The organism is Bacillus sp. XF8, from assembly GCF_017498755.1.
Taxonomy (GTDB): Bacteria; Bacillota; Bacilli; order Bacillales; family Bacillaceae_G; genus Bacillus_A; species Bacillus_A bingmayongensis.
The window spans coordinates 1-57,671 of sequence record NZ_JAGDQK010000004.1 but is presented as its reverse complement, the minus strand read 5'-3'; the positions used below and the strand labels follow the sequence as shown (position 1 = coordinate 57,671).

The 57,671-nt window shown below is 35.2% G+C and carries 59 protein-coding genes, 3 pseudogenes and 1 riboswitch; of the genes and pseudogenes, 44 read left to right on the top strand and 18 right to left on the bottom strand.

Going from position 1 to position 57,671, the window contains the following annotated elements; translation table 11 throughout:
- Nucleotides 1-63 precede the first annotated feature (63 nt).
- Entirely contained in the window at nt 64-1,164 is a 1,101-nt protein-coding gene (locus tag J4P91_RS04460; RefSeq protein ID WP_017151073.1) for an ABC transporter ATP-binding protein, read from the bottom strand.
- A 265-nt stretch (nt 1,165-1,429) separates the two neighbouring features.
- On the opposite strand from J4P91_RS04460, the gene J4P91_RS04455 reads away from it, so the two are divergent.
- From J4P91_RS04455 to J4P91_RS04420, 7 genes and pseudogenes are all read left to right on the top strand, one after another.
- Nucleotides 1,430-3,106 (top strand): glycoside hydrolase family 13 protein, encoded by a 1,677-nt coding sequence (locus tag J4P91_RS04455; RefSeq protein ID WP_017151074.1) that lies wholly within the window; start codon nt 1,430-1,432, stop codon nt 3,104-3,106.
- Nucleotides 3,107-3,212: 106 nt separating this feature from the next.
- Nucleotides 3,213-3,366 (top strand): annotated as a pseudogene (locus J4P91_RS04450) (IS3-like element ISBt2 family transposase); the annotation flags it as partial.
- A gap of 202 nt (nt 3,367-3,568) precedes the next feature.
- A pseudogene (locus J4P91_RS29670) lies at nt 3,569-3,913 on the top strand (WXG100 family type VII secretion target); the annotation flags it as partial.
- An 18-nt stretch (nt 3,914-3,931) separates the two neighbouring features.
- Nucleotides 3,932-4,630, top strand: a pseudogene (locus J4P91_RS04435) (hypothetical protein); the annotation flags it as partial.
- 108 nt (nt 4,631-4,738) lie between these two features.
- The gene (locus J4P91_RS04430) at nt 4,739-4,888 is read left to right on the top strand and encodes a hypothetical protein (protein ID WP_207993068.1); all 150 of its coding nucleotides are present in this window, start codon (nt 4,739-4,741) and stop codon (nt 4,886-4,888) included.
- Nucleotides 4,889-4,941: 53 nt separating this feature from the next.
- Nucleotides 4,942-5,592: a hypothetical protein gene (locus J4P91_RS04425; RefSeq protein ID WP_207993067.1), complete on the top strand. Its 651-nt coding sequence runs from the start codon at nt 4,942-4,944 to the stop codon at nt 5,590-5,592.
- Nucleotides 5,593-5,633: 41 nt separating this feature from the next.
- Entirely contained in the window at nt 5,634-5,900 is a 267-nt protein-coding gene (locus J4P91_RS04420) for a DUF4176 domain-containing protein (RefSeq protein ID WP_026049161.1), read from the top strand.
- Between the two features lie 225 nt (nt 5,901-6,125).
- On the opposite strand, the gene J4P91_RS04415 is transcribed toward J4P91_RS04420, so the two are convergent.
- Nucleotides 6,126-7,886, bottom strand: a complete 1,761-nt coding sequence (locus J4P91_RS04415; protein ID WP_207993066.1) for an alpha-glycosidase — start codon at nt 7,884-7,886, stop codon at nt 6,126-6,128.
- A gap of 318 nt (nt 7,887-8,204) precedes the next feature.
- Between J4P91_RS04415 and J4P91_RS04410 the strand changes: the two genes are divergently transcribed.
- From J4P91_RS04410 to malR, 4 genes are all read left to right on the top strand, one after another.
- On the top strand, nt 8,205-9,464 hold the full coding sequence (locus J4P91_RS04410) for a sugar ABC transporter substrate-binding protein (protein ID WP_207993065.1): 1,260 nt from the start codon (nt 8,205-8,207) through the stop codon (nt 9,462-9,464).
- Nucleotides 9,465-9,541: 77 nt separating this feature from the next.
- The gene (locus tag J4P91_RS04405) at nt 9,542-10,843 is read left to right on the top strand and encodes a carbohydrate ABC transporter permease (RefSeq protein ID WP_207993064.1); all 1,302 of its coding nucleotides are present in this window, start codon (nt 9,542-9,544) and stop codon (nt 10,841-10,843) included.
- Complete coding sequence (gene malD / locus J4P91_RS04400) at nt 10,844-11,686, top strand: maltosaccharide ABC transporter permease MalD (RefSeq protein WP_017151079.1); 843 nt, start codon at nt 10,844-10,846, stop codon at nt 11,684-11,686. It begins immediately after the preceding gene.
- 276 nt (nt 11,687-11,962) lie between these two features.
- A complete protein-coding gene (gene malR / locus J4P91_RS04395) occupies nt 11,963-12,985 on the top strand; it encodes a maltose operon transcriptional repressor MalR (RefSeq protein WP_207993063.1) in 1,023 nt (340 codons plus the stop codon).
- A 13-nt stretch (nt 12,986-12,998) separates the two neighbouring features.
- Here malR and J4P91_RS04390 read toward each other — a convergent pair whose 3' ends face one another.
- Together J4P91_RS04390 and J4P91_RS04385 are read right to left on the bottom strand one after the other, a co-directional pair.
- On the bottom strand, nt 12,999-14,162 hold the full coding sequence (locus J4P91_RS04390; RefSeq protein ID WP_017151081.1) for an aminotransferase A: 1,164 nt from the start codon (nt 14,160-14,162) through the stop codon (nt 12,999-13,001).
- Between the two features lie 100 nt (nt 14,163-14,262).
- Complete coding sequence (locus J4P91_RS04385; RefSeq protein ID WP_017151082.1) at nt 14,263-14,463, bottom strand: hypothetical protein; 201 nt, start codon at nt 14,461-14,463, stop codon at nt 14,263-14,265.
- A gap of 309 nt (nt 14,464-14,772) precedes the next feature.
- On the opposite strand from J4P91_RS04385, the gene J4P91_RS04380 reads away from it, so the two are divergent.
- A complete protein-coding gene (locus J4P91_RS04380) occupies nt 14,773-16,047 on the top strand; it encodes a sensor histidine kinase (RefSeq protein WP_207993062.1) in 1,275 nt (424 codons plus the stop codon).
- 298 nt (nt 16,048-16,345) lie between these two features.
- Here J4P91_RS04380 and J4P91_RS04375 read toward each other — a convergent pair whose 3' ends face one another.
- Nucleotides 16,346-17,089, bottom strand: a complete 744-nt coding sequence (locus J4P91_RS04375; protein WP_017151084.1) for a DUF3967 domain-containing protein — start codon at nt 17,087-17,089, stop codon at nt 16,346-16,348.
- A gap of 241 nt (nt 17,090-17,330) precedes the next feature.
- On the opposite strand from J4P91_RS04375, the gene nucA reads away from it, so the two are divergent.
- A complete protein-coding gene (gene nucA, locus J4P91_RS04370; RefSeq protein WP_017151085.1) occupies nt 17,331-17,765 on the top strand; it encodes a DNA-entry nuclease in 435 nt (144 codons plus the stop codon).
- 54 nt (nt 17,766-17,819) lie between these two features.
- Nucleotides 17,820-18,209 carry a competence protein ComJ gene (gene comJ, locus J4P91_RS04365; RefSeq protein ID WP_017151086.1) on the top strand — a complete coding sequence of 130 codons (390 nt, stop codon included), beginning with the start codon at nt 17,820-17,822 and terminating at the stop codon, nt 18,207-18,209.
- Nucleotides 18,210-18,397: 188 nt separating this feature from the next.
- On the opposite strand, the gene metE is transcribed toward comJ, so the two are convergent.
- The 3 genes from metE to J4P91_RS04350 all read right to left on the bottom strand — a co-directional run bounded on the left by metE (nt 18,398) and on the right by J4P91_RS04350 (nt 23,676).
- Complete coding sequence (metE, locus tag J4P91_RS04360; RefSeq protein ID WP_207993061.1) at nt 18,398-20,686, bottom strand: 5-methyltetrahydropteroyltriglutamate--homocysteine S-methyltransferase; 2,289 nt, start codon at nt 20,684-20,686, stop codon at nt 18,398-18,400.
- A gap of 129 nt (nt 20,687-20,815) precedes the next feature.
- Nucleotides 20,816-21,004: riboswitch (cobalamin riboswitch) on the bottom strand.
- 486 nt (nt 21,005-21,490) lie between these two features.
- Nucleotides 21,491-22,048, bottom strand: a complete 558-nt coding sequence (locus J4P91_RS04355) for a PadR family transcriptional regulator (protein WP_207993060.1) — start codon at nt 22,046-22,048, stop codon at nt 21,491-21,493.
- A gap of 92 nt (nt 22,049-22,140) precedes the next feature.
- Entirely contained in the window at nt 22,141-23,676 is a 1,536-nt protein-coding gene (locus J4P91_RS04350; protein ID WP_017151091.1) for an MDR family MFS transporter, read from the bottom strand.
- Nucleotides 23,677-24,175: 499 nt separating this feature from the next.
- Between J4P91_RS04350 and J4P91_RS04345 the strand changes: the two genes are divergently transcribed.
- A complete protein-coding gene (locus tag J4P91_RS04345; RefSeq protein ID WP_207993059.1) occupies nt 24,176-24,688 on the top strand; it encodes a hypothetical protein in 513 nt (170 codons plus the stop codon).
- A 27-nt stretch (nt 24,689-24,715) separates the two neighbouring features.
- Here the strand turns inward: J4P91_RS04345 and J4P91_RS04340 are convergent, their stop codons facing one another.
- Nucleotides 24,716-24,949, bottom strand: a complete 234-nt coding sequence (locus J4P91_RS04340; RefSeq protein ID WP_017151094.1) for a phage holin — start codon at nt 24,947-24,949, stop codon at nt 24,716-24,718.
- Between the two features lie 416 nt (nt 24,950-25,365).
- On the opposite strand from J4P91_RS04340, the gene J4P91_RS04335 reads away from it, so the two are divergent.
- Nucleotides 25,366-26,184 (top strand): peptidoglycan-N-acetylglucosamine deacetylase, encoded by an 819-nt coding sequence (locus tag J4P91_RS04335; RefSeq protein ID WP_026049162.1) that lies wholly within the window; start codon nt 25,366-25,368, stop codon nt 26,182-26,184.
- A gap of 55 nt (nt 26,185-26,239) precedes the next feature.
- Complete coding sequence (locus tag J4P91_RS04330) at nt 26,240-26,860, top strand: YkyA family protein (protein WP_207993157.1); 621 nt, start codon at nt 26,240-26,242, stop codon at nt 26,858-26,860.
- A gap of 30 nt (nt 26,861-26,890) precedes the next feature.
- Here the strand turns inward: J4P91_RS04330 and J4P91_RS04325 are convergent, their stop codons facing one another.
- Nucleotides 26,891-27,349 carry a YkyB family protein gene (locus J4P91_RS04325; protein WP_017151097.1) on the bottom strand — a complete coding sequence of 153 codons (459 nt, stop codon included), beginning with the start codon at nt 27,347-27,349 and terminating at the stop codon, nt 26,891-26,893.
- Nucleotides 27,350-27,528: 179 nt separating this feature from the next.
- On the opposite strand from J4P91_RS04325, the gene J4P91_RS04320 reads away from it, so the two are divergent.
- Together J4P91_RS04320 and J4P91_RS04315 are read left to right on the top strand one after the other, a co-directional pair.
- On the top strand, nt 27,529-29,067 hold the full coding sequence (locus J4P91_RS04320) for a Ppx/GppA family phosphatase (RefSeq protein WP_017151098.1): 1,539 nt from the start codon (nt 27,529-27,531) through the stop codon (nt 29,065-29,067).
- Nucleotides 29,068-29,176: 109 nt separating this feature from the next.
- A complete protein-coding gene (locus tag J4P91_RS04315) occupies nt 29,177-31,285 on the top strand; it encodes an RNA degradosome polyphosphate kinase (RefSeq protein WP_207993058.1) in 2,109 nt (702 codons plus the stop codon).
- Nucleotides 31,286-31,737: 452 nt separating this feature from the next.
- Here the strand turns inward: J4P91_RS04315 and J4P91_RS04310 are convergent, their stop codons facing one another.
- Both J4P91_RS04310 and J4P91_RS04305 read right to left on the bottom strand, forming a co-directional pair.
- A complete protein-coding gene (locus J4P91_RS04310) occupies nt 31,738-31,971 on the bottom strand; it encodes a hypothetical protein (RefSeq protein WP_017151101.1) in 234 nt (77 codons plus the stop codon).
- A gap of 99 nt (nt 31,972-32,070) precedes the next feature.
- Entirely contained in the window at nt 32,071-32,928 is an 858-nt protein-coding gene (locus tag J4P91_RS04305) for a metallophosphoesterase (RefSeq protein WP_207993057.1), read from the bottom strand.
- A 296-nt stretch (nt 32,929-33,224) separates the two neighbouring features.
- Here J4P91_RS04305 and fadH point away from each other — a divergent pair, with 296 nt between their 5' ends.
- From fadH to J4P91_RS04290, 3 genes are all read left to right on the top strand, one after another.
- The gene (gene fadH / locus J4P91_RS04300) at nt 33,225-33,989 is read left to right on the top strand and encodes a 2,4-dienoyl-CoA reductase (RefSeq protein WP_017151103.1); all 765 of its coding nucleotides are present in this window, start codon (nt 33,225-33,227) and stop codon (nt 33,987-33,989) included.
- 266 nt (nt 33,990-34,255) lie between these two features.
- Entirely contained in the window at nt 34,256-35,473 is a 1,218-nt protein-coding gene (locus J4P91_RS04295) for an EAL domain-containing protein (protein WP_017151104.1), read from the top strand.
- A 181-nt stretch (nt 35,474-35,654) separates the two neighbouring features.
- Nucleotides 35,655-36,155 (top strand): DUF3993 domain-containing protein, encoded by a 501-nt coding sequence (locus J4P91_RS04290; RefSeq protein WP_017151105.1) that lies wholly within the window; start codon nt 35,655-35,657, stop codon nt 36,153-36,155.
- A 12-nt stretch (nt 36,156-36,167) separates the two neighbouring features.
- On the opposite strand, the gene J4P91_RS04285 is transcribed toward J4P91_RS04290, so the two are convergent.
- Entirely contained in the window at nt 36,168-36,410 is a 243-nt protein-coding gene (locus J4P91_RS04285) for a glutaredoxin family protein (protein WP_017151106.1), read from the bottom strand.
- Between the two features lie 233 nt (nt 36,411-36,643).
- On the opposite strand from J4P91_RS04285, the gene J4P91_RS04280 reads away from it, so the two are divergent.
- From J4P91_RS04280 to J4P91_RS04225, 12 genes are all read left to right on the top strand, one after another.
- A complete protein-coding gene (locus J4P91_RS04280; RefSeq protein WP_000055151.1) occupies nt 36,644-36,880 on the top strand; it encodes a YkuJ family protein in 237 nt (78 codons plus the stop codon).
- A 261-nt stretch (nt 36,881-37,141) separates the two neighbouring features.
- Entirely contained in the window at nt 37,142-37,291 is a 150-nt protein-coding gene (locus tag J4P91_RS04275) for a hypothetical protein (protein ID WP_042511459.1), read from the top strand.
- Between the two features lie 74 nt (nt 37,292-37,365).
- Nucleotides 37,366-37,884 (top strand): ribonuclease H-like YkuK family protein, encoded by a 519-nt coding sequence (locus J4P91_RS04270; protein WP_017151107.1) that lies wholly within the window; start codon nt 37,366-37,368, stop codon nt 37,882-37,884.
- Between the two features lie 83 nt (nt 37,885-37,967).
- A complete protein-coding gene (gene abbA / locus J4P91_RS04265; protein ID WP_207993056.1) occupies nt 37,968-38,159 on the top strand; it encodes an antirepressor AbbA in 192 nt (63 codons plus the stop codon).
- 250 nt (nt 38,160-38,409) lie between these two features.
- Nucleotides 38,410-38,853 carry a cyclic-di-AMP-binding protein CbpB gene (cbpB, locus tag J4P91_RS04260; RefSeq protein ID WP_017151109.1) on the top strand — a complete coding sequence of 148 codons (444 nt, stop codon included), beginning with the start codon at nt 38,410-38,412 and terminating at the stop codon, nt 38,851-38,853.
- Nucleotides 38,854-39,215: 362 nt separating this feature from the next.
- Entirely contained in the window at nt 39,216-40,073 is an 858-nt protein-coding gene (locus J4P91_RS04255; RefSeq protein ID WP_017151110.1) for a transcriptional regulator CcpC, read from the top strand.
- A gap of 71 nt (nt 40,074-40,144) precedes the next feature.
- The gene (gene dapD / locus J4P91_RS04250; protein WP_017151111.1) at nt 40,145-40,867 is read left to right on the top strand and encodes a 2,3,4,5-tetrahydropyridine-2,6-dicarboxylate N-acetyltransferase; all 723 of its coding nucleotides are present in this window, start codon (nt 40,145-40,147) and stop codon (nt 40,865-40,867) included.
- A 58-nt stretch (nt 40,868-40,925) separates the two neighbouring features.
- A complete protein-coding gene (locus J4P91_RS04245) occupies nt 40,926-42,056 on the top strand; it encodes an N-acetyldiaminopimelate deacetylase (RefSeq protein ID WP_207993055.1) in 1,131 nt (376 codons plus the stop codon).
- A 200-nt stretch (nt 42,057-42,256) separates the two neighbouring features.
- Nucleotides 42,257-42,805, top strand: coding sequence for a peroxiredoxin (locus J4P91_RS04240; RefSeq protein ID WP_003199933.1), 549 nt, complete (start codon nt 42,257-42,259; stop codon nt 42,803-42,805).
- 74 nt (nt 42,806-42,879) lie between these two features.
- A complete protein-coding gene (locus J4P91_RS04235) occupies nt 42,880-43,338 on the top strand; it encodes a TlpA disulfide reductase family protein (RefSeq protein ID WP_207993054.1) in 459 nt (152 codons plus the stop codon).
- A 404-nt stretch (nt 43,339-43,742) separates the two neighbouring features.
- Nucleotides 43,743-44,609, top strand: a complete 867-nt coding sequence (locus J4P91_RS04230) for a cytochrome c oxidase assembly protein (protein WP_017151114.1) — start codon at nt 43,743-43,745, stop codon at nt 44,607-44,609.
- Between the two features lie 87 nt (nt 44,610-44,696).
- A complete protein-coding gene (locus J4P91_RS04225) occupies nt 44,697-45,362 on the top strand; it encodes a potassium channel family protein (RefSeq protein WP_017151115.1) in 666 nt (221 codons plus the stop codon).
- Nucleotides 45,363-46,065: 703 nt separating this feature from the next.
- Here the strand turns inward: J4P91_RS04225 and rnjA are convergent.
- Both rnjA and J4P91_RS04215 read right to left on the bottom strand, forming a co-directional pair.
- The gene (rnjA, locus tag J4P91_RS04220; RefSeq protein WP_017151116.1) at nt 46,066-47,733 is read right to left on the bottom strand and encodes a ribonuclease J1; all 1,668 of its coding nucleotides are present in this window, start codon (nt 47,731-47,733) and stop codon (nt 46,066-46,068) included.
- A gap of 3 nt (nt 47,734-47,736) precedes the next feature.
- On the bottom strand, nt 47,737-47,949 hold the full coding sequence (locus tag J4P91_RS04215; RefSeq protein WP_017151117.1) for a DNA-dependent RNA polymerase subunit epsilon: 213 nt from the start codon (nt 47,947-47,949) through the stop codon (nt 47,737-47,739).
- Nucleotides 47,950-48,542: 593 nt separating this feature from the next.
- Between J4P91_RS04215 and J4P91_RS04210 the strand changes: the two genes are divergently transcribed.
- The gene (locus J4P91_RS04210) at nt 48,543-49,316 is read left to right on the top strand and encodes a Cof-type HAD-IIB family hydrolase (RefSeq protein ID WP_017151118.1); all 774 of its coding nucleotides are present in this window, start codon (nt 48,543-48,545) and stop codon (nt 49,314-49,316) included.
- Nucleotides 49,317-49,383: 67 nt separating this feature from the next.
- On the opposite strand, the gene def is transcribed toward J4P91_RS04210, so the two are convergent.
- Complete coding sequence (gene def, locus J4P91_RS04205) at nt 49,384-49,938, bottom strand: peptide deformylase (RefSeq protein WP_017151119.1); 555 nt, start codon at nt 49,936-49,938, stop codon at nt 49,384-49,386.
- Nucleotides 49,939-50,127: 189 nt separating this feature from the next.
- Nucleotides 50,128-50,274, bottom strand: coding sequence for a YjcZ family sporulation protein (locus tag J4P91_RS04200; protein WP_207993053.1), 147 nt, complete (start codon nt 50,272-50,274; stop codon nt 50,128-50,130).
- A gap of 513 nt (nt 50,275-50,787) precedes the next feature.
- Between J4P91_RS04200 and pdhA the strand changes: the two genes are divergently transcribed.
- The 5 genes from pdhA (at nt 50,788) to J4P91_RS04175 (ending at nt 56,177) form a co-directional block, all read left to right on the top strand.
- Nucleotides 50,788-51,903, top strand: a complete 1,116-nt coding sequence (pdhA, locus tag J4P91_RS04195) for a pyruvate dehydrogenase E1 component subunit alpha (RefSeq protein ID WP_017151120.1) — start codon at nt 50,788-50,790, stop codon at nt 51,901-51,903.
- A gap of 3 nt (nt 51,904-51,906) precedes the next feature.
- The gene (gene pdhB / locus J4P91_RS04190; protein ID WP_017151121.1) at nt 51,907-52,884 is read left to right on the top strand and encodes a pyruvate dehydrogenase complex E1 component subunit beta; all 978 of its coding nucleotides are present in this window, start codon (nt 51,907-51,909) and stop codon (nt 52,882-52,884) included.
- A gap of 92 nt (nt 52,885-52,976) precedes the next feature.
- On the top strand, nt 52,977-54,260 hold the full coding sequence (gene pdhC, locus J4P91_RS04185; protein ID WP_207993052.1) for a pyruvate dehydrogenase complex dihydrolipoyllysine-residue acetyltransferase: 1,284 nt from the start codon (nt 52,977-52,979) through the stop codon (nt 54,258-54,260).
- Nucleotides 54,261-54,265: 5 nt separating this feature from the next.
- Nucleotides 54,266-55,678 carry a dihydrolipoyl dehydrogenase gene (lpdA, locus tag J4P91_RS04180; protein ID WP_017151123.1) on the top strand — a complete coding sequence of 471 codons (1,413 nt, stop codon included), beginning with the start codon at nt 54,266-54,268 and terminating at the stop codon, nt 55,676-55,678.
- Between the two features lie 271 nt (nt 55,679-55,949).
- The gene (locus J4P91_RS04175; protein ID WP_017151124.1) at nt 55,950-56,177 is read left to right on the top strand and encodes a hypothetical protein; all 228 of its coding nucleotides are present in this window, start codon (nt 55,950-55,952) and stop codon (nt 56,175-56,177) included.
- A gap of 2 nt (nt 56,178-56,179) precedes the next feature.
- Here J4P91_RS04175 and J4P91_RS04170 read toward each other — a convergent pair whose 3' ends face one another.
- Nucleotides 56,180-56,572 carry a DUF1885 family protein gene (locus J4P91_RS04170; RefSeq protein ID WP_017151125.1) on the bottom strand — a complete coding sequence of 131 codons (393 nt, stop codon included), beginning with the start codon at nt 56,570-56,572 and terminating at the stop codon, nt 56,180-56,182.
- Nucleotides 56,573-56,707: 135 nt separating this feature from the next.
- Between J4P91_RS04170 and J4P91_RS04165 the strand changes: the two genes are divergently transcribed.
- From J4P91_RS04165 to J4P91_RS04150, 4 genes are all read left to right on the top strand, one after another.
- Nucleotides 56,708-57,004, top strand: a complete 297-nt coding sequence (locus J4P91_RS04165; RefSeq protein WP_003199960.1) for a DUF3055 domain-containing protein — start codon at nt 56,708-56,710, stop codon at nt 57,002-57,004.
- A gap of 195 nt (nt 57,005-57,199) precedes the next feature.
- Complete coding sequence (locus tag J4P91_RS04160) at nt 57,200-57,328, top strand: GapA-binding peptide SR1P (protein ID WP_000536782.1); 129 nt, start codon at nt 57,200-57,202, stop codon at nt 57,326-57,328.
- A 60-nt stretch (nt 57,329-57,388) separates the two neighbouring features.
- Complete coding sequence (locus J4P91_RS04155) at nt 57,389-57,517, top strand: GapA-binding peptide SR1P (RefSeq protein WP_026590195.1); 129 nt, start codon at nt 57,389-57,391, stop codon at nt 57,515-57,517.
- A 68-nt stretch (nt 57,518-57,585) separates the two neighbouring features.
- Nucleotides 57,586-57,671, top strand: an 86-nt coding sequence (locus J4P91_RS04150) for a GapA-binding peptide SR1P (protein WP_207993156.1), incomplete at its 3' end; no start/stop codon positions are given.

The following is a 57,671-nucleotide window of genomic DNA, read 5'->3' as shown; positions in this document are numbered from 1 at the left end:
CGCCCAAAATACATATGTGGACGGTTTTTTTTGTATTTGCATAATACAAAGAAAAGTGCTATTTTAGCGAATACGGTTTTCGGTTTTACTATCAAAGAAATGTGCTTTATTCATATCAAATGCAAGTTTAATTTGATCACCGTGTGTAAAGGTATGTCTTGCATCAACACGGGCTGCAAAATCTTGATTTCCAAGTTTCATATATAAAATAGATTCCGCGCCTAATAGTTCGGCAACTTCAATTTGAGTTGTAAATGTTGTCCCTTGTGAAGCTTCTAAAAATAAAAGTTCATCATGAATATCTTCTGGACGAATCCCTAGTACAACTTCTTGATTCACATAACCTTGTTCACGTAATAATTTCATTTTACCTTCAGATACTTTAATCTTTACTTTATCATCTATAATAAAGTCTTGTTCGGTTAATTTACCACGGAAGAAGTTCATTGCAGGTGAGCCAATAAATCCACCAACGAAAATGTTTTCAGGTGTTTCATAAACTTCTTTTGGTGAGCCGATTTGTTGGATTTTTCCATCTTTCATAACGACAAGGCGTGAAGCCATTGTCATCGCTTCTGTTTGATCATGTGTTACATAAATTGTTGTTGTTCCAAGTCTTTGATGTAGTTTAGAAATTTCTGAGCGCATCGCTACACGTAATTTTGCATCTAGATTTGATAACGGCTCGTCCATTAAGAAAACTTTTGCGTCACGGACAATCGCACGACCTAACGCAACACGTTGGCGCTGTCCACCAGATAATGCTTTTGGTTTTCGGTTTAAATATTCCGAAAGCCCTAAAATTTGAGCTGCGTCTTTTACACGGCGATCAATTTCGTCTTTTGGGATTTTACGAAGTTTTAATCCAAATGCCATGTTATCGTAAACGCTCATATGCGGGTAGAGAGCATAGTTTTGAAAGACCATTGCGATATCGCGATCTTTGGGAGGAACATCATTCATTACTTTACCATCAATAGAAAATTCCCCTTTTGAAATATCTTCAAGTCCAGCTACCATTCGTAATGTCGTCGATTTTCCACATCCAGATGGACCAACGAATACGATAAATTCTTTATCTTGAATGTGTAAATTGAAGTCTGTTACTGCTGTTACGTTATTATCATACATTTTATAAATATTTTCTAACTTTAGTTCTGCCATGACTTTTCCTCCTAGAAAAATTATGCAAACGTTTTCTTTGAATTCATTATAAACGAATGTTTTTGAAAAATAAATAAAAAAATAAAACGTTTTCATAGATTAGATGAAATGTTTAATAAATAAAGCTCTTTTTCTTTGAAAGTTAGCTAAACTAAGTTAGATAAATGTAAGCGCTGTTTTCATTTCTTTTAAAATCTGTTATCATTCATTAGTGAAAACGTTTGCGCCTTGGATTTTTTGATTAAAAATGAAATGGGGTAACATGATGGAAAAGCAATGGTGGAAAGAAAGTGTTGTATATCAAATTTATCCGCGTAGTTTTATGGATAGTAATGGTGATGGGATTGGTGACCTTCGCGGAATTATTGCAAAGCTTGATTATTTAAAGAAACTAGGTATAGATGTAATTTGGTTATCGCCAGTTTATGAATCTCCCAATGATGATAATGGCTATGATATTAGTGATTATCGAAAAATTATGGATGATTTTGGAACAATGAACGATTGGGACGAATTATTAAATGAAATGCATAAACGTAATATGAAATTAATGATGGATTTAGTTGTTAACCATACTTCTGATGAACATAATTGGTTTATCGAATCTCGCAAGTCAAAAGATAATCCGTATCGAGATTACTATATTTGGCGTCCTGGGAAAGAGGGAAAAGAGCCAAATAATTGGGAGGCGGCTTTTAGTGGATCCGCTTGGCAGTATGATGAAGCGACAGATGAATATTATTTACATTTATTCTCTAAAAAGCAACCAGATTTAAATTGGGATAATGAAGTAGTGCGAAAAGATGTTTATGAGATGATGGAGTTTTGGCTTGAAAAAGGCATCGATGGTTTTCGTATGGATGTGATTAACTTTATTTCTAAAACAGAGGGATTACCAACTGTGAAAACGGAGAAAGAAGGTTATGTATCAGGCCATCAATACTTTATGAATGGACCGAATATTCACACGTACTTACATGAAATGAATCAGAAGGTATTGTCAAAATACGATATTATGACAGTTGGTGAAATGCCGGGTGTAACAACAGAGGAAGCGAAACTTTATACAGCGGAAGAACGTCAAGAATTACAAATGGTATTTCAGTTTGAACATATGGATTTAGATTCTGGAGAGGGAGGAAAGTGGGATATAAAGCCATGTTCACTTCTTGCATTAAAGCAGAACTTAACAAAATGGCAGAAAGCGTTAGAACAAACAGGATGGAATAGTTTGTATTGGAATAATCATGACCAGCCTCGTGTTGTCTCTCGATTTGGTAATGATAAAGCATATCGCATAGAATCAGCGAAAATGTTAGCAACGGTACTTCATATGATGAAAGGGACTCCTTATATTTACCAAGGAGAAGAAATTGGGATGACAAATGTTCGCTTTGATTCGATTGATAAGTACCGAGATATTGAAACGCTGAATATGTACCACGAAAAAGTAATAGAGCGTGGTGAAGATAAAGAAAAAGTAATGCAATCGATTTATATAAAAGGGCGAGATAATGCTAGAACACCAATGCAATGGGATGCAACGGAATATGCTGGATTTACTACCGGGAAACCATGGATTGGATTAAACCCTAATTATAAAGAAATCAATGTAGAACAAGCATTACAAGATTCAAACTCTATTTTTTATTACTACAAGAAATTGATTGAGCTTCGTAAAAAACATGAAATCATTGTGTATGGTACATATGATTTAATTTTAGAGGATCATCCATCTATTTTTGCTTATATAAGAAAATGGGAAGATGAAGAATTACTGGTGATTGCGAACTTTACTGAGGATGAGTGTGTATTTAAAATACCGAAAGAGATAACCTATAATAGTTCAGAATTATTAATACACAATTATGATGTACAAGATGAAATAATTGAGAGTATTGATTTACAGCCATATGAAGCGAGAGTGTATAAATTAAGATAATGAAAAGCTTTGAGATGGAAATAAAGTAAAACCAATTAGTGGGACATGAACAAAACACCCCTTTAATTCGCATACTAAACATACGAATTAAAGGGGTGTTGTTCATTTGAAGAAAAGAGTTCATTATCCTGAAGAAGTGAAGTGGAAAGTAGTTGAAATGAAAAAAGAGGGTTATTTCAACCGAACGATTAGGGAGAGGTTAGGCATTAAAAATGTAAGTCAAAACATTCATGAAATGGTATTATATAAATCAGACTCATAATAAAAGAAGACGAAACATTTTGTGACAAACAACTTGTAGAATACTTCAGCATTTGTCTAACTACAGGCTTTGTTATTGAGGTACAAATGAATAAAAACAACACCACAGAAAAAAACATTTTTTATTTAAGTGATAAAAAAGTTATACATAATACGATAACAGATGTTAACGGTGAGAAACAATGTACATTTAAAGAGTGCGGAACACCTGAGGTAGCATGGGACGTAGTTAATGACACAAAGGAAAACATTGAAAACAAAGCATCAACAAGTAAGATAGCTGGTGACATTATTGGTGATGCAGCAATTGGTATTGGCTCTATCGCTGCTAGTGCTTGGACTGGCGCAGCAATCGGTACAGCAATTGGAGGGCCAGTTGGAACTGTTGTTGGAGCTGGTATTGGCTTTGGTGCTTCTGTATTCTTAAGTATGGTAACAGATGGAATTAAATTTAACAAAGGTGATTGGAATTATGATGGCAAACAGGATTCGGTAAAAGATCGAATTAAATCTGGAATAGGAACTGCATTAGATAAAATCTTTTAATTTTTCATGAGGTGCATAATGGACAAATATAACGGCAACAACATAGATGATTGCATACGAATATTGATACCATTTGATATAAGAAATATTGTTGGGGCCTTCGTATGGGGTATCATGAATGTTTTTCTACTCATCATTCTATTCATATTTCCACCGTACAGTATATATTCTTACGCGGCTCTTCCGTTTTATGTGATATGTAATCTATGGGGAATTGGGATTTTGATTTATAAGCCTCGGCAGCCTCAATTACAACATTTACTAAATACCGGATTTGTCGCATCCAGTATTTCATTTTGCACCTTTATAGCTGTTCAAAAGTTGGCTTACGAATTCGTAGAACTAGAATCACCTTTATTTTTTGTTTTATCGCTTATAGCATATGGTTTAGTTGTTTATAAATCTGAGTCATACTGGATTAAATATTTTACAGCCCGCTTAAGGAGGATAACTGATCGAGATGTAAAAGTTCCTAAAGTAGTACTCTTTTCAAGTTTAGGTTATATAATTGGTCAAGTTAGTATTGGTTTTTTGAGCCAAAAATCTATGGCGATCGTGCTGATCATTATTTTTTCATTTATTTCAGTTGTTTTCCTGGCTCTAAGTACATATTTGTACTTTTATTTTGATTTCAAAAAACAATTCATTACTTCAGGACATTCAAAAATATTACATTCTCAAAAGAAACCTAAACTTACAAGAAAGGAAAGGAGACAATAATATTGGATTATGAAACAATAGAATAACGATAAAGAAGGCAGCTTAAAATATAAATGCCAATAAAAAAGCAAACATAAACCCTCTCTTTTTAGGGGGAAAGAGCAAATGGTCGTGCATAGAAGCGGTCAGGATCTTTTCCCGCCACATGCGATGTTTAAACCAAAGGGAGAAAATGAGTGCAAGTCATGTTGTATTCTACATAGCAGCGACTTAGATGTCGAACAATTAAAATGGATTTATAAAGAGAAAATATAATCAGTTATAGGCTCTGCACTAGAAAAACTAGTTGAATTTTATGGGAGATTTATATGGAAAAATATCACGGAAAAAGCACAGAACAAATTATTCAAACATTGATGCCCTTTAGTGTTAGATCAAGTGTCATTATGGTGTGGGTTGTTATTAACTTTATGGTTTTAACGCCATTTTTATTTCCTCCGACCTTTACCATATATTTATATATAATTTTACCTTTTCTTTTGATATCTAATATATGGGGTATTTGGGTATTTTTTTATAAACCACATGAGTTAAGATTGGTACACATATTATATAATGGATTCATGGGAGCAACTTTTTCTTTTGGAAGTTTTATAGTGATTCAAAAGTTAGCTTACACTTTTATTAAGATTGAAACACCACTGTTCTTCATTGTTACTTTTTTACTTTATATTTTTACAATTTACAAACTAATTTCTCTTGGAATAACAAGTTTTTTAAGACGATTAAACAATGAGGAAATAGACAACATAAAAATTTCTCCAATTGTGTATTTTTCAGGACTGGGATATATTATTGGACAGATATGTATAGGTTCATTATCGCAAAACGCTTTAGCAATCCTCTTAATTTTAGTCTTTTCTTTACTGGCTGTTGTGTTTGGTGTATATGGCGTACATCTTTATTTTTATTTTGGTCTAAAAAAGCAACAAAACAAGTTAGATTCCTTTAATTCTTAATGTAAAACAAATACTAAATTAATAAGGAAAGGAAAAATACAATAAATTCACATCTTCTCCCTATAGGTTCTATCGTAACCTTAAAAGAAGGTACAAAGAAACTCATGATTTTCGGACGTAAACAACAAGTGGAAACAGATGATGTAAGAAAATTTGACTATATTGGATGTCCTTATCCAGAAGTCTATATTAATCCAGATTTCACTTATTTATTTAACCATGACGATATTCAAGAAGTCGTATCAGTTGGATATACAGATCAAGAAGAAAGAGCTTTTCAACAAAATATATTGTCTAAAGTAAAATAAGAAATATTCCCTTTAGAAAGCTGCTTGTTTGGGCAGCTTTTTCTATGCATTTAAGCATACTAGTGATTTGTATCAATCTTCATTCAGATCAAGGTAGCATCTATACAGCGAAAGTAAAGAAGTTAGGTAGGGGATGGGTTGTCTGTCTGTAAAAGCCTGATTGGTGAAAACTAATAATCAGTGAGGGATGAAGAACCCCCACTGATTAAAGTTGCACTTTATATTTTACCATTTCAAGATTGAAAATCCATATGGTGGAAGTGTAACCTGTAATGAGTCTGTCTCTGCAGAAAATTCTTCGTGTGTATATAAATTTACAATTTTTTTGCTTGCGATATCAAAAGGTATAGGAGCTGAGATTTGATGATTTGTTGGATTTAAAACAATGAAAATTGTTTCTTCTCCATATGTCTTCGTATAAGAAATATAACCCTGTTCGTCATTTGCTTCAATAAATTGAAATGTTCCATGGCCACCAAATGCTTTGTATTGTTTCCGTAATGAAATTAATGTTTGTATATGCTTAAACAATGCTTTATCTTGCTTATCCTCATCCCAAATCATACATTTTCGGCACTCAGGATCCATTCCGCCATCCATACCGATTTCATCACCATAATAAATGCATGGTGAACCGATGAAAGAAAGGTGAAATACATAGAGTAATTTCACTTTATCTTTATTTCCATTACAGGTTGTTAAAATTCGGGGTGTATCATGACTATCTAATAGGTGAAAAGCAGCTTCGTTTACGTTCATGGAATAGGAGTGAAGAGAAGCTGTAATTTGTTCCATAAATTCACTTGCCCTAATTGTTTCGTTTGCAAAATAAGAATGCATGGCATTGGTAACAGGATAGCTCATGACGGCATCAAATTGATCACCTTGTAACCATGGCAGAGCATCATGCCAAATTTCTCCTAAAATATAGACATCGGGATTAATTGCTTTTATTTCACTACGAAATTCTCTCCAAAAGCTATGATCGACTTCGTTTGCTACATCAAGGCGCCAGCCATCAATATGAAACTCTCGTACCCAATAAAGTCCTACTTTTAGTAAGTATTCTTTTACATCTGGATGGGATGTATTTAATTTTGGCATATATGGTGTAAAGGCAAAGGTATCGTAGTTAGGAAGTGGCTCTGTTGCTACCGGAAATTCATGAATATGAAACCATTCCTTATATAGTGATTGCGCGCCATTTTTAAGAACATCTTGAAATTTATCAAAAAAGTATCCACTATGATTAAAAACGGCATCTAGCATGACTTTTATACCGCGCTCATGGCAGGCGTTAACAAGTTTTTTGAAAGTTTCCTTCGTCCCAAATTGCGGATCAATTTCCATGTAGTCAATTGTGTCATATTTATGATTAGAGTGTGCTGAAAAGATGGGAGTGAAGTAAACCCCAGAAATGCCGAGTTTTACAAGATAATCAAGGTGCTGGATGACCCCAGCAAAATTTCCACCGAAAAAGTTAGTAGCTGTCGGATCAGTACTTCCCCATGGGAGTGTATTTACTGGATTGCATGCAGTATCTCCATTAGCAAAGCGTTCTGGAAAAATTTGATACCATACTGTATCTTTTACCCATGAAGGAGCTTTAAAAACATCCTGTTCATGAATAAATGGAAAACAAAAAAAGTTGCCAACATCATCATGAGGTGTTTTAGGGAAAAACCCGCGTTCTGTATAGATGATCATTTCTGTATTATTTTTTAGTTCAAATCCATATCGTAAGCGCTTAAATTTTGGCTCAATTGCAACGAACCAATAATCGAATAAATCTGTTGAGCCGCTTTTTTTCATCGGTATGTTTGTTGTGCTCCATTTCCCATCTTGCCATTCATAAGGATCGCCATGAATGAGTGAGACGATATCTACATCGTTTTTTTTAGTACGTAATCGAATATGAAGCGTTTTTTCATCATAAGCGTATATGTAATTATCTTTCGGCCTATGGTATATTGCTTCTTTAAACATATAGAAAATCCCCCTTTGATATCTCTATAAATAAAAATATATTGCAAACGATTGCTTTTGATATAAATTTAATATTGCTTATAAGGGTAGTATTCATTTTATATAAAGTCAATGGATAGAAAGAATAATGTCATAATTTTTTTGAAAAGTACAGAAAGAAAATATTTGCAAAATATATAAAAGAATGTATAATGATAGACAAATAGCGCAAACGTTTTCATAGATTGAAAGGTTGTTTGCGCTTCTATTAAACTATTTAGTGCAAACGTTTTCATTTTAGATTAATCATTACATATATAACTTGGGGAGGTTTTGAGGGTGAAGAAAGCATTATCATTATTAACTGTTTCAGCTTTGGCAATTGGTATGTTATCGGCATGTGGTCCGAAAGATTCAGGGAAAAAGGAAGTAAGTAAGGAAAAGAGAGATTATGATCTTCTTGTTTGGGAAGATCTTAAAAAAGGTCCTGCATTAGAACCAGCAGTAAAGAGCTTTGAAAAGAAATATAACGTGAAAGTAAAAGTGGCTGAAATTCAAATGACGGATCAAACCAAAAAACTACGTCTCGATGGTCCAGCAGGTACAGGTCCTGATGTTGTAACATTACCGCATGATCATATTGGAAATGTGGTTACTGAAGGTTTAATTGATGAAGTAAAAGTTGATGATACTGTAAAGAGCAAATTTACCGATTTATCTATAGAAGCCCAAACATATAAAGGAAAATTATATGGTTTGCCAAAGGCCATTGAAACACCTGTATTTATTTATAATAAAAAGCTTATGCCAAAGGCACCAGAAACAATGGATGAATTATATAATTTTTCGAAAGATTTCACGAAAGATGGGAAGTATGGCTTTTTAGCATTAGGAGATAATTTGTATTTTGCGAATGCATTTATGGCTGGTATGGGAGGATATGTATTTGGTGAGAAAGATGGAAAACCAAATACAGCGGATATCGGGTTAAATAGTGATGGTGCCGTAAAAGGTATGGAATACATTCAAAAATGGTACAAGGAAAAGTTATTCCCTAAAGGTATTATTGGTGAATCAGGGGGAGCGGCAGCTGATGGCTTATTTAATGAAGGTAAAGCGGCGTCTATCATGAATGGTCCATGGGCATTTCAAGCTATGGAAAAAAACGGAATCGATTACGGTGTAGCACCAATGCCAAAATTACCAAATGGCCAACCGATGAAAACTTTTGTTGGTGTAAAAGGATGGCATGTAACAAGCTTTTCAAAAAATAAAGATTTAGCAACGAAATTTGTTGATTGGGTAACAAATGAAGAAAATGCAAAAATTCGTTATGAAAAATCAAAAGAAATTCCTCCTGTAAAATCATTAATGGAAGATCCAATGATTAAAGACAGTGAAGCTGCAAAAGCGATAACTACACAGGCTGAGACAGGTATTCCGATGCCGAATATTCCCGAAATGCAAGAAGTATGGGAGCCAGCAAGATTTGCATTAGAGTTACTTGCAGCCGGAAAACAAGAACCGAAAGCAGCACTCGATGAAGCTGTGAAACAAATTAAAGGAAATATTGAAGCGAACCATAGTAAGAAAAAATAAGATGGAATTCGTGTCTCTCGTAAAAGAGAGACACGAATTCTCCTCCTTCCAAGGGGAAGAAAAAAGGGGGAAGAAATATGCAAACATCCATTGAACCCACGCAAGAAGTGAATGGTTCAAAACACCGAAAAACAGCTGCGATGTTGTCAATTATTCCAGGTGTTGGTCAAATATATAATAAACAATACGTAAAAGCTCTTATCTTTCTCGTATTAACAGGCTCATTTGTTGTAGCATTTGCGGATTTGTTAAATATGGGCTTGTGGGGAATTGTTACGCTCGGTACAGAAGTGCCTCGGGATCATTCTATCTTTCTATTAGTAGAAGGGATTTTAGCATTAATTGTTATAGCATTTGGATTAGGAATATATGCTTTTAATTTATATGATGCCTATCAAAATGGAAAAAAGCGTGATGTAGGAATACCGTTAAATTCTGTGAAAGAACAATACCGTAATTTATTAGATCAAGGTTTTCCATATTTGATGGTCTCTCCAGGATTTCTGTTATTGATTTTTGTAGTTGTGTTTCCGATTATTTTCGTATTTTTAATTGGGTTTACAAACTATGATTTATATCATTCTCCACCAGCGAAATTAGTAGAGTGGGTTAGTTTCAAAAACTTTATTGATATTTTCACTTTACCAATGTGGAGAGATACATTTTTAAGCGTACTTTCTTGGACGGTTATTTGGACATTTGTTGCAACGACACTCCAAGTAGCACTTGGTATTTTCTTAGCAATATTAGTGAATCAGCCAGGTATTAAAGGGAAGGCAGTGATTCGTACAATCTTTATTTTACCGTGGGCTGTTCCGGCGTTTGTATCTATTCTTGTTTTTGCTGGGATGTTTAATGAATCGTTCGGAGCAATTAACAATCAAGTATTAGCTATATTCGGAATCGAAAAAATTGCTTGGATGACAGATCCATTTTGGGCAAAAATTGCTTTGATTTTCATTCAAACATGGCTTGGTTTCCCATTTATTTTTGCGATGACAACAGGTATATTGCAATCGATTCCAGGAGAATTGTATGAAGCAGCTACAGTAGATGGTGCAACGGCATGGCAACAATTTCGTAAAATTACACTGCCGCTCGTTCTATATGCAACAGCACCAATCTTAATTACACAATATACGTTTAACTTTAATAATTTCAGTATTATTTATCTATTTAATAGTGGAGGACCTGCTGTTTCAGGACAAAATGCAGGTGGAACAGATATTTTAATTTCCTGGATCTATAAATTAACAATGACATCAGCGCAATACGGAAAAGCAGCGGCACTTACGATGATTTTATCGTTAATCGTTATTTCAGTGGCGTTATGGCAATTTAAAAGAACAAAATCATTCCAAGAAGAGGATATGATGTAAATGAATATAAAACGACAGAAAATGCTACGTCTTTCATTAAGTTATTTCGTAATTTTCATAATGTGTATCATTATTTTCTATCCATTATTATGGATTGTTGGTTCTTCATTTAATCCAGGAGATAGTTTATCAGGATCGAGTATTATTCCGAAAAATGCAACGTTAGATCATTATCGTGAGTTACTCGATCTTGATAAAAGTAATTATTTACTCTGGTACAAAAATACGCTAAAAGTTAGTGTGTTAACGATGATTTTCTCAGTACTATCAATTAGCTTTACTGCTTATGCATTTTCAAGATATCGTTTCGTAGGAAGAAAAAATGGATTATTAACGTTTCTAATTCTACAAATGATACCGAATTTTTCAGCATTAATCGCACTTTATATATTAGCACAGCTAACTGGCTTAATTGATACACACCTAGCGTTAATTTTAATTTATGTCGGTGGGGCAATTCCAATGAATACGTGGCTTATGAAAGGGTATTTTGATACGATTCCAAAAGAACTAGACGAGTCAGCCCGGATGGATGGGGCAGGACACTTCCGTATTTTTTGGCAAATTATTATGCCACTTGCAAAACCAATTGTGGCGGTTGTAGCTTTATTTACCTTTATCGGCCCATTTACAGACTTTATTTTAGCGAGTATCATTTTACGCACACCCGAAAACTATACGCTAGCGGTTGGATTATATGAAATGGTAGCGAAGAAATTTGGAAATGAATTTACAACATTTGCAGCGGGTTCTGTATTAATTGCCATACCGATTTCAATTTTGTTCTTATCATTGCAAAAATACTTTATTTCTGGTTTAACAGCTGGAGGTACGAAAGGATGAAAATGGGACATTATGTCCCATTTCTCTTTTTTAGGGGAATTTCGATTCATATGACATCGTAAGGGGAAAGATGTGAAAAAAATAGTATATTATAGTATAGGAAAATAAGCTTGTATCCTTTACAATACATGAAGAGGGAGAATATTAGTTTACATTAATATAATTTTTTTTGAGAAATGAAATAAAGTAATGGTAGCTTTCGTTTTCTCCTAATATCTGTGGAATACAGAATAAAAATAGATATGAATGAAGAATAAGAAGAGAGGAGGAGATTTAATGACAGTTACAATTAAAGATGTAGCAAAAAAGGCAAATGTTGCACCATCTACAGTTTCTCGTGTAATTGCTGATAATCCAAGTATAAGTGAAAAAACAAAGCGTCGTGTTCGTAAAGTGATGAGCGAGCTAGGATATCATCCGAATTTAAATGCGAGAAGCCTTGCGAATCAAACAACAAAAACAATCGGTCTTGTTATGCCGAGTTCCGCAAATAAAGCATTTCAAAACCCATTCTTCCCGGAAGTAATTCGAGGGATTAGCTCGTTTACGCATGTCGAAGGTTATGCGCTGTATATGTCAACTGGTGAAACAGAAGAGGAGATTTTTAATGGTGTTGTGAAGATGGTACAAGGGCGTCAAATCGGTGGAATTATTCTTCTCTATTCACGTGAAAACGATCGTATTATTCAATATTTACATGAGCAAAATTTCCCGTTTGTTTTGATTGGAAAGCCGTACGAAAGAAAAGATGAAATTACATATGTAGATAATGATAACTATACAGCTGCCAGGGAAGTAGCGGAATATTTCATTTCATTAGGCCATAAACAAATTGCGTTTATTGGTGGAGGTTCTGATTTACTTGTGACAAAAGACCGTTTAGCAGGAATGAGCGATGCTTTAAAATTAGCTGATATTGTGTTACCAGATGAATATATTTTACATTTTGATTTTTCAAGAGAGAGTGGTCAGCAGGCTGTAGAAGAATTAATGGGGCTTGAAAAACCACCAACGGCAATTATGGCGACAGATGATTTAATTGGTCTTGGGGTATTAAGTGCGCTTGCGAAAAAAGGATTTGCCGTACCAAAAGATGTTTCTATCGTAAGCTTTAATAATGCTTTATTATCTGAAATTGCAAGTCCACCGCTCACAACGGTTGATGTGAATATTTATCAATTAGGATATGAAGCGGCAAAAGCGTTAGTTGACAAGGTGGAGCATTCCGAGTCCACTTCAAAATGCATTATTATTCCGCACAAATTACTAAAGCGTCAAACTTGTGATCATTATGCGTAAAAAGCTAAGAGTGTTATCTCTTAGCTTTTTGTTTTAAAAATTTTTCTAAACGATCGCAGCCTTCTTTCAGTGTTTCCATACTATAAGCGTATGAAAGGCGGATATACCCTTCGCCATACTCTGAAAATGCTGTTCCCGGAACAACAGCGAGTCTAACTTCTTTGACAAGATCAATGGCAAAATCAAATGATGAAGATGTAAAATTTCCAACGTATGGGAATAAATAAAAGGCGCCAGTTGGTTTCTCAACAGTTAAGCCCATTTCAATCAGTCTGTTGTATACGTAATCACGGCGTTTTTTATATTGATGACGCATCATTTTCGGCGCATCTTTTGCCGCTGTTAACGCTTCGATTGCAGCGTATTGTGCGATTGAAGTTGCACATGTAACGTTGTATTGATGAACTTTCAAAATATGCTCAGCTAAATAGCTTGGGGCAAATAAAAGACCGATGCGCCAGCCTGTCATTGAATGGGATTTTGACAACCCATTAATAACGATTGTTTTATCACGCATTTCTGGAAAATGAGCAATGGACATATGACTATCTTCATATACAAGTTCACTATAAATTTCATCAGAAAGAACGAAAATATTTTTATCTTTTAAAACAGCTACAATGTCTGTTAGTTCTTCTTTTGAAAGTGTTACACCAGTTGGATTAGAAGGATAAGGTAAAACGATGCACCTTGTTTGATCTGTAATTGCATTTTGAATGGCTTCTGCTGTTAGACGAAATCCAGTTTCACGCACGTCTACAAAAATAGGTGTTGCGCCGCATAACCTAATAATAGGCTCATAACCAGGATAAATAGGAGCTGGTAAAATGACTTCTGTTCCTGGTTCTAAAATGGTACGAAACGTTACATCGATTGCTTCACTAGCGCCGATTGTAACGATGGTTTCGTTTTCAGGTGAATAGTGTAAACCGTAATTTTCCTTTAGAAAATGACAAGCTGCCTTGCGTAACTCTAATAGGCCAGCATTATGTGTATAGCTCGTATAGTTTTCTGTAATCGCCTGTTTTGCAGCTTCTTTTACTAAAGAAGGTGTTGGAAAATCAGGTTGTCCAATTGTTAAAGAAATGAGATTGTCATAATTTTGAATCATATTAGAGAACTGACGAATACCAGAAATTTGAATATCCTTCACTCTAGGATTAATGAATTGTTCCATTTTGTCTCCCTTTCTTCCGCTTGAAAATTAATTTCATTTTACCATATTTTTAATCATCTCGCTTTGCTGTGCATAAAAAAAGCCGCTTAAAGCGACTTTTTTAATAACCGTATTCCCAATCTATTTCATCTTCATTCCAAAGCACCGAAGATACTTTTCCGAGATACATAACAGATTCATTCACAGCGCATGTGCAATGTTCTTCACCAGTTTTGTCTTGCAATTCTTCGTATACTGATTTATCCACATTTTCGAGAACAACCAAATTTTCTTCTTTTAAAACAAGCGTAGTTCCTGCCATATTTATCTTCCTCCTACTAAAATAATAGTCACTTATTTGTAAACATAGATAGTATGGATTATATGCTGTATGTTGTTAAAGTTGTCCGTTTACTGGACCGTTTTATATTTTATTTGTAATCCGTATTCATTGTATCCTGCATTGTGATAATTTGGTACAGGGTTTACAATCATTTCGGAAAGTTGTAACATTTCTTAACGTTTATTCACAAATGATTTACAAATATGTTAAGAAAAATCTAAATTTTAAAACAAAAGTGACTGTAAAATGATATAATCATATCAAAATACATATAGGGGATGAGAGGCTATGGAGCTAATCCGTGACTTAATGATACAAGTTGCTATCATTATTTTGCCACTGTTTTTATATGAAGCGATTCGTCTAAACCGTTATCAAGATATGCTTCCAAAGCCCAATCGCTACTTTATTATGTTTTTATCTAGTATTACGCTTGTTCTCTCTATGATGTATCCAATTTGTTTTGGCGATGTTTGTGATTATAATTTTCATCAAATCCCAATTATTAGTGCTTTTTTGTATGGTGGGATTGCAGGTATCATTCCAGCATGTATTTTTATTATATACGAATGGTTTTTGAATGGTTTAACTTGGTTTCGGGTAATAGAAGTTTTATTTCTTGCAATCATTCCGTTATTGTTATCAAAAAAGTGGTCCGTTTTTCCAAGGGATAAGAAACTCATTTTGTCGTTCATGATTTCATCTATATACGTGTTTGTCTGCATAGTGTTTAATATGTTTGGTGTTTTGCTAGGAGTTGGTTTTACACCGCCTATGTCACATTTATATAGTGGATACATATTTGCTTCGCTTATTATGGTTATGACAATGGTATTTCAAGTGTATTTAACAGAGTATTTAAATGAAAATGCATTGTTACGTACAGAAATGCAAAAGTCTGAAAAGCTAAACATTGTAAGCGAGCTAGCGGCAAGTGTAGCGCATGAGGTGCGAAATCCCCTCACAGTTGTTCGGGGTTTTATTCAGCTATTAGAGAGTACAGAAGATATGAAGAATAAAGATTATATGCGTCTTGTACTAGCTGAGCTTGATCGGGCCGAACAAATTATTTCGGATTATTTAAATTTAGCTAGGCCGCAAATCGAAAAAAAAGAACATATATGTTTATCGGCACAGCTCATAGAAATGACTACTTTAATGTCTTCATTTGCAGCTATGCAAGGTGTTTATTTACAAGTGGAAATTTCTGAGAACCTTTATACGATTGGCGATAAGACAAAGTTAAAGCAAGCAATTATGAATATCGTTAAAAATGGAATTGAAGCGATTCAAGAAAATAAAGGGTATTTAAAAGTAACCGCCATTCAAAAAGATGATGTGATTATAGTACGAGTAAAAGATAGTGGTGTTGGAATGACGAAAGAACAGTTAGCAAGGCTTGGACAACCGTATTATTCATTAAAAGAAAAAGGAACAGGTCTAGGGCTAATGGTTACCTTTAGTATTTTACAAGCACATAATGGTACGCTGGAATATAAAAGTGAGAGTGGAAAAGGAACAGAAGCAATTATTACATTACCAGCAATTAGAAATAAGGAATAAAAGTTACCGATAGAAGGTAACTTTTTTATTTATCTATATAAATTCAAGTTAATAAAACGGCATAAACCCCTTCTTTTTAGTTGGGAGAGAGGATCCAGCCATGCATAGAAGCGGTCAGAGCCTTTTTCTGCCCCATGCCAAGTAAAAACGGAAAGAGAAAACAAGTAGCGGTTACCTTTTCTTCTTTGCGTGAGCGACTTATATGTCGAGAAACTAAAATAGATTTATATACGTGAAAATGAAAGGCTTGTAAAGCTTCTACCTTGGCTGATGGAAAGTTAACGATGAAGGTTTTACTTTATTCATTTGTTTTTTCTGGTTTGACTCGAACAAATAAGTTTTTAAATGATTGAAATAAACTTTGGTCCCTTGAGGCAGCGATTAGTCGTTTTGTTTCTTGAATTTCACGAATGACTTGCATAAGCTGTGCATCTCGATTGTTGTCTTTATTGTAAACGTGATTGACAAGCTTGTTCATTTTTTCTTCTTGTTTTGATTCACGCTTATACATATGATTCATCAATAAGTCCATTTTTTCTTTTTGCAGGGCATCTGTTTGAGCAGCGTGATTAATAAGCTCTTGCAGCATTTCTTCCTGTGTTCCTTCTTTTACATAGACTTGTTGCATTAATTCATCTAGTTTTTCATCTTTTAAGCGGTTTTGTGTAATTAGGGTTGAGTTTTGATGAATAATTGCTTCATTTAATTGTGCGAGCATCTCAAGTTTTAACATAAATTCTTCAAAGTTTCGGCCCTCTTCTTTCGGGTGTGCTTCTTGATGTTGTTTTAAAATTGGTACAGGTGGATTCTCTCTTTCTCTTAAAATGATCGGGATTGTTTCTGTAATATCTTCTTGCAGTGTGGCTGCTCGTTCATGAATTGATTTTAAAAGTTTCAAATCATCCATTTTATATATACGAGCGTCAGCGGTTTTTGCAATCATATAACCATGTTCTTCTAAAAGTTGACTATATTTTCGAACTATGTGTTTCGGGATTCCTGTTTTATTTGTAACATCCTTCGTTTTATATGTCGCCTCCATAACATTTCCTCCCCAAAAAGTATCGTATATACAAATTCCATCTTTTATTTGGACTTCCTTTAAAAAAGAATGTCGGAAGCCTAGAAGTTTTCTACATGATTAGCGAAAAATTGCATGAAAATGAATGTTTTTGGCGTAAGGAAGAGGAAGGGATAAAATAATGTCTGAAAACATATATCAAGGAAGTTTGTTATAATAATAGCTTAGGAAAAGAAATTGGGTCAAAAGCGGAGGTACATATATGAAACAATTAAAAGGCATTATTATTTCGATTATTGCGATTCTTTCTATTTTGGTTGCTGTTTATGAAGCATTTACACCAGCAGAACCAAAGAGCAAGAAAGAAGTTACATATGATCAAGTTCTAGAATTTCCAAAAGAACGTTATCCTGAAACAGGGAAACATATTGCAGATGCGATGAAAGAAGGACATTCTAAAGTGTGTACGATTGATCGAAGTGGTGCAGCTGATAGAAGAAAGTTGTCTCTAGCTCCATATCCAGCAAAAAAAGGGTATGATCGTGATGAATGGCCAATGGCAATGTGTAAAGAGGGTGGAAAAGGGGCACATATTGAATATATTAGCCCAGCCGATAATAGAGGTGCAGGTTCATGGGTTGGGAATAAGTTAGATAAGTATCCAAATGGTACACGTGTGAAATTTGTGGTGAAGTAGTAGGTGAACATAAGGAAATCTGCTTAAAGTCAATAGTAGAAGGGGATGGTGCTTGTGGAATTAACAATTTCCTATTCACAATTAATCGTAATGAATTATGATGGGGAACAGCCTTATGTAGACTGGACGAATGAAGATTTTGAGAGAGGCTATGCCGAAGCAGAAGGTGTAATTATTTTTGAGGCGATTTCTGATTATACGTGTGAAATCAAAGCAACGGTTGGGAAGCACACTGAGAAAGAAGATACAATAGGAACGATATTAACACCGTTTACGGTAGGCAATGAGGGTGTTTTTATAAGCAGCATTCTTTCAAGTAAATTACATATTCCTATTCCGCAAGGTGAATATGTGTTAGTGATGCAAGCAACCCCGCTTGAAGAACCGACAGATGATGGGCTGTACAGAGTCCGGTATGAACTGTTTTTTGAAGAGAAAAAATGAAAAAGCCACCAATGTGGCTTTTTATTTTGGCTTTCATTTTATTTTTATCCCGTATTAACTGCTCGTAAATGCCGCTTGGGTCTTTTATCATTTCTATATGGCATCACCTGTGCAAAATGAGAAGAAAGCTAGTTGAAAGATATATAGATGGAAAATAGGATATCCTTTGGAAGGACACCCTATTTTAATTAAGCCTTTGTTTTTAGAAGAGAGCGAGCCTCTTTAGCAGCTTGGACCATGTGCTCTAAAGCAGGTATAACTTCTTCTGTTTTTCTTGTTTTTAAACCACAATCCGGGTTAATCCAGAAGTATTTTGGATCACATACTTTTAAGGATTGTTCTACAATTGTATACATTTCATCTTTGCTTGGAACACGAGGACTATGAATATCATAAACTCCTAAACCAATTCCTTTTTCATATGTTGTATGTTCTAGTGTATGAATGAATTCACCATGGCTTCTTGATGTTTCGATAGAAATAACATCAGCATCTAATGCACGAATCGCATCAACAATATCTTCAAAGTTGCTGTAGCACATATGTGTATGAATTTGTGTTTCATTCGCTACAGAAGAAGTTGCTAAAAGGAATGACTGAACAGCCCATGTAATATATGCGTCCCAATCTTTTTCTTTTAGTGGCATCCCTTCTCGAAGCGCCGGTTCATCGACTTGAATAACACGGATACCGGAAGATTCAAGTAATTCGATCTCATGGCGAAGTGCCAATGCAATTTGATAAGAAACTTCTTTTCGTGAAATATCATTTCGAACGAATGACCAGTTTAGAATTGTCACAGGACCTGTTAACATACCTTTTACAATTTTATCTGTAAGGCTCTGTGCATATGCAGTTTCTTTAATTGTCATCCCATTAATAAAGGCAACATCCCCATAGATTACAGGTGGTTTTACACAACGGGAACCGTACGATTGTACCCAACCATTCTTAGTGAAAGAGAAACCAGCAAGTCGTTCACCAAAGTATTCCACCATATCTGTTCTTTCAAATTCACCATGTACAAGTACATCAAGACCAATATTTTCTTGATGGCGAATCCATTTCTCAGTTTCTTTTTCGATAAATTGTTCATATTGTTCGTTTGTAATATCACCGCTTCGCCATTGTTTACGCGTTTGACGAACTTCAGTAGTTTGTGGGAAGCTACCGATTGTCGTTGTTGGAAGTAGCGGTAATTGTAATGCTTCTTGTTGCAGTGCATAACGTTGTTCGAATGGAAGAGGACGAGAAAAGTCTTCTTCTTTAAGAGTTGCCCGTGCTGCTTTCACATCTTCACGATTACGTGCAGCTGAAGAACGTATAGCTTCATGAGCAGTGCGATAAGTAGCTAATTCCGTACTAACACTTTCTACACCTTCAGAAAGTGCACGTTTAATTAGCGTAAGTTCTTCTAATTTTTGGTTTGCAAATGCAAGAGCATCAAATAGTTCTTTTGCTAAATGTGTTTCTTCAGTTTTGTCAATTGGAGTGTGTAGTAAACTACAAGAAGGTTGAACAATCCAATCTTTCGGTGTAACACGGTCTTGTAATGTTTTAAATAAAGAAAGAACCTCATCAAGATCAGCTCTCCAAATGTTACGGCCATCTATACAACCGACAGCTAAAATTTTGTCTGTTGGGAAACCGTGCTCTAAAATAGCTTTTACATTGCCTTCTTTACCGTGAACAAAGTCCAATCCAATGCCGGATACAGGAAATGTAATAAACTCTTCATAGTTTTCTTCTACGCTATCAAAATAAGTTTGTAGAATTAGAGATACATGTGGTACTTCTTTACGAATTGTTTCATAAAGTTCTTTAGCTTCTGCAATTTCTGCTTTTGTTAAAGATGCAAAGATTGGTTCATCAATTTGTACGAAGCGTGCGCCAGCTTCATGTAATTCAGTTAATAGTTGTACATAAGGTGCAACTAGTTGTTGTAGGATTGTTGCGAATTGATCTTCTTTATATCCTTTTGCTAATTTTAAGAATGTATAAGGCCCTAATATAACAGGTTTTCCATCGACACCTAATTCTTGTTTTGCTTCTTCATATAAACGAAGTGGACGATTGTCTTTTAAAGAGATTGTTAATCCTTCTTCGTATTCAGGAACAATATAATGATAATTTGTATTAAACCACTTCGTCATTTCGGAAGCGACGTGATCTTTGGAGCCACGTGCCATCGCAAAATAGACATCAAGATAAGAAGAAAACTCAGAAAAACGTGATGGAATAAAGCCGAGCATGTAAGCAGTATCTAGTACATGATCATAATATGTAAAATCGCCAATAGGAATTAAGTCAATTCCTTTTTCTTGTTGTGCCTTCACATGCTGAAGACGAATTTCTTTCATGTTTGTTAAAAATTGCTCTTCATTAATTTTATTTGCCCAAAAAGCTTCCAGTGATTTTTTCCATTCTCGGTGTAATCCAATTCGTGGATACCCTAAATTACTTGTTTGAATTGCCATTTAAATTTCCTCCCTAATTGAAAGTAAGCATTTCCGTTTACTCGGAAATGCATGTAACGAAAAGTAAAAAGGTACAGAAAATAGCCCTCTCTCCTCGTTCATAACACCTAATCATCATCCGTGAGTCTATCAGTGTTGTTAAAATAGGCAGGTCTCCTGGCTAATGCTTCATGTGATTTCTTTCACCTTCCCGTTTTCACAGTGGTATAGGAAAGAAGTCTCTGCACATACAGTGGCGGGACCGCGTTGGATTTTCACCAAACTTCCCTTTTAAACACGAAATAGGAAATTTCGTATACCTATTTTCCTTTTGAAAGGAATTTAACAAGCAAATATGATATTGAAACAAATTTTAACACAATTTTTTAAATTTTGTCTACTGTTTTGAAATAAGAATATTTGTAAGTTTTTAATTCTTATTATTTAAAAAAATCAAATTATTAAGAATGGTATTTTTCATGATTAACTTACATGCAAGAACAAAGAGAAAATGTGAGTGTTAAAAGAAAACAAGAAGACAAATGGTTATTGATCGCAAGTATTTATCCCGCTATTCGCGGGCAGTAAGACCCCCACTTCAAAATTCACAAAGAGTAAAGAAGTTAGGTAGGGGACGGGCTGCCCGTAAAAGCCCGATTGGTGAGGGCTAATAATCGGTGGGGGATGAAGAAAACCCCCCACTGAATAAAGTTTCACTTTATTAGAAAGAGGATAAGAACAAAAATAGAGAAAAACTGCTCGTAAGAACTTGATTAATGAGAATTCTTACGGGCAGTGGGAAGAAAGCGTCCAAGCATAGAAGTTTCACTGTATATCCATTCCGATTTCGGAAAGACATCCAGCACTTGCATCCTTATGTAGTTCGTTTAACCAACGTAATTCAACGGTGATATGTTCAATAACGCTTTTTAAAATATACAGTTGTGCACGGGGGATGGTTGCTTTACTATGGTCGTATATCGATTGCATCGTATGTAAATATTGAATTGTGTCATCTCTTTTTTTTTCCAAAATAGGAATAATAGCTTTCTCATCACCAAAATGAGCAAAGGAAAGAGCCGAATAGATTGGTTTATATATTTGATTTTTAGCTTCAAATTGCTTCAATAAAAGAGTCTGGAAAAGATTTTTTCCAGTTTCAGTTATATGGAAAATAGTCTTATCTGGTCGATTTGTATCTCGTACTACACTTGTAACCGCAATTGCCCCTTGCTTTTCTAATTGTTCAAAAGCGTAGTAGAGGGAACCTTTTGCATATTTAATATAACAATCCATTTGTCGCTCTTTTATTGTATGTTGCACTTCATATGGATGTTTATCTCCTTCGAGTAATAAGCCGAGAATGACTAGTTTCATACTCACGCTGTCTCAACTCCTGTAATATAAACTTTATACATATTATAAACGGTATATCTCTTTCGATAAAGAGATATACCGTTTCGTTTTGGCATGTATTAACTTACTTGTTTCTGTTTTTTCGTTGTTCCAGTTAAGAGACGTTCTTTACCCATCAGTATAATACAGATGATACTTAGGATAGCTGGGATAAGTGCCCAGAAAAATGTATCAGCAATAGATGCCGCAAGTGCTTGTTTAATTCCATCCAATATTTGAGGTGGAATTTTTTCAGTAGCATGTGGTGATAATAAAAAGCTCGTATCCCCGCTTTTTGGTGCCATTTTTGCCAACTCTGAAGGGAAAATAGCTTTTAATTTATCAGTGAAAATATGGTTTTGAATAGTCCCAAAAATTGTTACACCAAGAGTCATGCCAAGAGAACGGAAAAATGAGTTTGTGGATGTAGCAGAACCTCGGTCTCTCATTTCTAGATTGTGAATGGAAGACATGCTTAAAACAGAGAAAGAGAAGCCGACTCCAAGTCCAGCAAGAACCATAAAGAGCGTTACGAGTGCGCGTGGTGTTTCCATCGTTAAAGTGCTGAGTAAATAGATACCAAGTACAAAGAAAATACCAGACACAATCATAATGTTACGATAACTCGTTCGCGAAGCAAATTGTCCACCTGTTTGACTTCCAATTACAGAACCGACCATCATCGGTGTTAAAATTAATCCGGCATTTGATGCAGAACCACCGAGAACGCCTTGGACAAAGATTGGAATATAAACAGTGCAAATAATAAAAGCTGCTCCATAGAAAAAGGCAACACCTTGACTTGCTGCGAATAAACGCTTTTTAAATAGATGGAAAGAAATAATTGGATCTGTTGCTCGTCGTTCTACGAAGAAGAAGATAATAAGCATAATAGCAAAAATAGCAAATAAGCCAAGAATCATATTGGAATTCCATGCATACTCTTTACCGCCAAGTTCTAGTGCAAACATTAAGCAAACAATGCTTATTACAAGTGTAATGGCACCGGCCCAATCGATTTTTTGTTTTCTATATTGTAGAGACTCTTTGTAGTACTTGGAAATGAAGAAGAAGGAAATAAGACCTAATGGAATATTGATATAAAAGACCCAGTGCCAACTTATATAATCAGTAATATAAGCGCCTAATAAAGGACCGAATACGCTTGACGTTCCAAAAACTGCTCCAAATAGTCCCGTCATTTTCCCTCGTTTTTCTGGTGGGAATATATCATACATGATTGTGAAGGCAATTGGCATGAGAGCACCGCCACCAATCCCTTGAATTGCTCTGTAAATACTTAGCTGTTCAATGCTTGTCGCTGTACCGCAAAGAATAGAGCCGAATAAGAAGAGAAGTAACCCACCGATATAAAAACGTTTACGACCATACATATCAGAAAGCTTTCCGAAAATCGGCATTCCTGCCATCGTTGCTACCATATAAGCTGATGTGACCCAAACAAATTTATCAAATCCTCCTAGGTCTCCGACAATTGTCGCCATGGCAGTGGCAACGATTGTATTATCCATTGCTGCCATTAAAATACCGAGTAATAATCCAGCAACAACAAATTTTGTTTTATTTACATTGTTTTGAGATGTTTGTTCTTGCAAACATAGTCCTCCTTTTATATAAGATTAACTGCTCTTTAGGAAAATCCTATTAGTAGTTTGTGCTTCAGTATGTCTTTATGTACGACTATGATTTCACTGTTTCTTTTATAAGAGAAGATGGTGTTTTAGTGCCATAAAGAATAGAAAGTATAAATCATATTATAGTCAAATTTGACTAAAAGGCAAATTTTTTACTTTATCCCGCTATTCGCGGGTAGTATGATCTCCACTTATTAAAGTTACACTTTAGATTTTTTAATATTGAAGAAAAAAGAAGTTAGTAAATGACATGGTGTATGGCTATTTAAAATGGTTTTTTAATCGCGTTGTCGAATAAGATAAAGAAGAAAGATAAAAATGTTGAAGACGTATATTTTTTATTGGGATAAAATAGGAGGGCGTTTTAAAGGGAACGAATTGGAGAAGGGTGTTTTATTATTGAAGAGAGCAGAATAAATTTGTACAGATAATAACATCTGGAATGAGGTGAATTGTTATTGTGAAAATGTGGGAAATAAGTCTAGATAAAGAAGTGTTCCCTTTGTCTTTACAGCCTGTTATGTGGATGGAAGGTGGTTCTAAAGAAGTTACGAGCAAACAATCTAATCCAAATGTAGCAGTAACATTACAAATTCGCAGTCAAAAAGAGAAGTGTTTTTCACAAAAAGTTGTTTATGATGAACATGAAATTCTTATTATTCAATTAGAAGTTGAAAATATAGGAAGCGAAGAGGTTTCTCACGTAATCGTTAGTCATATGATTCGTGATCATTTTGCATATATCCCTAATACATTACAAACGAATAAAGGAACGGGAGAGTTTTTATTTCAACTTGTAAGGTGGCGTATTGATGAATTACTATCAGGTGAAAAGACTCAATTAACCTGCCAGGTGAAAGCATCACGTATACAAATCCAGCCTAGTATTTCATTACGTGCTACATATACATTCCGGCAGAAGGGCCGATTATATGGACCATTACAAACAAAAGAAGCAATGTTGATACAATAAAAAGGAACCCGGACATGGGTTCCTTTTTTAATGAAGGTTATGCTTCTTTAGTAATTCTTTTTGTTCCAGGCCTTTTTTTCCTACATAGTTATTTTTATATCCGAAGTATAAAATAAATAAGAAAGAAGCAACATTTATGATTGCATCAATTTGGTCATTTGTAATAAAAGAAAGCCCGAATGATTCAAATAATAGTTTTAATGATAAGAGAAATCCGGCTAAAAAACGAATGATGTCTGAAATGTTTTCTTTTGGTAACATCTTCTTCTCCTTTCGGTAATGAATATATACTATATATATGAAATAGAAAAGAAAATGAATACAAGCTATAAGTAGAAATGGCCGATGATAACGTCCATTTTTTATTTTGCAGAAAAATATTATTGTTATGGAATATAAATAATGCTTTTCGTAACAAATTTTTCTCTTTTGTTACAAAAAAATGGTGTTTTGTAACAAAAGTCTTTAAAAATAGATTTAAACATCATATAATTGTGATGGATGTGTCAATACATTTTGCACAATGGTTTTCATTTAAAAAGTGTAGAGGAAACAATCTCTACACTTTTCTTTTTAAGGAAAAAAAAAGAATATTTGTAAGTTGTTGCAAGTAAGCCTTTACACTGTGTAAAATGGACAAGAAAAGATTGATAGAAAGAGAGAAAGGGAATGGTAGAATGATAGACGTGAGGAGCCGACGATCGCCTTTGATCAGGCGGATAGTTATAATTGCTATTGCAATTAGTGCTATCGCGGCGGGGTTTTTCATATTTCAATCCTTTACATCACCTGCAAGAGCTGTAGCCACTCAGGAAAACCCAATCCAGCTTGTTAGTGAACAGGAAAAAGTTGGATTGGATAAAAAAGCACCGGTGAAATTTAATGGGGAAGTACGTAAAGTTGCATACTTAACTTTTGATGATGGACCGAGTGAATTTCAAAAAGAAATTTTAGATATCTTAAAGAAAAATGAAATAAAAGGAACATTTTTCATGATTGGCGGAAATATCCCATCTCATACAGAGAGTGTGAAACGTTTAGTAAAGGAAGGGCATTATCCAGGTGTTCATAGTATGACACATGACTATGCCAAACTTTATAAACAGGGACAGTTTGTAGAAGAGATGAAACAAGCACAGAAAATTGTGAAAGATGTTACAGGGGTTGAACCAAAGCTTGTTCGTTGCCCGTATGGAAGTATGCCGGGACTTAATCAAGCACTAAGGGACCAAATGGCAACAGTAAATATGAAAGAATGGGACTGGACTATTGATTCTTTAGATTGGAAATTGCCAGGGAATCCGAATGGTGTAGTACAAAATGTCATTTCAGGTGCTAAACAAGAACGTGAAGTCATTTTAATGCATGAAAAAAAACAAACTGTACAAGCATTGCAAACAATTATTGATGATCTTCGTAAAAAAGGGTATGAGTTTGAAGTATATGAAGAATCTGCTCATTTTCCATTAAATTTTTGGCATGATGATCGTATATAAGTAGGAGGAAAAGAAGTTGAAATATAATAAAATAGCAATTGTAGCAGCTTTATCTATGACATTATTAGCTGGTTGTTTTGGACCAAAACCAGAAGAGGAATTATATGTAGCATTTGAAAATGCTGCGAAGCAAGAAAAACCAATGTTTGAAGACGCGAAAAAATTAGAGGCATTAGAAAAAGAAGGTCAAACATTATACAGTCAAATTGTACAAGAAGGAAAAGATAATAATCAAGCCGTGAAAGAAAAATTAGATCAAGCAATGAAAAATACAGCAGAACGTGGAAAAGTAATTGATAAAGAAAAAGAAGCATTGAACAAAGCGCAAGAAGAAGTAAAATCAGTTGATAAATATGTGAAAAAAATCGAAAATGGTAAGCTAAAAGAACAAGCAGACAAAGTAAAGAATACTTACGAAAAACGACATGAGTCTTTTAAGAAGATGTATGATAACTATAGTAAATCATTAAAGTTAGAAAAAGAATTATTTACAATGCTTCAAGATACAGGGGCAAAATTAAAAGATATTAGTGATAAAGTAAAAACGGTGAACCAATCTTATAAAGATATTGATGCTGAAAAAGATAAGTTCAATGAATATACAAAATCATATAATACAGAAAAAGTAGCATTTTATAAACAAGCGAACATTAAAATAAAAGAAGAGAAGAAATAAAGCAGGTTGGCCGTTATGGCCAAGCCTGCTTTATTTCTTTGTGTACGTACGACGATACCAAGGAATCGGTTCGCTTAATTTCTTTTCTTGTTTTAGTGCTTCTGGTCCAATATAATCTTGAAGCGTTTTTTTTGCTACTGCCAAGGAAAGAGTTGTTTTGGGGTTTCTATAGGAAGATTCAAGGCTACCGAGATGCGGGAGAGTACTGAAATCATCTTTTGTAGGAGGGATATGGAAAAAATAGTCACCTAATCGAACGAGAACATCTGATTGTTGCTGACTAAAACGCGGATTCCTAGAGAAATGTAATCCTTCTTTTATTGCTTTTTTTTCACTAATTAAACGTTCTAAAGCAATTTTTTTCAACCAGTATAAATATTTAGGATTTGTAGCAGCTTTGGCATGTCGGTTCACAATGAAAATAGATTGAGCCAATCGATCAATAGAATGATGTTTGTGTGACTGAGACTGTGGTTGTGAAGGTTTCATAGTGGGACCCCTTTCTAGTTTTTCAATATTATAGCATAAACAAAAGTAGTTTTTATTATATACAAAAAATGATTGTATATATTTTCAATATTAAAGCAATATTGTTACCAAAAACAACTATTTTGTATAATAGTGATAGGAATGTTTTCTAGAAATTTGATAATGAAAGAGTGAGAAGTGTGAAAGATATATTGAAACAGCAATATGCCATTATTGATATTGGTTCAAACACGATGCGATTGGTGATTTATGAAAAACGAAATGGAGGTTTTTATAAGGAAGTCGAAAATACAAAGGTTGTTGCACGGTTAAGAAATTATCTAATAGATGGTGTGCTAATAGAAGAAGGAATGAATATACTCTTGCAAACATTACTTCAATTTCAAGAAAGTACAAGGTTTCACGGATTACATAATGTGCTTTGCGTTGCGACAGCAACAATTAGACAAGCAAAGAATCAAGAAGAAATAAAAAAGCTTGTAGAAGGAAAAACTGATTTTGTACTTAGGATTTTATCTGAATATGAAGAAGCACGCTACGGTTACTTAGCTGTGATGAATTCAACTTCTTTTACTGAAGGAATTACTGTCGACATTGGTGGGGGGAGTACAGAGGTTACATATTTTCGGGATCGAGAAATTGTAGAATATTATAGCTTTCCTTTTGGAGCACTTTCTTTAAAACAACAATTTATTCATCATGAGACACCGACTGCAGAAGAATTAGAAGAATTAAGAAGATATTTATGGTATCAATTTGAAACGTTACCTTGGTTAAAGGAAAAAAAGTTACCTCTTATTGCGATAGGTGGGAGTGCTCGGAATATGGTGAAAATTCATCAAAATATAATTTCTTATCCGATAGCAGGTTTACATTTATATAAAATGGAGGAAGCGGATATAGGGGATGTAAAAAAGGAATTAGAAAGTCTTTCTTTTGCAGAATTACAGAAGTTAGATGGGTTAGCAAAAGATCGGGCTGATACAATTATTCCAGCGGTAGAAGTATTTTATATGTTAACAAATATAATACAAGCTCCGTCCTTTGTATTAAGCAGGAAAGGATTACGAGAAGGTGTTTTCTATGAGGAACTTACAAAAAACTTAGGGGTTTCTTATTATCCAAATGTGATAGAGGAGAGTTTACACTTATTATCCTATGAATATGAAATGGATATGAAATTTGTTATTCAACTTATCAAGCAAGGAACGTTAATTTGTACACAACTTGAAGAGTCTGAAATTATTTCTTTTTCAGAAAAAGATTGGGGTATATTTTATCAAGCTGCCAAAGTGTTTAATATTGGGAAATACATAGATGCAGAAGCAAGTCGTCTACATACATTCTATTTATTGGCGAATAAAACAATTGACGGTATGATGCATAAAGAGCGTATTAAGCTTGCGCTTATCGCATCCTATAAGTCGAAAATGTTATTTAAACAGCATTTGGAGCCATTTGAAGGATGGTTTGATAAAAGTGAACAAAAAAAGATTCGTTTGTTAGGAGCGATTTTACAATTTTCTGCGGCTTTAAATGTGAGGCAAAGGGAACTGATTGAAACGATTCAAGTGAAGAAAAATAAAGAGGAGCTTGTCTTTCATATCGAGTGTGGACAATCGGCTTTAGCAGAAAAAGTACAGGCTGAAAAGCAAAAAAAACAACTTGAAAAAGTATTGAAGATGAACATTAATCTAGTATTTGGCGGGAAATGTTAAGTTGTACGGATGTCTTTACGAAAAATTTACACTGAAATAAATTGGAATTTGCTACAATAAATGTAACTAAATTATATTGAAAAAGTTTCAAAGGGAAGTGTGAAGGGAAATGGAATTGATGAAGGAGAATCCTGTGAATTTAAATGATACTGCTTACTATAATAACCGCGAGTTAAGTTGGCTTGCTTTTAATGAACGTGTGTTACAAGAGGCGCAAGATCAAAGTAATCCACTTTTAGAAAGATTAAAGTTTATTAGTATTTTTAGTTCGAATTTGGATGAGTTTTTTATGGTGCGTGTTGCGGGATTAAAAGATCAAGTAAAAGCGGGCTTTAATCAACCAGAAAATAAAGCTGGCTTAACACCGAAACAGCAGCTAAATAAAATTGCTACGAAAGCTCATGAATTGATGACGGTTCAGTATAATACGTTTAAAAATACTGTGTTGCCAGCGCTTGAAATGGAAGGTATCGAGCCGTTAACATTTCAAGATTTAACGAAAGAACAACGTGAATTTATTGAAGAATATTTTGATGAGCAAATTTTCCCAGTTTTAACACCTGTAGCAATCGATGCATATCGTCCGTTTCCAATGCTTCTAAATAAAAGTTTAAACTTAGCTACGATTTTATATGATGAAAAACAGGTAGAGGAAGAGAACAGAACAAAACTTGGTATTGTTCAAGTGCCCTCATTGCTCGAACGTTTTATTTTTTTACCAAGTGAAGACCAAAAACATAAATTTATTTTATTAGAAGATGTAATTAGTAGTTTTACTCATAAATTATTTACAGGATATAAAGTATCGTCAGTTACCCGCTTTCGTATAACGCGTAATGCGGATTTGACAATACACGAAGAGGGTGCACGTGATTTATTAAAAGTAATTGAAAAAGAGTTGAAAAAACGTAAATGGGGAGCGGCTGTTCGTTTAGAAATTGGAAAAGAGCATGTTGATGAAAGAGTTTTAGCTTTATTATATGAAGTGTTAGAAGTGCAAGATGAAGATGTATATATGATGGATGGGCCATTAGACCTAACTTGTTTATTTTCCTTATATAAAAAATTAGCGCCTTTATATGAACACCTTGTTTATCCAGCTCTTATTCCACAGCCACCTCAAGATTTAGATGATGAAGAAGATGTATTTGAGAAAGCAGTCGAGCACGATATTTTATTACATCATCCATTTGAATCTTTTCAACCTGTTGTTGATTTTGTACGTGATGCAGCGGATGATCCGAATGTGCTAGCGATTAAACAAACATTATATCGTGTAAGTGGGGATTCACCGATTATTCAGGCATTAAAGACTGCAGCTGAGAAGGGGAAACAAGTAACAGTACTTGTTGAATTAAAAGCACGTTTTGATGAGGAAAATAATGTCCATTGGGCAAAGGAACTTGAACAAGCTGGTTGCCATGTTATTTATGGTGTAAGTCATTTGAAAACACATAGTAAAATTACGCTGGTTGTAAGAAGAAAACACGGAAAAATCGAAAGATTTGTACATTTAGGAACAGGAAACTATAATGATGCGACAGCAAAATTATATACAGATTTTGGCTATATTACATCCCGGAAAGATTTTGGGGTAGATGCGACAAATTTCTTTAATTATTTGAGTGGTTATACAACAAAGCCGCATTTTCATCACTTGTCGGTAGCACCGTTTGATATACGTCATCAATTTATGGAATTAATCGATGAAGAGGTTCGTTATCATAAACAATATGGAAATGGACATATTATTGCAAAGATGAACTCGTTAACAGATAAACCGTTAATTCAAAAACTATATGAAGCATCGCAAGCTGGAGTGAAAGTAGAACTTGTTGTTAGAGGAACGTGCTGCTTGCGGCCTGGTATTAAAAACGTAAGTGAAAATATTCGTGTGATTAGCCTTGTTGGACGTTATTTAGAACATAGCCGTATTTATTATTTTCATCATAATGGGGATGAAAAAGTGTACTTATCTTCAGCCGATTGGATGACAAGGAACATGGAAAAACGGGTGGAAATTTCATTTCCAATTTTAGGGTTTGAAATGAAAGCAAGAATAAAAGCAATCTTGCAGCTTATTTTAGCGGATAACGTCAAAACACGTGAACAAAATAAAGATGGTGAATACTATTATATAATAAATAATGGTTCACAAGAGATTGATAGCCAAGTGAAATTATTTAAGATGGCTTATCAAAATACAGATGCGGAATAATGTCTATATAAATACAAATTGAAAAACCAACCTAAAACCTTTCTTTTTAGGTGTGAGAGAGCATCCAGCTATACATAGAAGCGTCAATCCTTTTCTTGCCCCATGCCAAGTTAAAATAATGAGAGAAAACGAGTACATGTCACCTTTTGATCTTCGTAGCAGCGACTTATATGTCAGCAAATCAAAATGGGTATATATATCAAATACTTAAGTTTAATAACTTGTAAGCCAAGATTATGAGAATACGACGAAAAAAGCCTTTTGCAAATAAGAGGCTTTTTTCATAGTTTTTGTTTATCCCGCTATTCGTGGGCAGTCATACTCTCACCTCAAAGTTCAGCGAAAGCAAAGAAGTTAGGTAGGAGATAAACGGCCCATAAAAGCTTGATTGGTAAGGACTGATAATCAGTAGGGCTGAAAAAAAGAACCGCTGATTAAAGTTTCACTGTATATTAATAATAATATGGCTGGCATGGACCTCCGTAACAAGGAAACTGAGTTGGCGGATATGGTGGTGGGTATGGAGGATAGTATGGTGGCCTAGGGCCAAATGCTAATGCCCCGCCAAGTAGACCGCCAGCAAGTCCTGCTAAGAATGGAACACCGAAGAATGGTAAGAAGCGTGAGTCACTTACTGGGCCAATGGGTCCTGAACGAACTAGATAGGGCTGAGGATATGGGTACACGTAAAAACCTCCTTTATTGGACTCATTGTTATCATATGGTGAAAAAGCATGGATGAGCGAGTACAAGAAAGGATATATAAGAAAATAGGCAATTATAGGTTACAAGTGCTGAAGGGTAAATACTGTAATTTCAGGCCTGGACAAAAAACGAAATGGAACACGTGTCCTTCCAAGACCGCGATTTACATAAAGAAGTAATTCTTGAATATGATAAAATCCCTCAATGTAATGCTTTGCTAGTGCTGGGGTAACGATTGCTCCTAAAAAGGGAAGTTGTACTTGTCCACCATGACTATGTCCAGAAAGCTGGAGGTTCACTGGAAAGTTAGCAATTTTAGGTGCTATATCAGGCTCATGTACGAGTACAATCGTATATAGCTCTTTCTGCACATGTTGTAATGTTACGTCGATTTCTGGTTTGCCAAGAAGCATGTCATCGATTCCAAAAATAGAAATCTCGCTATTATCTAATAAGCGAATACGTTTTTCGGTATTTTGTAATACTTCAAAACCCGCATCACTCATAATTTGACTATAGTATTCGGTTCCATACCCACCATGATCATGATTTCCGTAGATTGCAAATTTACCAAAGGATGCACGGATGTTTCGTAAAATTGAAGAAACAAAAGGAATTTCGCTATATGTTTGGTAGTCATCGATTAAATCACCAGTAAACAGAACAATATCGGGTGCAGTCTTATTTATTTTTGAAACGATTGTAGAAAGGTGTTGGAGAGAAAAATAGTATCCTAAATGTAAATCACTAAATTGAACAATTTTCATACCGTGAAAGCTTGGTGGAATGAGTGAAGAACGAAGTGTATGATGTGTCAAAGAAAGCCAGTACGGTTCAATATACTTTGCATAGTAATAACCGATACTAGCCGTAATACAGGTGTAGAAACAAGAGCGTATTCCGTTTTTTATAAAGTTTCTTCTTGTTATTTGTTTCATAGGAATATGAGTGGGCCTATATAATGAAAAAGGCAGCATAAGGATTATATGAATATGGTGTAGGCCGCAACAGCTCTCCTTTCCTTTTAGTTCTTCTTAAAGAATTATATTTGAGTTGGTTTACCTTGTTATACGGTAAAAGTGCAATCTAGTAGAATAGTCTAGAGTCAAGAGCATGATTATTGTGAAAAGAGTGATTGTATATAAAGATATCAGAAAACTTTAAAAATATAAAGATTTCTATTAAATAAAGTGGTAAAATGAATGTGCATTCATTTTTTTGGGAGGGGATATATTTGAAAGAAAAAGTAGTTATTATAACAGGTGGTTCAAGTGGAATGGGAAAAGGGATGGCAGCTCGTTTTGCGAAGGAAGGAGCACGCGTTGTTATTACGGGGCGTACGCAAGAAAAACTTGAAGAAACAAAAAAAGAGATTGAACAATTTTCAGGGCAAGTATTGACAGTACAAATGGATGTTCGAAATATTGAGGATATAAGTCGTATGATTGAATATATTGATGAAAAATTTGGGCGTATTGATATTTTAATTAATAATGCAGCAGGGAATTTTATTTGTCCTGCAGAAGATTTATCTGTTAATGGTTGGAATGCAGTTATTAATATTGTATTAAATGGAACGTTTTATTGTAGTCAAGCAGTAGGTAAGTATTGGATTGAGAAAGGGATAAAAGGAAATATCATTAATATGGTAGCGACGTATGCATGGGATGCAGGACCTGGTGTCATTCATTCTGCAGCTGCGAAAGCTGGTGTTTTGGCAATGACGAAAACACTTGCTGTTGAGTGGGGACGTAAATATGGCATTCGCGTTAATGCAATTGCTCCTGGACCAATCGAACGAACAGGCGGTGCGGATAAATTATGGATTTCAGAAGAGATGGCCAAGCGTACATTACAAAGTGTCCCGCTCGGCAGGCTTGGTACACCAGAAGAAATTGCGGGCTTAGCTTTTTATTTATGTTCCGATGAAGCTGCATATATAAATGGAACATGTATGACCATGGATGGTGGACAGCATTTGCATCAGTATCCGTTTTAAAAGGGATTATATAAAGTGAAACGTGGGGGTTACTGCCCGTTAATGTGAGGTAAAATGTGACGGATTTGTGACATATGAAAGAAAAGTGTTTACAATGGGTTTTTTATAAGGTATATTTAAGACCTCTTTTTTCTTCATAGTAGAATTGCTAATTCCCCTTAGCATTTTACCCCTCTAATCCCTTCAGGAAAACTGAAGGGATTTTTTATTATTTTTCTATACATACCGTGTTATAATTTTTTGAAAAGTAAAGGGAGGGAAACATTTTGGTAGATGCATTAGATGTGATGAGTAATTTGGATAAAGTCCTTCCTTATTATCAAGCTATTTTTAGTGCTGATGAGCATACAGTAATTGGATATGAGGTAGTAGGACGTATCCAAACGGAAGAAGGGATACAAAGTCTTTCTTCTTTTTTTCATGATGATTCCATTCCAGGTGAATTTCAACTAGAGGCGGATAATGTCATAGTAGAAAAAGCATTAGAACGCTACTTGGAAACAAATCAAAATTTTTTATTGTTTATACATCGTAATGCAAACATATTAATGAATGATGAAGATGAAAGCTTACTTCATTTGCTGTTAATGTATGAAAAAAAAGGATTGAATTTAGGGTGTATCGTCTTAGAAATAACAGAGCACGAGTGTAAGGAAGATATAGAACAATTTAATCATTTACTTATGTATTACCGTACATATGGTATTCAAATTTCAATTAATAAAGTAGGAACGGGTACGAGTAATCTGGAACGGATTAGTGTACTGGCACCTGACATTTTAAAGGTGGATTTAACGAATTTAAGACAAACTGCACTTTTACAATCTTATCAAGATATTTTATATTCTTTGTCATTATTAGCGAGAAGAATTGGTGCGACATTATTATATGAAGAAATTGACGCTTTTTATCAGTTGCAATATGCTTGGAAAAATGGCGGAAGGTATTATCAAGGGAATTATTTGAAAGAGTGTTTACCAGACTTTATTGAAGCCGATATTTTAAAAGAACGTCTTGGTAATGAATGTCATCAATTTATTCAGCATGAAAAGAAAAAACTACAAAAAATTTATCAATTGACGGAAACATTGCGTGATCAAGTTGGGAATGTTTTATCTAGGCAGAAAAAGAATGAAGACGTGAATGATTGGTTATTACATTTTAGTCAACATGTATCGCATTATAGTTTCCGAATCTTTATTTGTAATGAAGATGGCTTTCAGCAATCGGGAAACATTATGAAAAAAGATGGTGAATGGATTGTTATGCCAGAGTATTATATGAAAAATTGGAGCTGGCGCCCATATTTTTTAGAAAATATAATGAAAATGAGATTCGAAAATAAAGCAAGGCTCTCTGACTTATATGCAGATATAGAAACAGGAGAAATGGTACGAACATTTTCCTTTCCAATTGATGATGAACATTTTTTATTTATTGATTTGTCCTATGAATTTTTATACGAAGAAGATGTTTTATTTTAATGCACGAAGCAATTCGTGCATTTTTTTGTTTTTTTTATCATAAATTGGTAATAGTGAGAAAGACGGCAAAAATGCTGTCTATCATTGTAAAGATTTTACGAACGAAACCATCCCTTTCTTTGCATAATCATTGTTACAATGAATACTACAAAGACAAGCTCTGTTAAAGGAAGGTGAAAGAATGAGAAAATATGGAATTTGGTTTGTTCTATTTCTATGTGTTGCCTTTCTAGTTGGGTATAGTGTTACAACGGTTCTTGGTAAAGAAGAAATAAAGGTGGATCGAAAAGAAGTATTTACAACGATTCAAAAGGGATATGAGGCACAATTTTCAATTCGTGGGAAGCATTTATCGATGAGCAAAATGTATGATGCACTATCACCTTATTTTACAAATAACTTTCTTCAAGTTTTTACGGATGAAAATAGCAATGGTGATAAACAAAGTGGTGAATATTTACTTCCTACAAAAGAAGCTCCTTTTTCTTTTACTTCTCAAACGAAACTAGCATATGACGAAGAGCATAGAATTTTACATGTATATGAACGGATGAAAAATGAACAATATCAAATTATTACGTTGCAAAAAGAGGAAGGGAAATGGAAGTTAGCTGGTTATCATGAGAGTCAGCAACTTTTGACGGAAATAAAAAAATTACAAGAGTTGAAAGAACAGGAATAGGTGACGCATTGCCTATTCCTGTTCTAGGTTTAGTAACTGTTGTAATTTTTCAATTTGAAAACCAGAGACAACCTCTCCATCAATGACAACAGTTGGAGTTGAGTATGAGTTATAGTCATATAAAAGACGGTTGCGAGCAGAAGCATCCTTTTTTACATCAAATTCTTCGTATGTTACGTTATTGTGCTTTAAAAACTCTTTTACAATGGTACATGGTGGGCAATCTGGTTGTGTATAAACCTCAATTTTTTTCATCATAAATCCTCCTCTTTTTCTGCTTTTTATTATATTCTGCAGCTTTAAAAATCGCAATAAAGGAAGAGAAAGATTTTCTTTCTGCTTTTTACTTCTTTTTTCGACAAATTTTAGTTGAGTTTCTTGCCAAGAAGCTTTATCCTAGAGTGTGGAACATTTTTTCTGTTATGACGGATAGAATGAGTATAGCTGTAAAACCTATTGGTAGGAAGATTAGAGAAAGGGGAGATTTCATGTCTCTACTCCAAGGAATTTTAACTCGACTTGTTAGTCTACAAGAACAAGCTGAAAGCGGTGAAGTAGCACAACGCTATTTTGAAGTGAACGGTGAACGTAAATGTAGCGTGAAATTTTTTGATAAAAGTGAAATGTATGAGTTAGAAGTGTATCAACAAGGCGAAAAGCCACAAGTATATCAATTCGATAACATTGATATGGTTGCAATCGAGATTTACGATATTATTTCTTGATACATACGAAAAAGGTACCGTGAGAAGCGGTACCTTTTTTTGTGATCTTAATAATAACTTTATTCTTCATTAACGGGTAGTAAGAGTATAAGGAAGTGAAGAAGATATATGGGTGATAACTGTCTATAAAAGCCCGATTGGTGAAGACTAATAATGAGTGGGGATGAAGAAAACCCCCACTCATTAAAGTTTCACTTTATATGTATAAGATTTTTTTATTCTTCCTACACTGGTATTAAAAGTTGGAAAGGAATGTGGAATGTGGAACGATTACCAATTGTTGTTTGTCCAAAATGTCATATGTCATTTGAAATTGATCATGTACTAACGGCTCAGTCTAACCAGAATGTAATTTATACCTGTCCAGCATGTAAGTATTCCATTCGAAATATAGAAACAAGTAAAGGATAATAAAGTCATATTTTGCTCTTTTGTCCCATACAATGAGAATGCAAAAGTCTGTCTAATCGAAGGGACGTGACTATGTGGACGGTGAGTATCGATTTTATAATGTATCAGAGAGGCATATGGATTTTGAAACAGTTTTCTCACGCATCTGTAATTTTATTGAAAGGGATCCACGCAATTTATATCGACTATCTATTGGAACAGATTCACAAGCGCATCAAAAAGGTACCCGTTTTATCACGGCAGTGCACATTCATCGTGTTGGGAAAGGAGCATGGGGATGCTTGAAACATAAAGCCGTACATAAAAAACCACCTACTTTACGTGAAAAAATATATTTAGAAACACAGTTTAGCCAAGAAATCGCCTATTTGTTTACACCGGAGCATATAAGACGCATATGGGAGTTATTACACCCATATGCTCATGAAGGGGCTGGATTTGTAATGGAAATTCACTTAGACATAGGAAAGGATGGGTTAACAAAAGAATTTATTTCGGATATGACAACGAAGGTGAAGGCAATGGGTCTAACTGCAAAAATTAAACCTGATGCTTATGCAGCTTTTAGTTATGCAAATCGCTATACAAAATAAAAAAACTGAATTTTTCATCTATTAAACTAAACAAATATTTTATATAATAAATAGTAAGAAAAAAAGAATAAGGAGAGGAGTATATGCAGAAGGAAGTTATTTTAACAAAAGAAGAAAAAAGCTTGCTGTTAGATATTTTATTTCGTCAGAACTATGCTAGTGAGATCCTAGCTGTTGAGCTTACAGATATTGAAAGTGGTTTGAAAAAAACTGATATTTCCCAATATAGAAGAATTGCAAGGTTATTTAATCGATTGAAAAATGAAGGATACTAAGCGCTACCAGAAAGGTAGTCTTTTTTTTGTGTTCTATGGTAAAATGGACTGTGTATCATTATTTTTGTTGGAATATAATAAGGACAAAATAATAATATGAAAACGCTATCATAAGATGTGAATAGAACTGGGAAATAAAGTGACACTTTTAGGCGTGGATATGATTAACTTTGAACAGTAAGGTACGTATGGATTGTCTATTGGAGATCATGTTAGCAGGAAAAAAGGGAGAAAAAGTGGGGGATATAATATGATTAGTATTCCGAAAGATGAGTTTCAACAAGTTCTTGTTAAAGATTTAATGATTTCATCAGAAAAAGTTGCACATGTTCAAATCGGAAATAGCTTAGAACATGCTTTACTTGTTCTTGTAAAATCTGGATATTCTGCGATTCCGGTTTTAGATCCTATGTATAAATTGCATGGATTAATCAGTACTGCGATGATTTTGGATGGTATTTTAGGATTAGAACGCATTGAATTTGAAAAGCTTGAGGATATGAAAGTTGAACATGTAATGAAAAAGGACATTCCGAACCTTGGACTTGAAGATTCATTTGCTAAAGCGTTAGAAATGACAATTGATCATCCATTTATTTGTGCTGTAAACAATGATGGGTACTTTGAAGGGATTTTAACAAGGCGTGCTATTTTAAAATTGCTGAATAAAAAAGTAAGACAGTATAATCGATAAAGAAGGGTAAGCGACTTCGAATGAAAAGAGAAGTCGCTTTTTTATCATGCGTCTCTTTTTCATTTTATCCCGCTATTCGCGAGCAGTAAGACCCAAAACCTCAAGTTTAAGAGAGAAACGAGGAAGATAGGTGGGAAAGCTCGATTGGTGTGGGCTAATAATCAGTGGAGGATGAAGAACCCTCCGCTGATTACAGTTTCACTTTATATAGGGACCGACGTAAAAGGCATAAAAGCTTAAGTGAAATGCCAATTCATCCAAGCTTCTTGAAAATAAAAATTAAATATTGCATGTTAGAGAATTGTGCAACGTATATATTGAGGTTAGATGGTTACATGTAAGATAAGGAAAGAGGGAGAAAGTTGCAAATTGATGATTTTCAAATGATGGTTGTTTTAGCACAGGAATCCAATATGAGAAAAGCTGCAGAGCGCTTATTCGTTTCACAGCCTGCGCTCAGTCAACGCTTACAATCAATGGAAAAACAATGGGGAATGAAATTTTTTATCCGTTCTCAAAAAGGGTTGACAATTACACCAGAAGGGGAAAAAGTGGCCAATTACGCGAAAGATATGTTGCAAAGAGAAGAGGCAATTAAAAGTGAATTAGCAATTTATCGTACGGAAACATACGGAACATTAAAGATAGCTGTGGCATCTGTGATTGGCCAATATTGGTTACCACCTGTTTTAAAAAGATTTGTACAAAAATATCCATTTGTTAAAATTTCCCTATTTACAGGATGGAGTAGTGAAGTACAAAAGCATTTTTATGAAGGGGATGTCCACGTAGCGATATTAAGAGGGAAACAAGAATATAAAGGGCATAAAGAGCAATTATTTGAGGATGAGCTGTATTTAGTTGACACAGAAATTAAAGATATTTCTATGTTGAAAGATACAAACAGACCGTTTATACAATTTAAAAGCGATTCGACATACTATGGACAAATTCAGAATTGGTGGTATGGTTTATTTTCTAATCCGCCTAAACGAACGATTGTAGTTGATCAAATTGAAACATGTAAGCAACTCGTTTTAAATGGAATTGGTTATGCGCTGTTGCCTTCTACTGTTTTAAAAGAAGTAAGAGAAAAGACATATAAAACACCTGTTCAGTTGACTCGAGAAACGTGGTTGTTGACAAGTGATTCTGCAAGGCAACTGAAACAAGTACAAGCGTTTTTAGATATTATAGAAGAAATTCAAATGGAAAAATAAGATTATTGTCTTGCTAGTCGCTCTTTCGTTTGGTAGAGTAACATTATAAATGGATTTAGGAGGCAACAAGCATGAAAATGATGGATGCAAACGAAATTATTTCGTTTATTCAAAAAAGTGAGAAGAAAACTCCTGTAAAGGTATACATAAAAGGGGATTTAAAAGAAGTAATATTCCCTGAAACAGTGCAAGCATTTGTAAATAAAAAAGCTGGTGTTTTATTTGGAGAATGGTCTGAAATTAAGACGATTCTTGAAGAAAATAAAAAGCATATTGCAGATTACGTTGTTGAAAACGACCGTCGCAATTCTGCTATTCCGATGCTTGACTTAAAAGGCATTAAAGCTCGTATTGAACCAGGTGCAATTATTCGTGACCATGTTGAAATCGGTGATAATGCAGTTATTATGATGAATGCAACAATTAATATCGGTGCAGTAATCGGTGAAGGTTCAATGATCGATATGAATGCAGTGCTTGGCGGACGTGCTACAGTAGGTAAAAACTGTCACGTTGGTGCTGGTGCTGTACTTGCAGGTGTAATTGAGCCACCTTCTGCAAAACCAGTTATCGTTGAAGACGATGTTGTAATTGGTGCGAACGTAGTTGTTCTAGAAGGAGTTACAGTGGGTAAAGGTGCAGTTGTTGCAGCAGGAGCGATTGTGACAGAAGATGTACCACCATATACAGTAGTTGCAGGAACACCAGCGCGTGTTATTAAAGAAATTGATGAGAAGACAAAAGCAAAAACAGAAATTAAACAAGAACTTCGTCAATTAAACCCAGAAAAATAAAGAACGAAAGCGTAAGGGCAGATAAGCTCTTACGCTTTTTATAAATGGTGGTGGAGACATGACAGTCAGTAAATTTGTACAAATTCGTAGAGAGTTACATAAAATTCCAGAATTAGGCTTTCAAGAGTGGAAAACACAACAATATATTTTAAATTATATCGGTACCCTTCCTAGTGAATATCTTGAAGTGAAAACATGGAAAACAGGTGTTATCGTTAAAGTAAAGGGGAAAAAACCAGAAAAAACAATTGGCTATCGTGCAGATATTGATGGCCTACTAATTCCAGAGGAAACAGGATATGAATTTACTTCTGTTCACGAAGGAATGATGCATGCATGTGGTCATGATTTTCATACTACAATTGGTTTAGGGCTTCTAACAGCTGCTGTAAATGAAAGAATAGATGATGATCTTGTTTTTCTATTCCAACCAGCTGAAGAAGGTCCAGGTGGCGCTCTTCCTATGTTAGAAAGTGAAGAGTTGAAGGAATGGAAACCAGATATGATCCTTGGTCTTCATATCGCACCTGAGTATCCAGTAGGGACAATCGCAACAAAAGAAGGATTGCTATTTGCAAATACATCAGAACTATATATTGATTTAAAAGGAAAAGGTGGACATGCAGCATATCCACATACAGCAAATGATATGATTGTTGCCGCTAGTCATCTTGTTACACAGCTTCAATCAGTAATTAGCCGTAATGTCAATCCGCTTGATAGCGCTGTTATTACAATTGGTAAAATTACAGGTGGTACAGTCCAAAACATCATTGCAGAAAAGTCACGCCTAGAAGGGACAATCAGAACACTATCTGTTGAATCGATGAGCCGAGTGAAGAGCCGAATCGAAGCGATTGTCGCAGGTATCGAAGCGGCATTTCAATGTGAAGCTGTTATTGATTATGGAGCGATGTATCATCAAGTATATAATCATGAGGAGCTAACGCAGGAGTTTATGCTGTTTGCATCTGAGCAAACGAATATGAATGTTGTTACATGTACAGAGGCGATGACAGGGGAAGATTTCGGATATATGCTTCGTGATATTCCAGGATTTATGTTTTGGCTTGGGGTAGACTCAGAATATGGCTTACATCATGCAAAGTTACAACCAAAAGAAGAGGCAATAGAACAAACCATTGCGTTTTTAAATCAATATGTAAAATGGAAAGGGAACAGGGGTTAAAGCCTGTTCTTTTTTGTGGAAAATTATAATGCATTTTTTTTTGTAATTCTAACACAATACTTTATAATGGTAGATGGAGGAACAAGTTGTTAGTAAGTTATTTTATAATAATTATCAAATAAAATTGACTAAAAACTAATTCCTCTTATATAATACAAGAGTAGACAATATATGATAAAAATTTACGGAGGTTGATACATATGGCAGAACGTATGGTAGCAAAACAAGCGCCACGATTTGAAATGGACGCTGTTATGCCAAACAAAGAATTTGGTAAAGTAAGTCTTGAAGAGGTTATGAAACAGGACAAATGGACAGTACTTTTCTTCTATCCAATGGACTTCACTTTCGTATGTCCAACAGAAATCATCGCACTTTCTGATCGTTATGATGAGTTCGAAGATTTAGATGCAGAAGTAATTGGTGTATCTACTGATACAATCCACACTCACTTAGCTTGGATTAACACTGACCGTACGAAAAACGGTTTAGGTGAATTAAAATACCCTCTAGCTGCTGATACTAACCATGTAGTATCTCGTGACTACGGTGTATTACTTGAGGAAGAAGGTATCGCACTTCGTGGTCTATTCATCATTAGCCCAGAAGGCGAATTAATGTACCAAGTTGTACATCACAACAACATTGGTCGTGAAGTTGACGAAGTAATTCGTGTTCTTCAAGCTCTTCAAACTGGTGGACTTTGCCCAGCAAACTGGAAACCAGGTCAAGCAACTTTAAACGTTTAATTTTATTATGAAATATAGGAGGGTCTAACAATATTTTGTTAGACCTTTCTCTACATTTGTAAGGGGGAAAAATCATGAAATTACGTCAACCAATGCCTTCTTTAGACGGTGCAACAACAGTATTGAATGGAGAAGTAGTACGTGAGTCACTAATTGGCGAAAAGCCAACACTTATTCATTTCTGGTCTGTTAGTTGTCACTTATGTAAAGAAGCAATGCCAGATATTAATGCATTCCGTGATGAATATAAAGAGCAATTAAATGTTGTTGCAGTTCATATGCCACGTTCAGAAGAAGATTTAAACCTTGAGCAAGTGGAAGTAGTTGCAAAAGAACACGAGATATCCCAAACAATTTTAGTGGATAATCAACATAAGATTGCAGATGCATTTGAAAACCAATATGTACCAGCGTATTATGTATTTGATAAAGATGGTGTCCTTCGTCATTTCCAAGCGGGAGGAAGTGGGATGAAAATGCTAACAAAACGAGTAAATCGTGTGTTAGATGAAGCGAAAAAAGAAGCTGAATAAGATGTGAATTCTTCTACTTACATGCTAGGGTAGTTTGGAAGTAGAAGTTTTTTTGATATGCGCAAAAACCTCCTTTTATTAGGAGGTTTTTGTTTTTATCCCGCTATTCTAGGGCAGTAAGACCCCTACCTCAAGATTCAGAGAGAAAGGAGGAAGATAGGTGGGGGTCAACTGCCCGTAAAAGCCCGATTCGTTCAACTATAATCAGTGGGGGATGAAGAAAACCCCCACTGATTATAGTTTCACTTTATAAATAGCAGGGTAAATAAGAGATACGCCTCTTGTGTGCTGATTTAGAAATGAAAATTTTACTGAAGGAAATGGAACTGGATGTTTTAGTTTACTTTTTATGCGAAAAATGTGTAAAATCAATGTGATACATAGAAAAAAGGGTGGGGAATCAGGTGCAGATTGGCAGTGTAATCTTATGTTTCTTTTTATATGCATATGTTATTATTGCAGCGGTTTATTTCGGGATAAGTTTTTATGCATATCGCTTAGCAAATAAACGCGAATATGAAGAAACATATAAATGGGTGAAAGGTTATTTATCACCAGTATTAGAAATCATGAATGGATTTGTTCTTTTTTTATTTATTGGTTTAATTGCTTTTTCAACAAGCTTAGTTGGAAATAAGACAACGTTATTTGTAATTGGTGTGATTATTTTTATGCTTTTAGGCATTCGAATAGGAAATGCTGTGTTTTGGAATGAAAGGAAAATTGACGGATGGACAGGTATGTTGATTCCAAGTATGTTAGCAGCTATTGTTACGAATATAGAACATGAATATAATCAGTTGCATTTTTGGTTAATCATCGTATTAACAATTCTTTCTGTCCTGTATATAAGTACAGCATTTTTAACGTATTGCGCAAATGAAAAAGGCGATTCTAATGGACGTCAATTTTTTCGAAATCGAGCGTTAATTTGGAGTGTCCCCACAATGCTGGTCATTGGAATCATTGCACTTGTTGTAAATGGATATAACTTTGCGGGATGGCAAGTGTTTTTAGAAGCATGGTGGATTTTTATCATTTCATTTTGTGCATTTTTAGGAGCAACTCATTATTTATTTCATCAACAGCACTATAAATGGGCGCTCTTATTTGCTTTTACACAGCTTTTATTTGCCTTTTTTGGTCAAGAAACATTATTATTTGTATTTCAAACGTTTAGTTCGTTTGGAAACATTTTTGTTTTTGCTATGCTCATTTGTATTATCGCATTTTATTTGCAGCAGTATTTCTATATACAAAAGCAAAAATAAGTATAGGTTGATTGCTAGTCTTTGTGGCGAATATAACGTATACTACAATAAAAATAGATAGGACTTGATGTTATTGGAGGAATTCATGTGAGTGAGAAAGAGAAAGAATTTGCTGTCATTGGACTTGGACGTTTTGGAGGCAGTATTTGTCGTGAATTAGCTCAATTAGGTATGGAAGTAATGGCTATTGACTTAGATGAAGATAAAATTAATGAATTTGCAAATATTGCTTCGCATGCAGTGATTGCAGATTCAACAGATGAGATGGTGTTAAAAAGTCTCGGTATTCGTAATTTTGACCATGTTGTTGTTGCAATTGGAGATAATTTAAATGCAAGTATTTTAACGACTCTTATTTTAAAGGAATTAGGGGTAAAGAATATTACTGTTAAGGCTCAAAATGATTATCATGAAAAAGTGTTAACTAAAATAGGAGCAGATCATATTGTCCATCCTGAACGTGATATGGGAAAACGAATTGCAAATAATATTGCTTCAAGTAATGTATTAGATTACTTAGAGCTTTCGGATGAGCATAGTATTGTAGAAATTATTGCAAATAAGAAGATTGATGGTCACTCTTTAATTGAACTGGATATCCGTGCGAAGTTTGGATTAAACATTGTTGCAATTAAGCGAGGGAAGGAAGTTATTGTTTCTCCTCGAGCTACAGAAAATATCCAGGCGGGAGATATTTTAATTGTAATTGGTCATGATGATGAAGTAGATCGATTTAAGCATTTCTTACGATAAAAATTTTTCTCGATACAAAGAGTATGAGGACAATGTTTGTAAGCTAAGTAATTCTGATACTGTGGAGAAAAAACAAAATAAGAGTTGAATATCTTATGAACTCACAACAGGGTTAGCATATGAAGTAGCATTAAATTTAGTATAAAAAGGCTTGGTTTTAAATCAAGCCTTTTTTCAATGCTTTGATATACCTTAATGGACGAAAGCTAAAATCGTCTAGTTTATTCCGCTATTTGCGGACAGTAATACTCCCACCTCAAAATTCGGCGAAGGCAAAGAAGTTAGGTGGGAGATAAACTGCCCGTAAAAGCCCGATTGGTGAGGGCTAATAATCAGTGGGGGGGAATCCCCCCACTGATTAAAGTTTCACTTTATATAACACCGTTCACACCTACCTAATAAGAAATGCTTGGTGCATAATAATATTGCTTTATTGACAGAAATAGTTCGTTCCATAGCAATCCTCTTCACTAATGATAGAAAACCTAATTTAAGTTTTTCGACAAAAATTATATTTTTCCTGTTTTAGGTAAACTCCGCCGTTAGTTTAAGCGTGAATTTTCCTACTTAGCATATCTATTTTTATTGTAATTTCATACGCTACAAGTCAATAACCATGATTATATTATTGATTGAAAAAGACCAATTCACATAACGAATTGGTCTTTTTATAAATATGCTATTTATTTACGATGCCTCTTTTTTATATTTCCATAATGATTGGTAAAATCATTGGACGGCGTTTTGTTTTTTCATACAAGAATGGTGCTAATGTATCTGTAATCTCATTTTTAATTTCAGACCATTGTGTTGTTTTTCGCTCCATTACTTTTTCAAGATGCGTTGTAATTAACGTTTGAGCATCATTGATTAAATCGCTACTCTCACGCATATAAACGAATCCACGAGAGATAATATCAGGTCCTGCTGCAACTTTAAATTCTTTCATATCAATGCTAACAACTACGATAACAAGTCCTTCTTCAGAAAGAATACGACGGTCGCGAAGTACAATGTTACCAATATCACCAATACCGTTTCCATCAATATAAACAGAACCGGATGGGATTTTTCCAGCAACGTTTGCTTCGTCTGAACGTAAGGCAAGAACATCGCCATTATCCATAATGAAGCAATTTTCTTCTGGAATACCACAATCGTTTGCTAATTTCATATGCATACGTTGCATGCGGAATTCACCGTGAATTGGCATAAAGTATTTAGGTTTAATAAGACGTAGCATTAACTTTTGTTCTTCTTGTCCACCATGACCACTCGTGTGAATGTTTGAAAGTTTCCCATGAATAACATCAGCGCCAGCACGGTATAACATATTAATTGTGCGGCTTACGCTAACCGTATTCCCTGGAATCGGTGAAGAAGAGAAAACAACTGTATCGCCAGGAATAATTTGAATTTGACGGTGTGTTCCATTCGCGATGCGGGAAAGTGCTGCCATTGGTTCTCCTTGGCTACCTGTACATAAAATCACGACTTTGTTAGCTGGTAGGCGATTCAGTTGAGACGCTTCTATAAATGTATCCTTTGGACAGCGAATATAACCAAGATCATGACCGATTTCAATTGCAGCTTCCATGCTTCGACCAAATACAGCCACTTTACGATTGTTTTCAACAGCTGCTTCGACAACTTGCTGCAAACGATGAATGTTTGATGCAAAGGTTGCAAAAATAATACGTCCTTCTACTTTGCGGAAAATATCCTGAATACTATCGCCGACTCGGCGTTCAGACATCGTAAAGTTAGGTACTTCACTGTTCGTGCTATCGGATAAAAGACAAAGTACGCCGTCTTTACCGATTTCGGCCATTTTTGTTAAGTCTGCTGGTTCACCTACTGGTGTGAAATCAAATTTAAAGTCTCCCGTATGAACAATTTGTCCTTGCGGTGTTTTCACTACAACACCGTATGAATCTGGAATACTGTGTGTCGTGCGGAAGAACGATACAGATGTCTTTTTGAATTTGATGACATCGTCTTCTTGAATTTCGTAAAGTTTTGCTTTTCGAAGTAATCCGTGCTCTTCTAATTTGTTTTTAATTAAAGCAATTGCTAATTTCCCACCGTAAATTGGGATGTTCACTTGACGTAATAGATAAGGGATACCACCAATATGATCTTCATGACCATGAGTAATAAATAAACCCTTAATTTTATCTTCGTTTCGTACAAAATACGTGTAATCAGGAATCACATAGTCGATTCCGAGAAGTTCGTCTTCTGGAAACTTAATTCCAGCATCAATTATAATAATTTCATCTTGAAATTGGACAGCATATGTATTTTTGCCGATTTCACCGAGTCCACCAAGAGCAAAAACGGCTGCCTGATCATTTTTTAGGAATTTCATAAATTATACGATCTCCGTTAATGTTAAGTCAGCATTTTCTTTTTCGTATTCAAGATGAGCGCCAGTAACAGATTGGACAAACTCAATATTATAAGCGAACTTTTGTAATTTTGTACGAACGTCTCTTTGGGATTCAGCTTCTAAATATAAAACTTTTGTATTTTCACGTACTGGAACCTCAGTCATTTTTTCTTGATAGAATACTTTAAAAATCATTGGGAAAACCTCTCCTTGTCTATGTTTTGCATTATCTGTTACCTATTATAAAGCAAATAGTCATGATTTTCATGTTTTTTCGAATGAGAATGAAGAAAAAGCCCGAAATGGGCACGATTTAAGCCATGGTCTTTTTACGGACTAAATCGTTTAAATATCGTTTTAGCTTTTTCTTCAGCTTCTTCAGCATGATTACTCCTTCCTTTCCTTATTTCAAACATGCATGCGTATTCCTTGTTTATTAGTAGTAACTTTTCATCTCCATATACTAAGAAATCATAGAAGATAAATGAGGGAATTACCGTCCGGATGTTCAGTGGATCTTATTGGCTCATGCAGACGTAATCTCGTGTTACGTTTTTTGCTCTCACAGGCAGTATGACCCCAGTTATGAATATAGTATGAGATAGATTAGAAAAGAAAATTCATTCAAACAAATATCAATATTCTTTTGATAGTATATGCATATTTCATGAATAAGGTTAGAAAGGGAACGCTTTCTTCACAGATGTTTAATATGTTATACTTTTTTTTAGGATTTGAAAAGAAGTAGTCAAGGTAGGAACATAGAAGGGTTAGAAAGGATTTTGAAAATGAATGATAAAATCGTCTTTTTTGATATTGATGGAACATTATTAGATCATGATAAAAAAATTCCACAATCTACAAGAGAAGCAGTGCGTACGTTGCAAGAAAAAGGAGTACATGTGGCAATTGCGACAGGGCGTGCGCCTTTCATGTTTGAAGATATTCGCAATGAGCTTAATATTCATAATTATGTTAGCTTTAATGGTCAATATGTTGTATTTGAAGATGAGGTTATATTTAAAAATCCATTACAACCTAATACGTTACATACATTTACAACATTTGCGAAGCAAGAGGGATACCCACTTGTTTATTTAGATCATAAGGATATGAAAGCGACAGTAGAATACCATGATTATGTAAAAGAAAGTTTTGGAAGTCTGCAATTTGAGCATCCATTGTACGAACCAAGTTTTTATGAAAATCGTGACGTTTATCAAACGCTGCTTTTCTGCCAAGTGGGTGAGGAAGAAAAGTTTATTCATGATTATCCAGATTTTCATTTTATTCGTTGGCATGCGTATTCTATGGACATTATCCCAAATGGTGGTTCAAAAGCAAAGGGAATTGAAAAATTCATTGAGAAATTAGGATTTAAGCGTGAACAAGTCTATGCTTTTGGAGATGGATTAAATGATCTAGAAATGATAGAAGCAGTAGGAACAGGTATTGTGATGGGGAATGGGCATGAAGATTTGAAAAAGCTTGCTAATTATGTGACGAAAGATGTTAGTGAAGATGGAATTCTTCACGGTTTACAGTGGGCTCGTTTATTGTAACAAAAGAGTATGAGAACCATTTCATTATAAAAAAAGCAGGAGCTAAAGCTCCTGCTTTTTTGTTATTTTATCTTTCGAATGGTTTTGCATCATCAGGAGATGCAAAAGGGTTTTCTTGATTAATGTGGTCATAGAACATTACGCCATTTAAATGGTCAATTTCATGTTGAAATACAATCGCTGGTAAGCCTTTCAAACGTAATTTTACTTCTTCGCCATCGATAGTAGTTGCTTTAACTGTGATTCGTGTATAACGCGGAACATAGCCAGGTACTTCACGATCCACAGATAGGCACCCTTCGCCGCCTGATAAGTATGTACGTTCAACAGAGTGACTAATAATTTTTGGATTGAATAAAGCGTAGCTGTATAATTTCTCATTTGTATCAGTAACATGAACAGCAATCATTCTTTTGGAAATTCCGATTTGTGGTGCGGCAATCCCGATTCCTGGGCGTAAATTATATTTTTCAACCATTTCAGGGTTTTGACTGTTTATTACAAGTTCCATCATTTCTTTAAGAGTACGTATATCTTCTTCACTTGCGGGCAGAGCTACTTCTTCTGCTACTGCTCGTAGAATGGGATTTCCTTCACGAATTACATCATTCATTGTAAGCATTCACAATCTCTCCTTTCTCCTTTAGTCTACCAAAGGACCTAAAAAAAGTCATGATAAAGTGCATAGCACCTATATAATTTGAGTGGATTAAGAGTATGCCTAGTGCGGTATTCTTCATCAGCGTTTGTTTGGTAAAAAAGAAAAGACGGCAAAGCCGCCTGTTTCTTTCTATAGTTGTTTTGTTTTACATTAACGAATGCAAGCAGCACCAACGATAATTAAAAGGATAAACAATACAACGATTAAGGCAAAGCCGCGTCCGGATCCTCCGCAAGAACCTCCATAGCCAAAGGAAGGATATGAACAAGTTGGAAAACAACATGTGTATCCGTACATGAGATGACCTCCTTTATCATTTCCCGCTAATACTGCGGTTATTATAATGTATGGGAGAATTATTAGGAGTGTATAGACATTCGCCTAGAAAAGGAAGAAGTGATTGCATATTTTTGTTATAAAGAGAGAAAAACTAAGAAGAATTAAATCGTTTACATATTATTCTACGACGAAAAACAGGTTAAAAAGGGAATAATATAACAGTAGGTTATTGCTTACTAATACAGATGTGAAAATGAAAACACCTATGTATAGTGGAAACCTCAATGTTATTCATAAAAAAATCGTAACCAAAGTAATTGACATGGTGATTAGAATAGTTGTAAACTAAAAAACGTGATCAAGATTGTATTAATATGTTTCTGAAAAAACATTAGTACAGATTGTTAGGTACACAAAATTATTCTCAACCGGCGAGGTTTCTTGTCGGTTTACATGGTTGCGTTTTCGGACTAGCCAAGCGCTAGTGAAAGCGTTTCAGAATATGGTTCAAGAGAGGAAGAGGTGAACGGAATGGGTACTAAAACAAAAAAGACCCTATTTAATGTTGATGAGCAAATGAAAGCTATCGCAGCTCAATTTGAAACATTACAAATTTTAAATGAAAAAGGCGAAGTTGTGAATGAAGCAGCGATGCCTGAATTAACTGATGATCAATTAAAAGAATTAATGCGCCGTATGGTGTATACTCGCGTACTAGATCAACGTTCTATTTCTTTAAACCGTCAAGGACGTTTAGGTTTCTACGCACCAACAGCTGGACAAGAAGCTTCTCAATTAGCAAGTCATTTCGCACTTGAAGCAGAAGACTTCATCTTACCAGGATATCGTGATGTTCCACAATTAGTATGGCATGGTTTACCATTATACCAAGCATTCTTATTCTCTCGTGGACACTTCATGGGTAACCAAATGCCTGAGAATGTAAATGCACTTGCTCCACAAATCATCATCGGTGCGCAAATCATCCAAACTGCTGGTGTTGCGTTAGGTATGAAATTACGTGGTAAAAAATCTGTTGCAATTACTTACACTGGTGACGGTGGTGCGTCTCAAGGTGACTTCTACGAAGGTATGAACTTTGCAGGTGCATTCAAAGCTCCAGCAATCTTCGTTGTTCAAAACAACCGTTATGCAATCTCTACTCCAGTAGAAAAACAATCTGCAGCAAAAACTGTAGCACAAAAAGCAGTTGCAGCAGGTATTTACGGAATTCAAGTAGATGGTATGGACCCATTAGCTGTATACGCAGCAACTGCTTTTGCTCGTGAGCGCGCAGTAAATGGTGAAGGCCCTACTTTAATCGAGACTTTAACATTCCGTTACGGTCCACATACAATGGCTGGTGATGACCCAACTCGTTACCGTACAAAAGATATCGAAAACGAATGGGAACAAAAAGATCCAATCGTACGCTTCCGTGCATTCTTAGAAAACAAAGGCCTATGGTCTCAAGAAGTAGAAGAAAAAGTTATCGAAGAAGCAAAAGAAGATATCAAACAAGCAATTGCTAAGGCTGACCAAGCTCCAAAACAAAAAGTAACTGATTTAATGGAAATCATGTACGAAGAAATGCCTTACAACTTAGCTGAACAATATGAAATTTACAAAGAAAAGGAGTCGAAGTAAGCCATGGCTCAAATGACAATGATTCAAGCAATCACTGATGCTTTACGCGTTGAAATGAAAAATGACCCTAACGTACTTGTGTTTGGTGAAGACGTTGGTGTAAACGGCGGTGTATTCCGTGCTACTGAAGGTCTACAAGCTGAATTCGGTGAAGACCGTGTAATGGATACTCCACTTGCAGAGTCTGGTATTGGTGGACTTGCAGTTGGACTTGCACTTGAAGGCTTCCGTCCAGTTCCAGAAATTCAATTCTTCGGTTTCGTTTACGAAGTAATGGATTCAATTTCTGGTCAAATGGCTCGTATGCGTTACCGTTCTGGTGGACGTTGGAATGCTCCAATTACAGTTCGTTCTCCATTTGGTGGTGGCGTTCATACTCCAGAATTACACGCTGATAGCTTAGAAGGATTAGTTGCACAACAACCTGGTCTAAAAGTTGTTATTCCATCTACTCCATACGATGCAAAAGGTCTTTTAATCTCTGCGATTCGTGACAACGATCCAGTTATCTACCTAGAGCATATGAAATTGTACCGTTCATTCCGTCAAGAAGTACCAGAAGGCGAATACACAGTTGACTTAGGAAAAGCTGATGTGAAACGCGAAGGTACAGATGTATCTGTTATCGCATATGGTGCGATGGTACACGCTGCATTAAAAGCTGCTGAAGAACTTGAAAAAGAAGGTATCTCTTTAGAGGTTGTTGACTTACGTACAGTTCAACCATTAGATATCGAAACAATCATTGCTTCTGTTGAAAAAACAGGCCGCGTAGTTGTTGTTCAAGAAGCTCAAAAACAAGCTGGTATTGCAGCAAACGTTGTAGCGGAAATTAACGACCGTGCAATCTTAAACTTAGAAGCTCCAGTTGTACGTGTTGCAGCTGCTGATACAGTATTCCCATTCTCTCAAGCTGAGAGCGTATGGTTACCAAACCATAAAGATATTGTTGAAGCTGTTAACAAAGTAATGAACTTCTAATTTTAGTTTTTCATGTGCAAAAGAAATCAGCACATGCTGATTTCTTTTGTACTTATTCCATAATAATGATATGAATCAGGGGGCTGAATTCCGTGGCATTTGAATTTAAACTACCAGATATCGGTGAAGGTATCCACGAAGGTGAAATCGTAAAATGGTTTATTAAACCAGGCGATGAAGTAAACGAAGACGATGTACTTCTTGAAGTACAAAATGATAAAGCAGTTGTAGAGATCCCTTCTCCAGTTAAAGGTAAAGTACTTGAAGTACTTGTAGAAGAAGGTACAGTTGCAGTAGTAGGAGATACTTTAATTAAGTTCGACGCTCCTGGATACGAAAACCTTAAATTTAAAGGTGACGACCATGACGACGCTCCAAAAGCTGAAGAAGTGAAAGAAGAAGCTCCAGCAGCAGCTACTCCAGCAGCAACTGAAGAAGTAGTAAATGAGCGCGTAATCGCTATGCCATCTGTACGTAAATACGCTCGCGAAAAAGGTGTAGACATCCATAAAGTAGCTGGCACTGGTAAAAACGGTCGCGTTGTAAAGGCTGACATCGATGCATTTGCAAATGGTGGACAAGCAGCAGTAGCAGCAACTGAAGCTCCAGCAGTAGCAGCTCCAGCAGCAGCGAAAGAAGAAGCACCAAAAGCACAACCAATCCCAGCTGGTGAATACCCAGAAACTCGTGAGAAAATGAGCGGTATCCGTAAAGCAATTGCAAAAGCAATGGTTAACTCTAAACATACAGCTCCTCACGTAACATTAATGGACGAGGTAGATGTAACAGAACTTGTTGCTCACCGTAAAAAGTTCAAAGCAGTTGCAGCTGACAAAGGTATTAAATTAACTTACCTTCCATACGTTGTAAAAGCTTTAACATCTGCATTACGTGAATTCCCAATGTTGAACACTTCTTTAGATGATGCATCTTCAGAAATCGTTCATAAACATTACTTCAATATCGGTATTGCTGCTGATACAGACAAAGGTCTATTAGTACCAGTTGTAAAAGATACAGATCGTAAATCTATCTTCACAATCTCTAACGAGATTAATGAACTTGCTGGTAAAGCACGTGACGGTCGTCTAGCTCCAGCAGAAATGAAAGGTGCTTCTTGCACAATTACAAACATTGGTTCTGCAGGTGGACAATGGTTCACTCCAGTTATCAATCACCCAGAAGTAGCAATCCTTGGTATTGGCCGTATCGCTGAGAAACCAGTTGTGAAAAACGGTGAAATCGTTGCAGCTCCAGTATTAGCATTATCTCTAAGCTTTGACCATCGTTTAATTGACGGTGCAACTGCTCAAAAAGCATTAAACCAAATTAAACGTCTATTGAACGACCCACAATTATTAGTAATGGAGGCGTAATAACAATGGTAGTAGGAGATTTCCCAATTGAATTAGATACAGTCGTTGTTGGTGCAGGTCCTGGTGGATATGTTGCAGCAATTCGTGCAGCACAATTAGGTCAAAAGGTAGCAATCATTGAAAAAGCTAACCTTGGTGGCGTATGCTTAAACGTTGGATGTATTCCTTCTAAAGCGTTAATCAATGCAGGTCATCGTTATGAGAATGCAAAACATTCTGATGACATGGGTATTACTGCAGAGAACGTAACAGTTGATTTCACAAAAGTTCAAGAATGGAAAAACGGCGTAGTTAAGAAATTAACTGGCGGTGTTGAAGGCCTTCTTAAAGGTAACAAAGTTGAAATCATTCGCGGTGAAGCTTACTTCGTAGATGCAAACACATTACGCGTAATGACTGAAGATGCAGCTCAAACTTATACGTTTAAAAATGCTGTTCTTGCAACTGGTTCTACACCAATTGAAATTCCTGGATTCAAATACTCTAAACGTGTTATCAACTCTACAGGTGCATTAAGCTTACCTGAAATTCCTAAAAAACTTGTTGTAATCGGCGGCGGTTACATCGGTATGGAATTAGGTACTGCATATGCTAACTTCGGTACAGAAGTTACTGTAGTAGAGGCTGGCGATGAAATCTTAGCTGGTTTTGAAAAAGCAATGAGCTCAGTTGTTAAACGTGCTCTTCAGAAAAAAGGCAACGTAAACATCCATACAAAAGCTATGGCTAAAGGCGTTGAAGAGACTGAAAACGGCGTAACAGTTAGCTTCGAAGTAAAAGGCGAAGTACAAACTGTTGAAGCTGATTACGTATTAGTAACTGTAGGTCGTCGTCCAAACACTCAAGAAATCGGTCTTGAGCAAGTTGGAATTAAAATGACTGACCGTGGTCTAATCGAAATCGACGAACAATGTCGTACAAACGTATCAAACATCTATGCAATCGGTGATATCGTTCCTGGACCACCATTAGCTCACAAAGCTTCTTACGAAGGTAAAGTAGCTGTTGAAGCAATTAGTGGCCATGCATCAGCAATCGATTACATCGGAATTCCAGCAGTATGCTTCACTGATCCAGAATTAGCGTCTGTTGGTTACACTAAAAAACAAGCTGAAGAAGCTGGAATGAGTGTAGCTGTATCTAAGTTCCCATTCGCTGCAAACGGCCGTGCATTATCATTAAACAGCACAGACGGTTTCCTACAACTTGTAACACGTAAAGAAGATGGTCTTCTTGTAGGTGCACAAGTTGCAGGTGCAGGTGCTTCTGATATTATCTCTGAGATTGGTTTAGCTATCGAAGCTGGAATGACAGCTGAAGATATTGCTCAAACAATCCATGCTCACCCAACATTAGGTGAAATCACAATGGAAGCAGCAGAAGTTGCTCTTGGAATGCCAATTCACATTGTAAAATAATATGAATAAGCGAAAAAACCCGTCTCTTATCTGTTAAGAGACGGGTTTTTTATTTCATGGAATTAAGTTTTAGTAGGGGCTAACAAGGTCAGGATGTGTATTTGTCGAATGAATGTGTAATACTATATAGCCTAGCCAAAATTGGAATGTACGTAACTTTAATAGAAATATACTGGATTCAAATCCATTACATCTTTTCGTATTATGTAATGGATTTGAATCCAATACCATATCTTATTATAAAATAGAGCATGTCAAAGGAGATGGTTCGATGAAAATCATACATGTTATATTTTATCATTTCCTTTTATGGAGTGGATTTTCTGTTGTGTTATTCTTATCGAATGGTGATAAGTTTCACTATAAAGTGATGCTCTTTTTCGTGTTTCTTTATTTAGCATATGTAATTGCTTATGTTGTTCTTAGTGTAAGAAAGCAGGCGCTATTTCTTACTTGTACAAATAGTATATTCTTTTTGATGATATCTTTCTTTTTTTAAAGCTAGCGTTTATAAAAATACATTGTTCTTCCATTAAATAACCGTAATTCACCCTCTAATTTTTTTGCTAAAAAACGGCAGAATTCATTTGCTTTCCCTTTATCTCCAAATGTAGCAGTAGAAGGTAAGGAGATTTGAACAAAAGCTTGCTCATTTTCTATTCCAACCCCCACATAAATAGAATTATATCGATCATGACTAGATTTTAGCTCAAGTGTAGTATCTGATGTATCAAGTATCTCGTATGGAAATGCCACGTTAGTATATGCATAGCTAACTTGCACACCAGTTTGGGAAGTAATTGTTTTATAATAATGAAAAAGTTGTTTTACATCTTCTAATGAGACTGCTTGTTGTTTAGATTTAGGTACAAGTTTAATAAATGCATGTTGCATAAAGATTTTCCTCCTGACGTAATGTATATAGTTATTTTAACACTGTTGTAAATTTTTTGACAATTAAAAAGGGATCGTTCTTCGTTTTGTTTAATATATACAAGTAGAAAGTGTTGTGAAGAAAGGAGGAAGTAAATGTTTGAAAAATTGTATGATGAGCATGAAAGTGTGAAGGTACGATTTCTAGGATTTATGACACATGAAAATCGTTATGATTTTGGGGTTATTTATACAAATATGTTTTTTGGGAAACCCCTTGTTGTTTGCATGCAGACAGGAAGAGCGACTCTATTAGGGCAAGACGATGTAGATAATGTTCAACATTTACAACAGGTCTTTAAATTACAATCGGAGGAGGAAGCGGATGATTTAGCACAGTTTTTTAAATTTCTGGTACCGCCAACCTCCTTACATGCTGAATATGAAGAATAAACAAATAGAAACAGTCGTACTTATTAAGATATGACTGTTTTTTTTATGTTATTGTCGCATACTAATGTAAAATAATTTTTTTAATGTGTTATACTAAAAACCTATTGACGGAAAAAGTATAACATATTAAAATAAAGACAGAAGTTAAGCGGTTACAAAAGTTTTTGGGATTATAAACTTAGGGGGAAATAAAAAATGGGAACAATCGTATGTCAAGATTGTGAGAGTACAATTGCACACTTCGAGGATGAGAAAGTAACAGTACTTTACGGGAAATGCGGATCTTGCGGATGTGATCACAAGGAGCATACAAAAGCCCAATAATATATAGGAATCTTGCAACTGAAAAAGTTTTTAGGACCATAAACTTAGGGGGAAATGAAAATGGGAACGATCGTATGTCAAGTTTGTGAAGGAACAATTGCACACTTTGAAGATGAAAAGACAACAGTACTTTACGGAAAATGTGGATCTCATTGCGAATGTGGTCACAAGGAGCATACAAAAGCTTAGTAATATATAGAACGTGTAAATGTAAAGGGTTTCAAATCACAATTCAAATTCAGGGGGAAATGAAGAAAATGGGAACAATCGTATGTCAAGTTTGTGAAGGAACAATTGCACACTTTGAAGATGAAAAGACAACAGTACTTTACGGAAAATGTGG

What these genes read in the sequence shown, in the direction of transcription:
- J4P91_RS04460 (WP_017151073.1), bottom strand. Translation starts at nt 1,164, where the DNA reads ATGGCAGAACTAAAGTTAGAAAATATTTATAAAATGTATGATAATAAC.
- J4P91_RS04455 (WP_017151074.1), top strand. Translation starts at nt 1,430, where the DNA reads ATGGAAAAGCAATGGTGGAAAGAAAGTGTTGTATATCAAATTTATCCG.
- J4P91_RS04430 (WP_207993068.1), top strand. Translation starts at nt 4,739, where the DNA reads ATGGTCGTGCATAGAAGCGGTCAGGATCTTTTCCCGCCACATGCGATG.
- J4P91_RS04425 (WP_207993067.1), top strand. Translation starts at nt 4,942, where the DNA reads ATGGAAAAATATCACGGAAAAAGCACAGAACAAATTATTCAAACATTG.
- J4P91_RS04415 (WP_207993066.1), bottom strand. Translation starts at nt 7,886, where the DNA reads ATGTTTAAAGAAGCAATATACCATAGGCCGAAAGATAATTACATATAC.
- J4P91_RS04405 (WP_207993064.1), top strand. Translation starts at nt 9,542, where the DNA reads ATGCAAACATCCATTGAACCCACGCAAGAAGTGAATGGTTCAAAACAC.
- malD (WP_017151079.1), top strand. Translation starts at nt 10,844, where the DNA reads ATGAATATAAAACGACAGAAAATGCTACGTCTTTCATTAAGTTATTTC.
- malR (WP_207993063.1), top strand. Translation starts at nt 11,963, where the DNA reads ATGACAGTTACAATTAAAGATGTAGCAAAAAAGGCAAATGTTGCACCA.
- J4P91_RS04390 (WP_017151081.1), bottom strand. Translation starts at nt 14,162, where the DNA reads ATGGAACAATTCATTAATCCTAGAGTGAAGGATATTCAAATTTCTGGT.
- J4P91_RS04385 (WP_017151082.1), bottom strand. Translation starts at nt 14,463, where the DNA reads ATGGCAGGAACTACGCTTGTTTTAAAAGAAGAAAATTTGGTTGTTCTC.
- J4P91_RS04380 (WP_207993062.1), top strand. Translation starts at nt 14,773, where the DNA reads ATGGAGCTAATCCGTGACTTAATGATACAAGTTGCTATCATTATTTTG.
- J4P91_RS04375 (WP_017151084.1), bottom strand. Translation starts at nt 17,089, where the DNA reads ATGGAGGCGACATATAAAACGAAGGATGTTACAAATAAAACAGGAATC.
- nucA (WP_017151085.1), top strand. Translation starts at nt 17,331, where the DNA reads ATGAAACAATTAAAAGGCATTATTATTTCGATTATTGCGATTCTTTCT.
- metE (WP_207993061.1), bottom strand. Translation starts at nt 20,686, where the DNA reads ATGGCAATTCAAACAAGTAATTTAGGGTATCCACGAATTGGATTACAC.
- J4P91_RS04340 (WP_017151094.1), bottom strand. Translation starts at nt 24,949, where the DNA reads ATGTTACCAAAAGAAAACATTTCAGACATCATTCGTTTTTTAGCCGGA.
- J4P91_RS04335 (WP_026049162.1), top strand. Translation starts at nt 25,366, where the DNA reads ATGATAGACGTGAGGAGCCGACGATCGCCTTTGATCAGGCGGATAGTT.
- J4P91_RS04330 (WP_207993157.1), top strand. Translation starts at nt 26,240, where the DNA reads ATGACATTATTAGCTGGTTGTTTTGGACCAAAACCAGAAGAGGAATTA.
- J4P91_RS04325 (WP_017151097.1), bottom strand. Translation starts at nt 27,349, where the DNA reads ATGAAACCTTCACAACCACAGTCTCAGTCACACAAACATCATTCTATT.
- J4P91_RS04315 (WP_207993058.1), top strand. Translation starts at nt 29,177, where the DNA reads ATGGAATTGATGAAGGAGAATCCTGTGAATTTAAATGATACTGCTTAC.
- J4P91_RS04305 (WP_207993057.1), bottom strand. Translation starts at nt 32,928, where the DNA reads ATGAAACAAATAACAAGAAGAAACTTTATAAAAAACGGAATACGCTCT.
- J4P91_RS04290 (WP_017151105.1), top strand. Translation starts at nt 35,655, where the DNA reads ATGAGAAAATATGGAATTTGGTTTGTTCTATTTCTATGTGTTGCCTTT.
- J4P91_RS04285 (WP_017151106.1), bottom strand. Translation starts at nt 36,410, where the DNA reads ATGAAAAAAATTGAGGTTTATACACAACCAGATTGCCCACCATGTACC.
- J4P91_RS04280 (WP_000055151.1), top strand. Translation starts at nt 36,644, where the DNA reads ATGTCTCTACTCCAAGGAATTTTAACTCGACTTGTTAGTCTACAAGAA.
- abbA (WP_207993056.1), top strand. Translation starts at nt 37,968, where the DNA reads ATGCAGAAGGAAGTTATTTTAACAAAAGAAGAAAAAAGCTTGCTGTTA.
- cbpB (WP_017151109.1), top strand. Translation starts at nt 38,410, where the DNA reads ATGATTAGTATTCCGAAAGATGAGTTTCAACAAGTTCTTGTTAAAGAT.
- dapD (WP_017151111.1), top strand. Translation starts at nt 40,145, where the DNA reads ATGAAAATGATGGATGCAAACGAAATTATTTCGTTTATTCAAAAAAGT.
- J4P91_RS04245 (WP_207993055.1), top strand. Translation starts at nt 40,926, where the DNA reads ATGACAGTCAGTAAATTTGTACAAATTCGTAGAGAGTTACATAAAATT.
- J4P91_RS04240 (WP_003199933.1), top strand. Translation starts at nt 42,257, where the DNA reads ATGGCAGAACGTATGGTAGCAAAACAAGCGCCACGATTTGAAATGGAC.
- J4P91_RS04235 (WP_207993054.1), top strand. Translation starts at nt 42,880, where the DNA reads ATGAAATTACGTCAACCAATGCCTTCTTTAGACGGTGCAACAACAGTA.
- rnjA (WP_017151116.1), bottom strand. Translation starts at nt 47,733, where the DNA reads ATGAAATTCCTAAAAAATGATCAGGCAGCCGTTTTTGCTCTTGGTGGA.
- J4P91_RS04215 (WP_017151117.1), bottom strand. Translation starts at nt 47,949, where the DNA reads ATGATTTTTAAAGTATTCTATCAAGAAAAAATGACTGAGGTTCCAGTA.
- J4P91_RS04210 (WP_017151118.1), top strand. Translation starts at nt 48,543, where the DNA reads ATGAATGATAAAATCGTCTTTTTTGATATTGATGGAACATTATTAGAT.
- def (WP_017151119.1), bottom strand. Translation starts at nt 49,938, where the DNA reads ATGCTTACAATGAATGATGTAATTCGTGAAGGAAATCCCATTCTACGA.
- J4P91_RS04200 (WP_207993053.1), bottom strand. Translation starts at nt 50,274, where the DNA reads ATGTACGGATACACATGTTGTTTTCCAACTTGTTCATATCCTTCCTTT.
- pdhA (WP_017151120.1), top strand. Translation starts at nt 50,788, where the DNA reads ATGGGTACTAAAACAAAAAAGACCCTATTTAATGTTGATGAGCAAATG.
- pdhB (WP_017151121.1), top strand. Translation starts at nt 51,907, where the DNA reads ATGGCTCAAATGACAATGATTCAAGCAATCACTGATGCTTTACGCGTT.
- lpdA (WP_017151123.1), top strand. Translation starts at nt 54,266, where the DNA reads ATGGTAGTAGGAGATTTCCCAATTGAATTAGATACAGTCGTTGTTGGT.
- J4P91_RS04175 (WP_017151124.1), top strand. Translation starts at nt 55,950, where the DNA reads ATGAAAATCATACATGTTATATTTTATCATTTCCTTTTATGGAGTGGA.
- J4P91_RS04170 (WP_017151125.1), bottom strand. Translation starts at nt 56,572, where the DNA reads ATGCAACATGCATTTATTAAACTTGTACCTAAATCTAAACAACAAGCA.
- J4P91_RS04165 (WP_003199960.1), top strand. Translation starts at nt 56,708, where the DNA reads ATGTTTGAAAAATTGTATGATGAGCATGAAAGTGTGAAGGTACGATTT.
- J4P91_RS04160 (WP_000536782.1), top strand. Translation starts at nt 57,200, where the DNA reads ATGGGAACAATCGTATGTCAAGATTGTGAGAGTACAATTGCACACTTC.
- J4P91_RS04155 (WP_026590195.1), top strand. Translation starts at nt 57,389, where the DNA reads ATGGGAACGATCGTATGTCAAGTTTGTGAAGGAACAATTGCACACTTT.